The 57,671-nt window shown below is 44.6% G+C and carries 51 protein-coding genes and 1 pseudogene (1 of these 52 running past the window's edge); 36 read left to right on the forward strand and 16 right to left on the reverse strand.

All coding sequences use genetic code 11. The features are described from left to right. Positions 1-492 precede the first annotated feature (492 nt). The 8 genes from Q0218_RS01245 (at position 493) to Q0218_RS01280 (ending at position 11,135) form a co-directional block, all read left to right on the forward strand. Entirely contained in the window at positions 493-1,455 is a 963-nt protein-coding gene (locus Q0218_RS01245) for an ABC transporter substrate-binding protein (protein ID WP_295143826.1), read from the forward strand. Then, positions 1,452-2,249, forward strand: a complete 798-nt coding sequence (locus Q0218_RS01250) for an ABC transporter permease subunit (RefSeq protein WP_297965526.1) — start codon at positions 1,452-1,454, stop codon at positions 2,247-2,249. Before Q0218_RS01245 ends, Q0218_RS01250 begins: the two co-directional genes overlap by 4 nt. 6 nt (positions 2,250-2,255) lie before the next feature. Continuing rightward, positions 2,256-2,945 carry an ATP-binding cassette domain-containing protein gene (locus Q0218_RS01255; protein WP_297965527.1) on the forward strand — a complete coding sequence of 230 codons (690 nt, stop codon included), beginning with the start codon at positions 2,256-2,258 and terminating at the stop codon, positions 2,943-2,945. Next, complete coding sequence (locus Q0218_RS01260; protein WP_297965528.1) at positions 2,938-4,044, forward strand: NnrS family protein; 1,107 nt, start codon at positions 2,938-2,940, stop codon at positions 4,042-4,044. Before Q0218_RS01255 ends, Q0218_RS01260 begins: the two co-directional genes overlap by 8 nt. A 282-nt stretch (positions 4,045-4,326) precedes the next feature. Then, positions 4,327-7,107 (forward strand): AAA domain-containing protein, encoded by a 2,781-nt coding sequence (locus Q0218_RS01265; protein WP_297965529.1) that lies wholly within the window; start codon positions 4,327-4,329, stop codon positions 7,105-7,107. Positions 7,108-7,152: 45 nt separating this feature from the next. Further along, positions 7,153-8,364, forward strand: coding sequence for a saccharopine dehydrogenase family protein (locus tag Q0218_RS01270; protein ID WP_297965530.1), 1,212 nt, complete (start codon positions 7,153-7,155; stop codon positions 8,362-8,364). A 535-nt stretch (positions 8,365-8,899) separates the two neighbouring features. Next, a complete protein-coding gene (locus tag Q0218_RS01275; RefSeq protein WP_297965531.1) occupies positions 8,900-10,066 on the forward strand; it encodes a multidrug effflux MFS transporter in 1,167 nt (388 codons plus the stop codon). Between the two features lie 172 nt (positions 10,067-10,238). Further along, on the forward strand, positions 10,239-11,135 hold the full coding sequence (locus tag Q0218_RS01280) for an NTF2 fold immunity protein (RefSeq protein WP_297965532.1): 897 nt from the start codon (positions 10,239-10,241) through the stop codon (positions 11,133-11,135). 14 nt (positions 11,136-11,149) lie between these two features. Here Q0218_RS01280 and Q0218_RS01285 read toward each other — a convergent pair whose 3' ends face one another. The 7 genes from Q0218_RS01285 to Q0218_RS01315 all read right to left on the reverse strand — a co-directional run bounded on the left by Q0218_RS01285 (position 11,150) and on the right by Q0218_RS01315 (position 17,163). Continuing rightward, a complete protein-coding gene (locus Q0218_RS01285) occupies positions 11,150-11,272 on the reverse strand; it encodes a hypothetical protein (RefSeq protein ID WP_297965533.1) in 123 nt (40 codons plus the stop codon). Positions 11,273-11,423: 151 nt separating this feature from the next. Next, on the reverse strand, positions 11,424-12,665 hold the full coding sequence (locus Q0218_RS01290) for a CsgG/HfaB family protein (protein ID WP_297965534.1): 1,242 nt from the start codon (positions 12,663-12,665) through the stop codon (positions 11,424-11,426). Between the two features lie 9 nt (positions 12,666-12,674). After that, entirely contained in the window at positions 12,675-14,060 is a 1,386-nt protein-coding gene (locus Q0218_RS01295; RefSeq protein ID WP_297965535.1) for a hypothetical protein, read from the reverse strand. A gap of 13 nt (positions 14,061-14,073) precedes the next feature. After that, positions 14,074-14,685 carry a penicillin-binding protein activator LpoB gene (lpoB, locus tag Q0218_RS01300; protein WP_297965536.1) on the reverse strand — a complete coding sequence of 204 codons (612 nt, stop codon included), beginning with the start codon at positions 14,683-14,685 and terminating at the stop codon, positions 14,074-14,076. 10 nt (positions 14,686-14,695) lie between these two features. Then, a complete protein-coding gene (locus Q0218_RS01305; protein ID WP_297965537.1) occupies positions 14,696-15,115 on the reverse strand; it encodes a YcfL family protein in 420 nt (139 codons plus the stop codon). Between the two features lies 1 nt (position 15,116). After that, positions 15,117-16,466: a hypothetical protein gene (locus tag Q0218_RS01310; RefSeq protein WP_297965538.1), complete on the reverse strand. Its 1,350-nt coding sequence runs from the start codon at positions 16,464-16,466 to the stop codon at positions 15,117-15,119. Positions 16,467-16,704: 238 nt separating this feature from the next. Continuing rightward, on the reverse strand, positions 16,705-17,163 hold the full coding sequence (locus Q0218_RS01315) for a molybdate transport repressor (RefSeq protein WP_297965539.1): 459 nt from the start codon (positions 17,161-17,163) through the stop codon (positions 16,705-16,707). Between the two features lie 222 nt (positions 17,164-17,385). Here Q0218_RS01315 and Q0218_RS01320 point away from each other — a divergent pair, with 222 nt between their 5' ends. Next, on the forward strand, positions 17,386-19,542 hold the full coding sequence (locus Q0218_RS01320; RefSeq protein WP_297965540.1) for an STT3 domain-containing protein: 2,157 nt from the start codon (positions 17,386-17,388) through the stop codon (positions 19,540-19,542). A gap of 257 nt (positions 19,543-19,799) precedes the next feature. Here the strand turns inward: Q0218_RS01320 and Q0218_RS01325 are convergent, their stop codons facing one another. From Q0218_RS01325 to Q0218_RS01345, 5 genes are all read right to left on the reverse strand, one after another. Further along, positions 19,800-20,345 (reverse strand): YceI family protein, encoded by a 546-nt coding sequence (locus Q0218_RS01325; protein ID WP_295141034.1) that lies wholly within the window; start codon positions 20,343-20,345, stop codon positions 19,800-19,802. A gap of 575 nt (positions 20,346-20,920) precedes the next feature. Next, positions 20,921-21,244 carry a hypothetical protein gene (locus tag Q0218_RS01330; protein WP_297965541.1) on the reverse strand — a complete coding sequence of 108 codons (324 nt, stop codon included), beginning with the start codon at positions 21,242-21,244 and terminating at the stop codon, positions 20,921-20,923. 113 nt (positions 21,245-21,357) lie between these two features. Next, positions 21,358-21,936, reverse strand: coding sequence for an NAD(P)H-dependent oxidoreductase (locus Q0218_RS01335; protein ID WP_297965542.1), 579 nt, complete (start codon positions 21,934-21,936; stop codon positions 21,358-21,360). Between the two features lie 137 nt (positions 21,937-22,073). After that, positions 22,074-22,196 carry a hypothetical protein gene (locus Q0218_RS01340; protein WP_277418951.1) on the reverse strand — a complete coding sequence of 41 codons (123 nt, stop codon included), beginning with the start codon at positions 22,194-22,196 and terminating at the stop codon, positions 22,074-22,076. Positions 22,197-22,284: 88 nt separating this feature from the next. Further along, entirely contained in the window at positions 22,285-22,716 is a 432-nt protein-coding gene (locus tag Q0218_RS01345; RefSeq protein WP_122874257.1) for a cupin domain-containing protein, read from the reverse strand. Positions 22,717-22,824: 108 nt separating this feature from the next. Between Q0218_RS01345 and argH the strand changes: the two genes are divergently transcribed. Together argH and Q0218_RS01355 are read left to right on the forward strand one after the other, a co-directional pair. After that, positions 22,825-24,222, forward strand: coding sequence for an argininosuccinate lyase (argH, locus tag Q0218_RS01350; protein WP_297965543.1), 1,398 nt, complete (start codon positions 22,825-22,827; stop codon positions 24,220-24,222). Between the two features lie 67 nt (positions 24,223-24,289). Next, positions 24,290-25,375, forward strand: a complete 1,086-nt coding sequence (locus Q0218_RS01355) for a methyl-accepting chemotaxis protein (RefSeq protein WP_297965544.1) — start codon at positions 24,290-24,292, stop codon at positions 25,373-25,375. 326 nt (positions 25,376-25,701) lie between these two features. On the opposite strand, the gene Q0218_RS01360 is transcribed toward Q0218_RS01355, so the two are convergent. Further along, entirely contained in the window at positions 25,702-25,908 is a 207-nt protein-coding gene (locus Q0218_RS01360) for a transcriptional regulator (RefSeq protein WP_297965545.1), read from the reverse strand. 159 nt (positions 25,909-26,067) lie between these two features. On the opposite strand from Q0218_RS01360, the gene Q0218_RS01365 reads away from it, so the two are divergent. Then, complete coding sequence (locus tag Q0218_RS01365; RefSeq protein ID WP_297965546.1) at positions 26,068-26,799, forward strand: DUF3944 domain-containing protein; 732 nt, start codon at positions 26,068-26,070, stop codon at positions 26,797-26,799. Positions 26,800-27,067: 268 nt separating this feature from the next. Here the strand turns inward: Q0218_RS01365 and Q0218_RS01370 are convergent, their stop codons facing one another. Then, complete coding sequence (locus Q0218_RS01370) at positions 27,068-27,421, reverse strand: histidine triad nucleotide-binding protein (protein ID WP_009493554.1); 354 nt, start codon at positions 27,419-27,421, stop codon at positions 27,068-27,070. A 123-nt stretch (positions 27,422-27,544) separates the two neighbouring features. Here Q0218_RS01370 and pheS point away from each other — a divergent pair, with 123 nt between their 5' ends. The 11 genes and pseudogenes from pheS to efp all read left to right on the forward strand — a co-directional run bounded on the left by pheS (position 27,545) and on the right by efp (position 41,436). Continuing rightward, positions 27,545-28,537, forward strand: coding sequence for a phenylalanine--tRNA ligase subunit alpha (gene pheS / locus Q0218_RS01375; protein ID WP_297965548.1), 993 nt, complete (start codon positions 27,545-27,547; stop codon positions 28,535-28,537). After that, the gene (pheT, locus tag Q0218_RS01380; protein WP_297965549.1) at positions 28,534-30,867 is read left to right on the forward strand and encodes a phenylalanine--tRNA ligase subunit beta; all 2,334 of its coding nucleotides are present in this window, start codon (positions 28,534-28,536) and stop codon (positions 30,865-30,867) included. Before pheS ends, pheT begins: the two co-directional genes overlap by 4 nt. Then, on the forward strand, positions 30,864-32,138 hold the full coding sequence (gene aroA / locus Q0218_RS01385) for a 3-phosphoshikimate 1-carboxyvinyltransferase (RefSeq protein ID WP_297965550.1): 1,275 nt from the start codon (positions 30,864-30,866) through the stop codon (positions 32,136-32,138). Before pheT ends, aroA begins: the two co-directional genes overlap by 4 nt. Further along, entirely contained in the window at positions 32,128-32,958 is an 831-nt protein-coding gene (locus Q0218_RS01390; protein ID WP_297965552.1) for a 4-hydroxy-3-methylbut-2-enyl diphosphate reductase, read from the forward strand. The genes aroA and Q0218_RS01390 overlap by 11 nt, the downstream gene beginning before the upstream one ends. Positions 32,959-33,092: 134 nt before the next feature. Continuing rightward, positions 33,093-34,766, forward strand: a complete 1,674-nt coding sequence (locus Q0218_RS01395; RefSeq protein WP_297965554.1) for a 30S ribosomal protein S1 — start codon at positions 33,093-33,095, stop codon at positions 34,764-34,766. Between the two features lie 4 nt (positions 34,767-34,770). After that, entirely contained in the window at positions 34,771-35,256 is a 486-nt protein-coding gene (locus Q0218_RS01400) for a hypothetical protein (RefSeq protein WP_297965556.1), read from the forward strand. Continuing rightward, complete coding sequence (gene serA / locus Q0218_RS01405; RefSeq protein ID WP_297965558.1) at positions 35,253-36,830, forward strand: phosphoglycerate dehydrogenase; 1,578 nt, start codon at positions 35,253-35,255, stop codon at positions 36,828-36,830. Before Q0218_RS01400 ends, serA begins: the two co-directional genes overlap by 4 nt. A gap of 43 nt (positions 36,831-36,873) precedes the next feature. Next, on the forward strand, positions 36,874-37,095 hold the full coding sequence (locus Q0218_RS01410) for a hypothetical protein (protein WP_295141080.1): 222 nt from the start codon (positions 36,874-36,876) through the stop codon (positions 37,093-37,095). A 1,724-nt stretch (positions 37,096-38,819) separates the two neighbouring features. Further along, positions 38,820-40,466: a lactate permease LctP family transporter gene (locus tag Q0218_RS01415; protein ID WP_297965560.1), complete on the forward strand. Its 1,647-nt coding sequence runs from the start codon at positions 38,820-38,822 to the stop codon at positions 40,464-40,466. A gap of 64 nt (positions 40,467-40,530) precedes the next feature. Next, positions 40,531-40,764 (forward strand): annotated as a pseudogene (locus Q0218_RS01420) (LUD domain-containing protein); the annotation flags it as partial. A gap of 105 nt (positions 40,765-40,869) precedes the next feature. Beyond that, entirely contained in the window at positions 40,870-41,436 is a 567-nt protein-coding gene (gene efp / locus Q0218_RS01425) for an elongation factor P (protein ID WP_297965562.1), read from the forward strand. Between the two features lie 650 nt (positions 41,437-42,086). On the opposite strand, the gene Q0218_RS01430 is transcribed toward efp, so the two are convergent. After that, the gene (locus Q0218_RS01430; RefSeq protein WP_295141097.1) at positions 42,087-42,338 is read right to left on the reverse strand and encodes a SelT/SelW/SelH family (seleno)protein; all 252 of its coding nucleotides are present in this window, start codon (positions 42,336-42,338) and stop codon (positions 42,087-42,089) included. Between the two features lie 88 nt (positions 42,339-42,426). Between Q0218_RS01430 and Q0218_RS01435 the strand changes: the two genes are divergently transcribed. From Q0218_RS01435 to Q0218_RS01490, 12 genes are all read left to right on the forward strand, one after another. Then, positions 42,427-42,975: a DJ-1 family glyoxalase III gene (locus Q0218_RS01435; protein ID WP_297965564.1), complete on the forward strand. Its 549-nt coding sequence runs from the start codon at positions 42,427-42,429 to the stop codon at positions 42,973-42,975. 307 nt (positions 42,976-43,282) lie between these two features. Further along, positions 43,283-43,528, forward strand: coding sequence for an RNA-binding protein (locus Q0218_RS01440; RefSeq protein WP_002948394.1), 246 nt, complete (start codon positions 43,283-43,285; stop codon positions 43,526-43,528). A 70-nt stretch (positions 43,529-43,598) separates the two neighbouring features. Continuing rightward, the gene (locus Q0218_RS01445) at positions 43,599-44,738 is read left to right on the forward strand and encodes a glutamate--tRNA ligase family protein (protein WP_297965566.1); all 1,140 of its coding nucleotides are present in this window, start codon (positions 43,599-43,601) and stop codon (positions 44,736-44,738) included. 158 nt (positions 44,739-44,896) lie between these two features. Next, complete coding sequence (locus Q0218_RS01450) at positions 44,897-45,133, forward strand: hypothetical protein (RefSeq protein ID WP_297965568.1); 237 nt, start codon at positions 44,897-44,899, stop codon at positions 45,131-45,133. A 27-nt stretch (positions 45,134-45,160) separates the two neighbouring features. Continuing rightward, entirely contained in the window at positions 45,161-49,141 is a 3,981-nt protein-coding gene (dnaE, locus tag Q0218_RS01455) for a DNA polymerase III subunit alpha (protein WP_297965570.1), read from the forward strand. Positions 49,142-49,552: 411 nt separating this feature from the next. Next, positions 49,553-50,164: a hypothetical protein gene (locus Q0218_RS01460; protein WP_297965572.1), complete on the forward strand. Its 612-nt coding sequence runs from the start codon at positions 49,553-49,555 to the stop codon at positions 50,162-50,164. After that, positions 50,161-50,910 (forward strand): ABC transporter permease, encoded by a 750-nt coding sequence (locus Q0218_RS01465; protein WP_297965574.1) that lies wholly within the window; start codon positions 50,161-50,163, stop codon positions 50,908-50,910. The genes Q0218_RS01460 and Q0218_RS01465 overlap by 4 nt, the downstream gene beginning before the upstream one ends. Beyond that, positions 50,907-51,599, forward strand: a complete 693-nt coding sequence (locus Q0218_RS01470; protein WP_297965576.1) for an ATP-binding cassette domain-containing protein — start codon at positions 50,907-50,909, stop codon at positions 51,597-51,599. The genes Q0218_RS01465 and Q0218_RS01470 overlap by 4 nt, the downstream gene beginning before the upstream one ends. A gap of 73 nt (positions 51,600-51,672) precedes the next feature. Further along, positions 51,673-52,593, forward strand: a complete 921-nt coding sequence (locus Q0218_RS01475; protein WP_297965578.1) for an NrtA/SsuA/CpmA family ABC transporter substrate-binding protein — start codon at positions 51,673-51,675, stop codon at positions 52,591-52,593. A 273-nt stretch (positions 52,594-52,866) separates the two neighbouring features. Further along, the gene (locus Q0218_RS01480; RefSeq protein WP_297965580.1) at positions 52,867-53,670 is read left to right on the forward strand and encodes a hypothetical protein; all 804 of its coding nucleotides are present in this window, start codon (positions 52,867-52,869) and stop codon (positions 53,668-53,670) included. A 118-nt stretch (positions 53,671-53,788) separates the two neighbouring features. Continuing rightward, positions 53,789-54,430, forward strand: coding sequence for an NAD-dependent epimerase/dehydratase family protein (locus Q0218_RS01485; protein WP_297965581.1), 642 nt, complete (start codon positions 53,789-53,791; stop codon positions 54,428-54,430). A 472-nt stretch (positions 54,431-54,902) separates the two neighbouring features. After that, positions 54,903-55,778: a hypothetical protein gene (locus tag Q0218_RS01490; RefSeq protein WP_297965583.1), complete on the forward strand. Its 876-nt coding sequence runs from the start codon at positions 54,903-54,905 to the stop codon at positions 55,776-55,778. 72 nt (positions 55,779-55,850) lie between these two features. Here the strand turns inward: Q0218_RS01490 and Q0218_RS01495 are convergent, their stop codons facing one another. Next, positions 55,851-56,603, reverse strand: a complete 753-nt coding sequence (locus tag Q0218_RS01495; RefSeq protein ID WP_297965585.1) for an AraC family transcriptional regulator — start codon at positions 56,601-56,603, stop codon at positions 55,851-55,853. 406 nt (positions 56,604-57,009) lie between these two features. Between Q0218_RS01495 and Q0218_RS01500 the strand changes: the two genes are divergently transcribed. Beyond that, positions 57,010-57,671 carry the 5' portion of an alpha/beta hydrolase gene (locus Q0218_RS01500; protein WP_297965587.1) on the forward strand. Its footprint extends 358 nt past the window's final position, so only the first 662 of its 1,020 coding nucleotides appear in the window; it begins with the start codon at positions 57,010-57,012; its stop codon lies off the right edge, out of view.

Below are 57,671 nucleotides of genomic sequence, written 5' to 3' on the forward strand. Positions count from 1 at the left end.
GGGTTTGGGGGCGGAAGGGGCGACGCTTCGTAAGTAGAAACCCCTTCCGCCACCCAAGAAAAAAATAAATTTGAGAGCTTAAATTTAATGAACCAAGTCAATAAAAAACCAAGATTTAAATCAAGGTTTTATATTTAAATCTTGGATATAATTATCAAAAATAAGTTGAGGTAAGCTCAAATTTGCCTCGAGTAAATTTAGTATTTTTGCGGTGCGGGTCTGGGTGGGTCAAATTTAACGCAAAGCTAAATTTAAGCGCTCGGCGGCGCGTAAAAGTCAAATTTAACGCGACGTAATCTTGCTGGCGTTTAAATTTACAAAGTCGCGCGACGAACTCGGCTATGCGGCAAGTTCAAATTTGAGCAAAGCCGAATTTATAAAGGGTGCGGTGCGTAAAAATTGGCGGACAGCGCGGCAAATTTGAGCTCAAATTTAACCGTGAACAAAAGCGAAACGAAATAAAATTTAAAATCTTAATACAAGGAGAAAGTTATGAATAGACGAGGATTTTTAGGACTCGGCGCGGCGCTGGGCGCGACTACGATGGCTCCTAGCCTTTTTGCGAAGGAAAACTTTACGATGTGGGGCGCGCCTGCGATCCCTAGCGTAATAATGGCCGTAGCAAGCATGCAAGGCGAGCTAGCTAAAACGCACGACGTGAAACTGCGCATCTGGAACACTCCGGACGTCCTGCGCGCGGGCGTGGCTAGCGGCGATATCAAGGTCACTATGTCGCCCTCAAACGTCGCTGCGAACCTGCGAAATCAGGGCTTAAATTTTGCGATGTTAAATTTGCTCACGCTTGGCGTCATGAACGCGATGATAAAGGACGAAAACATTAAGACGCTAGAGGACTTCGTCGGCAAAAAAATCATAATGCCGTTTAAAAACGATATGCCCGATCTCGTGCTACGCGCGCTTTGCAAGAAACGCGGTATAGACGCGAGCAAGCTTGATATCACGTATACCCAGACGCCGCCTGAAGCGGTGGGGCTGTTTATCCAAAAGGACTACGACGTGCTTATCGTGCCGCAGCCTCTTAGCGAAGCGACGATTTTGCGCGGTAAAAAAGCGGGCGTAGCTGTGCATTACGGGCTTGATTTTCCTAAAACTTGGGGCGAGAGCTTTGGAGCTAAACCGTACATCCCGATGGCGGGCATCATCGTAAACGTGGACTACTACGAAGCAAATCGCGCGCTTTTTGAAACTCTGCACGCCGATCTAACAAGTGCGCTAAAATGGATCCTAGAAAACAAACAAAGCGCGGCTAAAATCGGTGCCGAGTATCTGCCTGCGCCCGAGCCTGCGCTAGCCGGGGCTTTCGATAAGGCAAATTTGACCGTAACAAAAGCGCATGAGCTACAAGACGACGTAATGGCGTTTTTTGAGCAAATTTTCGAGTTTAATCCAAAGCTGCTCGGCGGCAAAATGCCTGATAAGAGCCTATTTTTATGATACTTATAGATAACGTCAAAAAAGACCGCGGCGCGTTTTTAAAGGTCGCGGACTACCTTTGGGGCGGCTTTAGCGGACTTGCGACGATAGCGCTTATTATCGCGCTTTGGCAGATCGGCAGCGAGCTGGGAGGGGAGTTTTTACTCCCCGCGCCCGAGGCGGTTTTCGTGCGGGCTTACGAGCTTTTGGCGGATTATAAAAACAGCGAGATAAACATCACTCTCGTGCGCTCGCTAGTGGGAGTCGGTACGGCCTGTGCCATCGGTATCACGCTAGGTCTGGTTGCCGGAGCGTACAGAAGCTTTGCCGCGTTTTTAAAGCCCGTGATCACGACGCTGCTTTCTATGCCGCCTATTATTTGGATCGTTCTAGCTATATTTTGGTTCGGATTTGGAAACGCGAGCACTATCTTTACGATCATTATCACGGTTTTGCCGCTAACCTTTGCTAGCTCGATGGTCGGCATGATGAGCGTTAGCGAGGAGCTAAAGGAGATGTTTGACGCCTATAAACTAGGCGTTTGCAAAAAGATTCGCCACCTATACGTTCCGCACCTAACCAGCCATATCATCAGTTCTCTAAGCGTCGCCGTGGGCATGGGCGTAAAGATCGTCATAATGGGCGAGCTACTGGGCGCAAACGACGGTATGGGCGCTAAGATCGCAAGCGCTAGAGTGATGCTAGATACCACCGAAGTGATGGCCTACGTCGTGCTTACTATCGCTATCATTATGCTTTTTGAGTATCTGGTTATCGAGCCGCTAAAGATCACGCTAATGCCGTGGAAAAGGTAGTTTGTTATGCTGGAACTTCAAAATTTAGAATACGAAATTTTACGCGACAAGGTCGTGCGTGATTTTAGTTTAAAGGTCGGTGCGGGCGAAGTAGTGACGCTATTTGGCGCGAGCGGCTGCGGTAAAACCACGATCCTACGCCTTATCTCCGGTCTCATCGACCCGCGCAAAGGTAAAATAATCAATAAATTTAACAAAACGACCTATCTCTTTCAGGAAAATCGCCTGCTCGAGTGGAAAAATGCGCTCGATAACGTGCTACTCGTGATGGATGAGCCTGACGAAAAGGCCGTGCTAGAGCTCTTTGCTAGACTAGGACTAACGGAAAAAGACGCGCTAAAGTACCCAGATGAGCTAAGCGGCGGTATGCGCCAAAGGGTTGCTTTCGTGCGGGCGATCGTGACAAAGCCTGATTTACTGCTGATGGACGAGCCGTTTTCGGGTCTTGATTATGATATGAAAGAAATCCTGATAGGTATCGTCACGCGCCGCGTGGAGGAGGGTATGAGCGTAGTGCTGGTAACTCACGATAGGATGGAGGCGGCTAGGATGTCTAGTAAAATTTGCTTTTTAGCGAGCAAGGGCGCGGTGATCGAGCGCGAACTAGAGCTTGACCGCGCCTTTTCGCAGCGAGATTTTGCCTACGCTAGCGGCGTGATAGACGAAAATTTTAAAGGAAAAATTTATTATGATTAACGACTTTTTTACCCATCCGATGAGAATTTTTTTCCTTACGAGCGCGGTTTGCGCAGTGCTAGGCGGGGCGATATTTTTTACGCCCGTAGATTTCGTTAGCTGGCATAAATTTATCTTTTTGCACCTTGTTGCAGCGCTTGCGTACGCGGGATTTTTGCTAACGGGGCTAACTGATTGGACGAATTTTGGCGGAGGGCTAAAAAAGCATGCCTACTTTATGTTTTCGTTTTTTGCGGCGAGTTTTGTTAGCGCGTTTTTTAGCCTGTTTGCGGCTCATTTTTTTATGGCGCTTTTTTGGGCGTATCTGGCCGGGCTTTGCGTTTATATGATCTGGCTTGATAGAAACGACGATCAGCTGGGCGTTTTGGCATTTTTACTCGGCATTTTGGGATTTGAGATTTACTATCTGCTTAGCGGCGAGGAGAGATTTTTAAATTTACAAATCCACCTGCACGTGATTGCGATTTTGCTTATATCTTTTCGCGTTAGCGTCGTGCTCGGTAAAGAGGCGCTAAACCGCGAGCCCGGTATGCAAGACGCGGCCTTTGTGCCAAATTTCGTTTATAAAAACATCGCGATCGTTAGCGTTTGCGCGTTTTTGTTAGTTAGCTTGTTTTTTGAGGACAGCAAGGCGGTAAATTTCGCCGCGATAGCCTGCGGTAGCGCGATTTTAGCCAAGCTAAAAGAGTGGCACTACAAAGAGCTTTTGCGCCATAGCTTCGTGGTTTACTACTACCTGATGCAGCTTTTGCTGGCCGTGGGTTATATCCTTTACGGCGCGAGCGGGATTTTAGGGCTGGGGCTAGAGACAAACATGCTGCACGTCATCGCGCTAAACGGTATTATTTTTAGCATTATGCTTATCTTTAACATCGCGGGTCTGCGCCACAGCGGGCAGGAGCTTGAGTTTTTGCGCCTTAGCAAGATTGCCTTTGCGCTTGTCATTGCCGCAGGCGTTTGCAGGGGCTTTTTGGCTTACGTTTGGAGCGGGTTTTACATCCATCTGCCGGCGACCTTTATCGCCGTAGCCTTCGCGCTTTGGTTTACCGATTTTTATAAAATATTTAGAGATAACGAGTTTAGCGACGATCCGGAATAGATTTATTTTACGGATTAAATTCGGCTTATTTTAGCGCCGTAGAATTTTGCCTAAATAATGCCGAATTTAACCATCCGAATAAAAATAAATCGCCGTATTTACTTTGCAAAGCCGTATTGTATTTTGCGGCTTTTTCGAGCAATTAAATCGACAAACGAAAAAGTAAAATTTTACGCACAGAATTCCTCTAAATTTTCGCGTTATCATAGCCGTTAAAACCGAAAATTTATATTAACTTCGCTAAAATCGTTTTTTAGCGACAAAAATACGAAAGGAACGGCCGTGGCGCTACGAAACACTCTGCACTATCTGCTTTTAAGCGAATATCTAAATCCGCAAACGCTACAAAAACTAAACAAAGAACAAAGTAAATATAAAAACGCCTACGAAACGACGCCGGATAAATTTACCGATGATTTTTGGCATTATTTAAAGCAAATGAAAAGCGCCTCGGAGCTTGCAAAAAGCGGAAACAAAAGGAAATTAAGCATCGAAATTTACGGCGGGATTTTCGAGCTGGACGAGATAACAAACGAGATAATAAAACAAAATCCGAATTTACAAACTAGCGATTTTCGTCAAAGTCAAAATCAAAAAGCCACGACTTATTTTATAAAATTTACGGGCGATTTGTCAGTTAAAAACAAAGAAGAAAAAGTTAAATTAAGCACGCTCGTTAGCGAACCCGATTTTAGCGAGCAAGATACTAAAAAATTAGAACCCGTATGCGGCGAAAATAGCGGATTTAACGTTGATTTAAATAGCGTATTTTTATCCACCGCGCCTTGGGCGACGGCAAATTTTAGCAAACCGCAAAATTTAGATTATAAAAATTTCGAAGCTCTAAAAGATAGCATAAAAGCCCGGATAGAAGCGCTAGGCAAAAACGAACGAAGTCTGAGCGAAATGGTAAAATTTATCCACGGCGAGTTTAAAAAGCAGTTAAATTCGCCGTTAATAAGCGACGATCTTCGCGTAAATATCTGCCTAGAAAGCGGCGTAAAAAACAGCAGCGACTTGCTTAATAGCTTTTATTTGGGCGAGATTAGTCTGGCTCTAAAAGAGGGCTTAAGTAACAAAAATTTGCAAACGATTTTTGACGAAACGGGCGAAAACGATATAAAAATAGGGCGCGTAGATATGAGAGATAGCGCGAATTTTGATACCGTTTTTTCGATGCTAGAACCCAAAAACTATTCGCTAGGCGCGTTTGCTAGCGAATATATGCTAATTTACTCGCAACAAATCGCCGTAAATAATATAATGAAGCTTTTTAACGAGAAAAAAGGCGGCATTTATAGCGTAAACGGGCCTCCGGGCACGGGCAAAACGACGCTCTTAAAAGACGTGGTCGCAGGCGTGATCGTGGAGCGAGCAAAGGTTTTATCTACGCTAAAAGAAGACGAAATTTTCGAGCGCGGCGTTAAGCTAGACGGTAGCCAGTATCCCGACTTTTATCCGCTAAATCCCAAGCTAAAAGGCTTTGAGATCGTCGTGGCTTCGTGCAATAATAAAGCCGTAGAAAACATAAGCGCGGAGTTGCCTAAGCTTGATAGCGTAGATAAGGCGTATCTGGGCGAGCTTGATTATTTTAGGATGCAGGCTACGAGGCTGCTATCGGCGGGCGCCTGGGTAGAGTGCCAAAAAAGCCAAATTTCGCAGCCTGCCTGGGGGCTAATCTGCGCCACGCTAGGCAATAGCGGCAACGTAAGCGATTTTAAAGAAAACTGCCTAAACGACTTTTTTATCAATCAAAACCATCCGGAATTTGACATCTTAAAAACGCAAGGCGCGATAACGAGCTTTAACGATAAATTTAAGGTCGACGGGCTCGTAAATTTACTCAAATTCGGCAAACAAAGCTATGATTTTAAACTAGCGCAAAAAGAATTTAACGAAGCGCTAAATACCGTAAATACGCTACTAGCGCTACTAAATTTCTCTACTCAAAAGTCGCTAAGCGCGCAGCAGAGTAAAGAAGAGCGCGAAAATAGCTCGCCTTTTATGGCGGAAAACGGTATAAAAACCGCCGTCGCGCAGGCTAGGATAAACGTCTTTATAAAAGCGTTAAATTTACATAAAGCCGCTATCTGGTCGCAAAAGACGAAATCGGGCGCAAATTTGGCGGCGTTTTGCGATCTGGGTAAATTTAAAAAGAAAGAGCAGGCAAGGGAAATTTTAAAATCGCTATTTTTCGTCGTTCCCGTCATTAGCTCGACGTTTGCCTCTTTTGGGCGGTTTTTTAGCGATTTTGGCGAAAACGATATCGGGCTTTTACTAGTAGACGAGTCGGGTCAGGCAAATATCTCAAACGCCGTAGGCGCGCTATATTGCTCCAAAACGGCGGTAATAGTAGGCGACCCGTTGCAACTAGAACCGGTAGTAACTCTTCCCGAAAATTTAAACGACGTGCTGCTTGGCTATACCGGGGCGTCTAGGGAGTTTAACGTAGCGACAACTTCGCTGCAAGCATGCGCGGATAAAACTCAAAAAATAGGCGCTTATATCGGTCAAACCTGGGTCGGCTCGCCGCTCATCGTGCATAGACGCTGCGATAATCCTATGTTTAACGTCGCAAACGAGACGACGTACGACGGCGCTATGGTCTGGGGTAAAGGCAAAAATAAAAACTCGCTCGCCAAAGCGGCAAGCTGCTGGATAGATATAAAAACGAGCGTTTGGAGCGGCAACGGCAGCGAGGCTGAGCTGGCGGCAGCGGATCAAATTTACGAATCGCTAAAAACGCTAATCGGCGCAAACGCGAGCGAACATATAAAAATCATAACGCCGTTTACCGACGTCGTAAAGCAAAGCGCGGCCTTGCAAAAACAAGGCAAGATACGAATCAGGGCAAACACCATCCACACCATGCAAGGTCAAGAAGCCAAAGTCGTTATCTTTATCCTAGGCGGAGCTAGCGCGGGCGCAAGGGCATGGGCGTCGGCAAAGCCGAATTTACTAAACGTAGCTCTAACGCGCGCCAAAGAGTATATCTATATCGTCGGCGACAAGGACGCATGGGGCGGATTAAACTATTTTAGCGTTGCGGCTAGAGAAATTTAAACGAAATAGCGATAAAATCATAATTTAAAATTTAAAGGAGCTTAAATGTCAAATATCTTAATCATAGGCGCGGGCGGCGTGAGCCAAGTCGCGACCGTAAAATGCGCGATGAACGCGGACGTTTTTAGCAAGATCACCCTTGCTAGCCGCACCAAAAGCAAGTGCGACGCGATCGCTAAATTTATCAAAGACCGCCTAGGCGTCGTTATCGACACTGCCCAGATCGACGCGGACGATACGGACGCCGTGGTCGCGCTCATCAAAAAAATGGGCGCTGATTTGCTTTTAAACGTCGCGCTGCCGTATCAAGACCTAACCCTTATGGACGCGTGCTCTCGCGCCGGCATCCCCTACATCGACACCGCAAACTACGAGCACCCCGATACCGCGAAATTTGAGTATAAGCTGCAATGGGCGAAGGACGGCGAGTTTAAAGCCGCAAACACGATGGCGCTGCTGGGAAGCGGCTTTGATCCGGGAGTGACCAATGTATTTTGCGCTTATGCACAGCAAAATCTCTTTGACGAGATTCACGAGATCGACATCCTAGACTGCAACGCAGGCGATCACGGCTACCCGTTCGCGACGAATTTCAACCCTGAAATCAACCTGCGCGAAGTAAGCGCAAAGGGCCGCTACTGGGAGAGCGGCGAGTGGAAAGAGACCGAGCCGATGGAAATAATGTTTAAATGGGACTATCCGAAAGTGGGCGTCAAAGATAGCTACCTGCTCTATCACGAGGAGCTTGAAAGCTTAGTAAAAAACATCAAAGGGCTAAAGCGAATCCGCTTTTTCATGACCTTTGGACAAAGCTACCTAACTCACATGAAATGCCTAGAAAACGTCGGCATGCTACGTATCGACGAGGTCGGGCATAACGGCGTAAAAATCGTGCCGATACAGTTTCTAAAAACTCTACTACCTGATCCAGCGAGCCTCGGCCCTCGCACGAAGGGCAAAACCAACATCGGCTGCGTGATACGCGGGCTCAAGGACGGCAAAGAGCGCCAAGTCTACATCTACAACGTCTGCGACCACGAGGCTTGCTACGCCGAGACGGGCGCGCAGGCCGTTAGCTACACGACGGGCGTACCTGCGATGATCGGCTCGATGATGGTGGCAAAGGGCATCTGGAGCGGCAAAGGCGTCTTTAACATGGAAAATTTCGACGCTAAGCCTTTCATGGATGAGCTAAATAAGCAGGGCTTGCCGTGGGAGATCATCGAAATGAAGCCAGGGGAAAGATACGAAGTCTAAATTTAGGCTCGTCTTTTTCTACTTATACTTCGTTGGTTTTAAATTTTGCTCGGTCATTACCCACTCGGTAATTCCCGTCACAAAATTTAAAACCGCCTCGTCTAAGCGAAAAATACTTCACCTGATTTTTATTAAATTTAATCTTGGGACGAAATTCACTTCTTCTATTTAGCTACGAGCATAGCGACGTAGAAAACATTTAAAATCATCTCACGATACTTCGCCTTATAATCTTGCATTTAAATTTTACTCGGTCACGTATTTCATATACGCTTCCGTCATAAAATTTAAATCCGTCTTGATTAAGGCAAAAATACCGCGCCTTGCTCTACCGTATTTAAATTTCTAGTTTAAATTTTGCACCGCTTACATTCAAATTTTACATCAAATTTAATTTAAACTTCCACACCGAAAAGCGTTTAAATTTAGCTATAATCGCGCAGATTTTATCAATGCAAATTTGAGTAAAATTAAAACTCTCAATCTCCAGTCGCGCAAACTCTGCGCCCACCCAAATAACAACAAAAGGAAAAATTTGAACTCTTCAAAAACTTCACTATCCTTTTTAGTCGTGCTAAGCGCGCTTATGGCGTGCACATCGCTATCTACGGACGTATATCTGCCTGCTATGCCTACGATGGAGCGGCAGCTGCACGGAGACTCGGAGCTCACGATAACGGGCTTTTTGATCGGCTTTGCTATCGCGCAGCTCATCTGGGGGCCTATCAGCGATAGGATTGGGCGTAAAATCCCGCTTTTCATCGGTATGGCGCTCTTTGCGATCGGATCAGTAGGATGTGCGATGTCGGACACTATGGCCAGCGTCGTGTTCTGGCGCGTGTTTCAGGCTTTGGGCGCATGCGTAGGACCGATGCTAAGCAGGGCGATGATTAGCGATCCTTTCGGTAGCTCGCAGGCCGCGCAGATGCTCTCTACGCTAGTTATCATCATGGCGATAGCGCCGATAGCGGGTCCGTTATTGGGCGGCGCGATATTGGAGTTTGGCTCTTGGCATGGGATATTTTGGCTGATGGCGCTAGCTAGCGCGGTTATGTTTGCGATGATTTTTTCTCTGCCAGAGACCTTGCCGCCGCAAAAGCGCTCCACAAAGCCCATCGTATCGTCTTTTAGAAACTATCTAAGATTATTACAAGACGCCAAATTTATGCGCTACACTCTTAGCGTGACGTTTTTCTACGTAGCCGCCTATGCCTTTATCACTGGCTCGTCGTTTGTATATATCGATTATTTCGGCATTCCTAGCAAATACTACGGATTTTTATTCGGCATAAACATCGTGGGCGTCATGGCGCTAAGTTTCGTAAACAAAAAGCTGATAAAGCGCTATGCGCTAAACCGCCTGCTCATAGTCTCCACGCTCGTTGCCGCGCTTGCTGCCAGCGTGTTGTTTGCGTTTGCGTTTTTCAAAACGGGCGGAGTTCTTGGCGTGATAATCCCGATGTTTTTCGTTTTTAGCATGAACGGCATTATAGCTTCTTGTTCCAATGCCGCCGCTCTTGATAGCGTGCCGCAGGAGATGAAAGGCTCGGCCGCTGCGCTCATCGGCTCGCTGCAATACGGTAGCGGCATCCTCTCCTCGGCGATGCTTGCGGCGTTTTCTGCGGGTACGCCGTGGACGATGTCTTGGATAATAGCTCTGTTTGTTTGGCTAAGCGCGCTCGCGGCGTATTTTAATAAATAAATTTAGCCTTGCGGGTTTGACTCAAATTTCGGTCAAATTCGCAAATTTGGGTCGCAAAAGCCAAAATCAAATTTTACGGCGGCTAGGTCAAATTTCGCTTTTTATCTGCCGTAAAATTTATCCTCAAATTTAAGCCCGTATGTTAAAATCCAAGCTAAATTTAGGAGAAAATATGAAGCAAATCACGATGCAAGAAGCCCTAGATGCGGTAAGCTCGCGATACTGCAAGGGTTATCGCTACGAAAACGTCGCGCTAAACGATGAGATGGTGCGCCGTATCTGCGAGGTAAAAGACCTTGTAAATATGGGCTTTGCGGCTACGGCTATCACGGATGCGTCGCTTGAGTATTTAGCCCGGTTGCCTAAGCTTTCGTATCTATCTTTAGAAAATAGCGAAAAAATAAGCGGCGAAGGCTTTAGATACTTTGCGCGGCACGCCAAGCTAAAGCACATCGACATCCAAAACGTCGGCATCACCGACGAAGGATTAAAGGCGATCGCGCAAATCCCTAGCCTAAAATCTTTACGCATCGTAGATACGCGCGTGAGTTTTGCTGGGCTACTAGCCGTAGCGGACGCAAAAATTCTATTTCATATCGGCGGCGAACGCTTTAGCAAGGATCAGATCGCTAAATTTGAGCAAGCGCAAAGAGATTTCCAAAGTAGCAAAAACAGGCCGGATCCGCAGGATGCCGCTGCGGCGCAAAGCGCGCTTTTGGAGTTTTTCGCGGCTATGAGCGAGTGGGAAAAATTTGCCGCCTGCAAGGCTTATGGCGAAAATAAAGACGAGGCGAGGCGCAGGCTTGATGAGCTCTTTGCTCGGTACTGCACGCCTGCTAAGCGTAGCGGTTATCGCCGCGAGTTCGTCTGGTTTTCGCAAGCAGACGGCGGCACCTACGGTGGATACGAGCTAACGGACGTTGAGAGCGAAACGAAAAATAAATTTTACGTCTATGCCAAAGACGGTTACGGTTTTGCGCGGCGTTTTTTGCTCATACGCAAGGACGGACGCTGGCTCGTAGATAAGCAGCAAGACATGGACGGCGGCTGGAAAAACTGCGGGTTATAAATACGCTAGGCGGTTTAACTCGGGCGCTTTTTGGCGTCTGGCGTCTCAAATTTCTGCTTTAAAATTTTAAAAACCTCGTGCTTTGAGAGCTTGTATTTGTCGTATATTACGGCGTCGTCATCGCCGGTAGGCTGCATGAGGCCGTATGCTAGCTCGCGGTCTAGCCCGCCTTTTTAAATTTTACGTTTAAAACGTCGAGTTTACGGACTGCACAAACGCCCGTTTGTTTTATAAATTTGCCTCCTTGCAAAATAGGCCGGTTAATAAGCAAAACCGGCCGAATTTGACCTAAAAAGGTAAAACTACTCCGCCGCCTGCGGTTTGTTTAACTACGTTATCTTCGCGTCCGCCGGCATCGGTACCGACCTTTGGCGAGCCGATATTAGAGCCTTGGACTAGGCGGCAGATATCGCCGGCCTTAGCGCTGCCTGAGACTAGCTTTAGATAGCTCATCTTGGACGTCACGCGCGTAACCTCGGCCTTAGCGGTCATGGTCTCTTCTTTTCCGACGACTTCTTTGGTGTACGGGTCGATTACCGTTTGACCTAGAGAATACACCTCATAAACGTCTCCTTGCCTTAAATTTTGCGCGATAAGTATCTCATCGCCGGAGACGCTAGAGATTTTTAGCGGATAGATGCTAGCTATGATTTCATCGGTTACGGCTTTTGCTATGTCTTGGACGGCTAGGGCGTAGGCATGGTCGCCTTTGACGCTAAAACTAGCGGCTAAATCGTTTGAAAATTTAACCTGCCTAGTCGCCATAGCTAGCACTCTGTAGTGGATACGCGCGCTAGCCTTTTTGCCGCTTGCCTTGCCCGTAGTTATGGTGCTTGCCTTGCCTTCGCTAAGGCTAAATTCCTCCAAATCAAAAACCAAGAGATAATCCGCGCCCAGCACGTTTCCTAGTTTCAAAAGCTCCTCTTTTGCGGCATTACCGCTGCTAAGTACGGCTTTTTCTCGGTAATACGCATCGCCGTTTTCCCTGTCTAAAACCGTAAATTTACGCGTCTTGGTTATCGCCGTTACCAAAGAGCGAGTTATGTCGTCCGCGACTCGGATACTGCTTTTGTATTCCCCGTTTACATCAAACGAAAAATCCGATACGTATCCCGGCATAACCGCTAGCCTGCGGCGATTATTCGGATCAAGGCCGGGAGTTTTATATTTTTTTGAGACGCTGGTTTTTTTGATCTCTACGGCAACGTTATAGCCGTCCGGAGTTCTTACGTTTTTTAAAACCTCATACGAGTCGAATCTCCCGCCGGTTTGCTTTGAAATTTGATCGCTATAAATTTTTTCAAAATCCCTATCTTTACCGTCTTGGATCGAACTTGTCAGCATAAAAGTACTAGCGCTTAGCTTTACGCCGTTCATCCTACCGACGGCATCGGCTAGAGCTTTACTTAAAGCCTCGTCGTAGCTGGCCCCGTAACCTTCGCCGTTAGCGGTGCTTACATTGGTTTTCGTTATAACTTCGGCATTTAGCAAAGATACGAAAAGAGTAAAAGCAAAAATTATCTTTTTCATGACCGCCGCCTAAAAATCGTCTACGCTTAGATTATTGCTTTTCTTGACTCCGGGAGTCGCTTTTTTATTACTTTTTTTCTCGTTAGTTTGAGTTTTTGGGTTAAATTTTTCATTCGCCGCCTCAATACTATCTCTTGAGTAATATCTAATTACGCCCACGACCTCGTAGTCGTCTTTATCCACGCTCCAACTTCTTACGTCTTCGATGCCGCGTAAATTCATAGACGATGAACTACTAAATTCCTGCGACATCTCTTTTATGATGGCATTTGTTTTTTTCTTTTCCGGCGCATTATAGTTCGTAACGTCGTTTTCTCTCGCAGCCTTTATCATGGCCTGTACGGTTTTTTGCTGCACCTTAGTGTCCTTGATAAAGGCATTGACGTTAGAATTTAAAAAATTAGACATAAATTTATCCGCCATACCGCGAGCTCTTTCGCTGCTTTCCTTTCGGTAGTCTGCGTTCATTCCTTCTTCTTTAATAAAAGAATCCATACCGTAAGCTAGTAAACTAGGGCGGCAGTTTTCGTTGTAGAAATATTTCAATCCAAAGGTGCTTAAAAGCTCTTCGTCGCTAAGCGCATTGGCTACTTCCGTAGGATCTTTACATTGCTCTTTATTTTCCGTCTTTTTGGATTGTCTGCCTTGTTTTAAATCCCTTGCTAATTGGATGGATTTTTCCGTAGTGTAAGCTAATACGCCTATCTCGATTTCACCGTTATCTTTAGTAACGATAAAATTTGCATACGGCACAAGACCTTCTATGCTATCAAAGCCGCTTTTAACAAAGCCGTCTGAATAAGCTTTGTTAAATATATCTTTAGTTACCTCGACCTCTAGCCTTTTTTTCTCCGCCTCCGGCTTATCTTGTACGGCTTTAGAGATTATACCAAATACCATGCCAAACACTCCGTCCATATCTTGTTCGGCTTGCATTTGGGTTAATCTTTCGTCCGATTCCTTTTTTAACTCATCTTGCAAAATCGTATCCGGTACGGTTTTATTATAGTAGCTATAAGCTTCTTTAACGGCGACACTACCGGCCTTTGACAACGCGACCTGAGCTTTTAGCTCTAAAATAGCTTGATTATAAGCGCTAGTTAGATAATCATAATACTGCGGATCGTCGGTTCCTACATCTATAGACGCCGTTTGTTTGTAGACGGTTGCTTTTATGCCGTTTTTCTTAGCTTTTTGCTTTAGTTCTTTTTCGGCATCGCTTAGTAGCTTTTGCATATTTTCTTTTTTAGGTTTTTGTGCGTCGTTTACCGTTTGGGATATCTTTTGATCGTCTATGCTCTCTAGTTGCTCGCTTTGTTCATTTGCTTCTTGCGCATAACTTAAATTTAACGTCAAAGCCGCAGCTACCGCCAAACTTAAAAATTTGATATTCATATTTTTCCTTTAGTTACCAGCTTACGCTTTTGTTTGAACCGATTTTATTTATATTTATCTCGTCTTCCCAGAATGCTAGACCGGTTTGCAACTGAGTCAAAGTAAGCTGAAAATAATACTCCACTAGCTGTTTATTGTCCGTAGTTTTTATATTTCGCTGTATTATCTTGCCTGATAAGCTCATATCAGGAGCTAGTAGTGTGCCTTTTTTAGCGATCGTATTTTGGGCGAATTCGTCGTTTTCCCTAAGCTCTCTTACGTCGTGAGACATCGTATCCTCTGCTCCTCCAGCGGCGACTGCGGTAGTTATTACTGCTTTACCACTTTTTAGCATAGCGATGCGGATTTTTTTGGTTAGTAAAGCCGTATCGATGCGCTGGGTCGTGTCGTTTATAACCTTGCCCATAGCTACAACGTAACGTCCGCCACCTGGTCTTTCTAGAGATCCGCTAGATAGCAGGCTTTCTACGGCGTCGCTTGCAGCCTTTTCAAAGTCGGTATGATCTATACCCATCGTTATAGGCTCTGCGTCTTTTACTTTAGAGCCGTTTTGCATATAGCCGCTCGTAGCGCATCCGCTAAATATCGCAGCTATGATGGCTACGGAAAATAAAGTCTTTTTCATTATTTACTCCTTAGTTTTTAAATTCGTATCTATTTATGGTCTTGATATCTTTATCGTCGCTATCCGGGGTCGTTATGCGTAGCTTGTAGTTAACCGCTTTATCGCTAGGCGAAACGGCTCTAACGTTAAAATCCCTTTTGCTCTGCACGACTACTCTTTTCCATTTCGTAGTTATGTTTGTGATTAAAAAGCCGTCTTTATCAAACCAATCTACCTTATAAAGCAGGTCTTTATTAAAAGACGATTCGTTTTTAAACCTAGCCTCGACCTCCATCATGCCGCCGTTAGTGAAGCGGTCGTTTAGGCTTTGTAGCAATAAAAAGCTATTTACCGAGTTATCCTCGATATCTAGGTGCGGGCTTGCTTTAGGCTCTTTTGACGAGCAACCTATAAGCAATAAGCTAAGCGCAAAAAGCGCAAATTTTTTCATTTTATTTCCTTTCATAGTAAATTTCGTTTAGGCTAATATTACCAGGCGTTAGAGATTTTATATAGATGATAGCATTTAGTCCCTCTTTTAGGGTTATATTTTTAACAGGCTTTGCGTCGTTTGTTACGATTTGTAAAATTTGCCCTTTATTCTCGACTCTTAGGCTTTGAAAGTCGCGCGGCAGAGTACTCCAGTATCTGACGTCCGATTTATTGGTAATCGCCGAATATAAACCGGCCGCTATCGTTCCTATATCTCCGGCTGCTTCTCTAGCTCCGTAGCTAAGCGCCGCTTTGGTTATCGCCCTTGCTACGGTTCTGGTTACGCGAACGGGCATTTGGTCTTTAAATTCGGTTCTTACCACAGCGTCCATATCGGCTATCCGGGTCGTAGGCTCGCCGTTTACTTTTATAAATTCATACGAACTGGCGCTTTGATCCAGCGTCGGCAAGGCTATGCCTACGTGAGGCACGTGCATGGTGGCGATAAAAAGCGGTATATCGTATCTGAGCTCTTTTCTAGCGATGGTTTGGCCGTTTTCGTATATGACCCAAACGTATTTAGAGAGATTTTTATGTCCGTTTTTAGAAAAGTAGCTATCTATCAGTGCCATATCTTTTCTAACTTGCGGATTTTTACTATCCATCAGCAGGGTTTCTTTTAGTAAATCTCGAGATTTTTCGTAGTTGCCGTCCATAAAGAAAAATATACCGGCTAAATACGAAGTAAACGGATTTATAAAATTAGGCAAGGCTCTAAAATCGCCTATCGAACTCTCGTATGAGGATAGTATCGCCGAAATTTGCGAGTCGTTTTGAGATTTTTGATCGTTTTGCTCTACCTTGGCGTCTTTTTCCAGCTCGTCTTTAGCCTTTTGCAGTTGCTGGGCATACATATCTTTAGCTCGCCTTTGCCTATCTATGGCCCTGTTTAGCTCCACTCTGGCGCTATCGTAATCTTTCATAGACATAAAGTCTAACGATTTATAAATATTGGTCATAACACGCTCATAATAATACCCCTCGTAATCAAGCGTATTTTCATTTACCAAAGCCGAACCTATCTCTGCTCCTACCGCAGATAGCGCGCCTTTTTCGTCTATATCTTCTTTATATTTTGACTCGGCTACGTCAAAATAATAAACGCTAGCGTTAAAGTCCCCGCATTGTCTAAGCAACGCACCTGCTTGATTTGCCGAAAGTACGGCATCGTCGCTTTTTGCGATCTTATTTTTTTGTTCCGTTACGTCGCAAACTCCGTCGGCAAATTTTTTAGAATAAGCCGCGATACCGTCTTGATGACCGGTTACCGCCGCACAGCCTACAAACGATACGAAAATAATACAGCCCATAACGCATCTTTTGATAAATAGACGTTTAAAACTCCTCATCTTGCCCCCTGGATTTAGATTTCAGTAATACTTGCGTAATATTACATCAAGTGATATTAAATGAATATTAAGCAAAATCGCAAAATCTTTAAAACATTATCTTGCGTAGAAATTAAAATAAAGATTTAATATAATAAAAGCAAATCCCCTCGCCCGTCAAGAAAAATTTTTGCCGATTTTAGAGGCATAAATTTGCGTCCTAGTTTTGCTTTTCAAATTTCTGCTTTAAAATTTTAAAAATCTCGTGCTTTGAGAGCTCGTATTTGTCGTATATCACGGCGTCATCATCGCCGGTAGGCTGCATGAGACCGTATGCTAGCTCGCGGTCTAGCCCGCCTTTTTTAAATTTTACGTTTAAAACGTCTATTTTGCGCTTGGCGTCTATCTCGCGGATGCTGATTTGCTTGATATCTTTAAAGTAAAATTTGGCGTTTTTACCGCCTTTTTGCACTAAAAATCCGTCGCTATCGATACGCAAAAAACTAACTTGAAATATCTTTTTTACGCAAAAAACCGCGCAGATCACGGCAACGGCCATCGTAAAAATGCCGGTCCCGCCTATCCCGTAGTAAAAATATCCCGCAAAACCAGCGCAAAATAGCGCAACCGCCAAAAATAGCGCGCTTACCGCGCCTTTTTTATTTTCTTTTATCGTCATCTTTGCTCCTTTTTTGCAAATTATACCAAACGGTGGCGTAAATACGGATATTAAAGCGCTAAACGCAAGCGTAAATTTAGCGCTTAAAAAGCGGTATCCGCGGCTAAATTTTATGTCGGCGTTAAAATCGGCGTAATTTTTGCTATAATAAACGTGAATTAAATAAAAAATGATCTGGCAATGCGGCTAGTTTGCTTTGCGCGGGTAAATTTAAGGACGTAAATGCAACAAAACACGGTTTTTAGCGGCGAGTATTCTCGCAGAGATATTTTTTTAGTTATGACGCTGGTTTATATATTCGGCGTGATATGTAGGCTTTATTGGGTCGTTTGGGCGTCTGGTATGGACGAGTTTTGGCTTAACGGCGTGCCGCTGCTAACTACTAACGACGCGTTTGCCAACGCAGAGGGCGCGCGCGATATGTTAGCGGGTTTTCATCAAAAAGGCGACCTTAGTCCATACGGCGCATCCATCCCGACGCTAACGTTTTTAATAAGCAATATTTTATCATCTAACGTAGATACTATTGCATTTTATTTGAGTATATTTTTAGCTCCTTTGCTAGCGGTGCCCGTCATCTTAATATCAAGAGAATACAAAATGCTAAGCGTTGGCGTCGTAGCGTCTTTGCTAGCCGTTTCGGCGCCCGGGTACTATATAAGGACCATGGGCGGATATTTTGATAGCGATATGCTAAACATAACCCTGCCCGTGCTAACGGTTTGGTCTTTAATCAAACTCGTAAAAAGCCGCTCTAATAAAGATATATTTTTGCCGGCCGTTTTTACTGCGCTTTATTCTTGGTGGTACGTTAGCTCGTATTCGTTAAATTTAAGCCTTTTGGTTACGTTTTTACTATATACGCTAGTAGCAGATAGGCGAAACGACGTAAACTATAAAGCGGCGATACTGATGGCGGTCGCTCTTATTAGATTTGATTATCGCAGCGAAGGCGAAATGATCGTTAATTACGTTTTGGCCCTAAAAGTCGTTCTTGTAGCGGCGTTATATTTTTTTATGGCGAAAGCTTCCGCTTCTTTAGGCAAAAAGGCCGTTATCGGCGCGGGCTTATTCGTAGCGATTTTATTTGTGAGCTTTGGCGGATTTGAGCCGGTTTTATATGTGCTTGACGTTTATATCAATAAAAACGTAGGAGGAAATTTAGAGACGCTTTATTTTTATAGCACCAGAAAGACCGTCATCGAGGCGGCTAACATATCTTTTAACACCTTTGCTATATATGCGGCCGGAAACGTTATTACCTTTATAGTTTCTATGGCGGGTCTTGTTTTGCTGGTTATTAAATTTCGCTCCTTTATCCTAGCTCTTCCTATGGCGGCGCTCGGGTTTTTATCGTTTGTCGCAGGGGTTAGGTTTGCTATGTATATTACGCCCGTTGCCGCACTGGGGTTTGCTTATTTCATATATTTTACATTTGAGTATTTCGGTATCAGAAGATGGCTTAAAAACGCCATGACCGTTTTGCTAGCATGCCTAGCCTTAACGCCTAATGTCGATTATATATATAGATTTCTCGTTCCGCCTACGCTTTTTAAGAGTTCTATCGCACCTTTAGTGCAGTTAAAAGATAAGGTTAGTAGAGAGGATTATGCCGTATCTTGGTGGGATTTTGGATATTTGATTAGATATTATGCCGACGTCAAAGTGGTCTCAGATCCCGGTAGCAGACAGATAGGCGAATACGCTTTTTTATCGGCCTTTATGCTAAATGAAAATCAAACCGCTTCGGCTAACATGGCAAGACTAAGCGTAGAATACATCGAAAAAAGTCTAGATGAAAAGCCCGGTTCATTATTATTAAGAGCGGAAAAAGACTACGGCGAAAAAGATATAAATAAATTTTTAAAATCTCTAAATGACGCAAATTTTAAGCTTCCTAAAAAAACGAGAGACGTTTATTATTACTTCGTGCCGGAGATAATAGACATGCTACCCGCTATCTTAAAATTTACCTCCATAAATATCGCTACGGGCGAGGAGCGGCTGGATAGAACGGTACACGTCGGCTATCAGTTTACTATAGAAACTGACGGCAAGCTAGACCTAGGCGGCGGCTGGACGTCACCTAGTATCGATAGTCCGTATCTGCTACATAACGGCAAAGAGGTAAAAATAAATTCCCATCATCATATAGCCAGAGGCGTGGACGGCAACCTCGTAAAAAACGACAAAAAGCTGGACGAAAGCGCGGATATCCACGTCTTATTTTTGGCCGATTACGAGAGGATTTTGATTTTAGATCAAAAGGCTTACGATTCAGCCTTCGTGCAGATGTTTTTGCTGGATAATCACGATAAAAATCTATTTGAGCAGGTTTATCTGGGCAATAAAGCAAAAATTTACAAACTACTAAAATAAACAAAGCCTGGTTTAGCCTCGTAGTTCCGGCGGCTAGCGAGGCTAAATTTATCTCTTACTAAGAATTCGGTAGCGATTATTTAAGCGGCCCTGTTTTATTGCTTGGCGTAAATTAATATAGCCGGCTTTTGTGCCGCAGTATCACAACATCAGAATTTGCCTTAAACTCTGGCGCGCTTTTAAGATATTTGCGTTTTAGAGATAAATTCGGCGCAAATGGGCTTAGCCCCGCCTCTATGCTGCGCCGAATTTGAGGATTATTTTATTTTAGCTTCCAGCGAGATTTCTACGTCCGGATAGCTTTTGCCGCCGTGAAACGCTTTGGCTGCGGTTGCAAATTTAGCAAAAGTCTCGTCTAGTTTTAGATCGGCTAAAAGATCGACGCCGATTTTAGCTTTTAGCGTGCCGCCTTCGACCGTATACTGCGTTTTGTAGGTTTTACTATTTCCTTTTACGCTTACTTCGACTTCTATTTCGCCGGCCTTATCGTCGCCGCTAGCCGATACGATTTTAGCCGCGATTGCGTTGCCGTCGAAGATTATGCCGATACGTTTATCTCGGTCGGGAAGCTTTGTATTTATGTTTTTTGGATCGATGTTAAATTCAAAGCTCTTTAAAAAATCCGCGAAATTAGCATTTTCCGCGCTTTTAAAGCCTAGTTCTTTAAACGTACCTTCAACGCCTGTTTTATTTGCCAGTTTGTAGCCGACGAATTTTACGTTAGGCTCGCCCTCTACGCTAAAAGCAAATGCCGAAGCCGCAAATAAAGAGGCGATTAACGCGCCAGAAACGATTTTTCTCATCCGTTCTCCTTAAGATTAAGATTAATAACTGCTATCATTAAGCCAGCAATTATATAATCTAAAACTTCAAACGAAGCTTAAAGTTGCCATTTTTACCCGCTTTCGTTTCGGCACGCCTAGGAGATGCAAAATTTACCTCGGCTAGGCGCCTGGAACGAGCGATTTATCAGAGCCGTTTTTTGAAAGGTACGGCAAAAACGGCGAATTTTATGCTTTATAGCAAGCTTGAAGAGCGGCTTAGGGCACGCGGCGCGAAATTTAGCAAGAAAATTTAGCAAACCAGAGCCGTTAAGCAAGACGCGGTCTAGACGCTGGAAAACGTCTGTCGGCACCTTGATATAAACGCGCTAAAATACGGCGTCAAAGACGTAGAGGCGATGCTCGCGCATTTTTGTAAAGAGGGCTTCGTAAACGAGACGATAAACTCGCAAATGACGTTATTTGCGTTTTAAATTTTTAAAATTTAAGGGCGAATTTAAGCTTCGCGTAAGCGGCGCAAATAGCCTACAAAGCGCAAGCTAAAAGGCGCGTAAATACTAACATACGGGCGTTTTTGCGAATACGTCGTTTGCCGTTTACTCCCAAACTCCTATTTTTTCCTTCTTAAATTTTGCCACCATATCTTCGTTGCCCTCAACCTCGTCTATCCAAATCCATTCTTTTATATTTTTAGTTAGCCATTCATTTTCTACTGCATATATACACATAAATATTCCTAGACTCTCCAAATCTTTTTCATTGCCTTTCGCGTGGAATGTGTTTTTATCAATCCTAATCAAATCGCACTGCTGGGCAAGCTTGTCTAAATATTCGTATATTACGTCTAGCTTATACTTTTTCTCTCGTAAAACCTTATCTTCGTCTATCACTATTTTCGTGCCTAGTAACGGGTAAGCCATATTTTTCCTTTTTATTGCGATTAAATTTGCCGTTTGTCCCAAGCCGAATTTAAAAGCAAAGGCGGTTAAATTTAGCTTCGCAAACGAGCGAACTATGCGCTAGCCTGCCGCAATCAGCCAAAAACCTTTTTTAAATGCGCTTCGTAATCCCTCGTAAAACGCTTGATGTCGGGATTTTTAATGACGTCGTTGCACATAAAAGTAGGCAGCCTTTTCGTGCCTAAAAACTCGTTGGCTTTATGGAAATGCAAATAAACGCCGTCCACGCCTACGCCCTCGAAAAAATCACCTGGCTTGTTAAACGCCTGAAGCGGCGCATTCCACGTGACGCTTAGCATATGTGATTTGCCCTTTATCAGGCCGCCGGTGCCGTATCCGTCGTTTGGACTCGCGCTGTGCCGTCCGTCGTTTGCCACTATCTTGCCCATGCCGCTCATAAACACCTCGTCGATATATTTTTTAACGACCCAAGGCTCGCCCATCCACCACGCGGGCATCTGCCAGATCACGGCATCCATCCATAGAAATTTCTCTACCTCGCCCTCTAGGTCGTAGCCCTCATGTATCGTAGTTTCGCGCGTTTCGTGCCCTAGGGCTTCCAGCGTATTTTTGGCTAGCTCGTGCAAGGTTTTGCTTAGCTTGCCGCCATTGCCGTTAAACGGCGCTCCGCCGTTGATAAGTAGTATTTTCATCTTTTATCCTTTTGATTAAATTTATTCGTTAGCGGCTTACCGCATCTAAATTTAAATTCTGCCTTGCGCCTTATATGCGAACGCAAGCGTAAATTTTACAAAGCGCTTATTGCTAAATTTTACTTTCGCGCCGCAGTTTAGCGTCCTAAAATTTCAAATTTATCGCCGTGCACCGCGATCGCTTCAGCGTTATTTATCGGCGTCAAATTTAGCTTGCTGCCGTAAATTTTTAAAATTTCGCCGCTATGTGCTTTTGTCAAATTTACACGCAGCAAAAATCAACAAATACCTAAAATGCTACAAATTTTCATTTCCCACGCGATAAGCCCCACTCTTGCTAGCTTAAATTTACCCCAGCGCCACGTAATCAGCGGGCAACGGCGTGATAACGCTGATAAAGATAAAATCCTCCTTGCCGGTGTTTTTCATGCCGTGGCACTCGCCCTTAGCCGAGATCACCACATCGCCCTTTTTGACCGAGACTTGCCTGTATTTAGCGGGTCGCTCACTCTTAAAATTTACCTGCTCGCCGTTATCCAAAAGTCCGCCCGCCGTCTTTTCGGCCTCGCTCGTACCCTCTTTGCTAAGATAAAACACGCCCTCGCCTTGCAAGCACACCCACACGTCGTCGCTTTTAGTGTGTGCGTGCACCGCGACTTCTTGGCCGGCTCGCACGACCCAGACCGCGCAGCTAGTGGCGTCCGTCTCGCAAAATATCGTTTTTCTCGCCTTTTCTCCGCTCTTTGCGACCTCGCTTACGTGATAAATTCGCTTTTTCATTTTTGCTCCTTTTTCGTTCATTTTAGCCGTGCAGAGTGAATACGGCGTGAAATTTAAGTGGATTTGAGCTAAAATCAAAGCCAAAATTTAGCGCAAAAAGGAAAAACGATGCAAGAAAATCCAAAAAAAATGTGGTCGGGTAGGTTTAGCGGTGAGAGTAGCGAGCTTTTGGAGGAGTTTAACGCCTCGATCGGCTTTGATAGGGCGCTTTGGCAGGAGGACATCGCGGGCAGCAAGGCGCACGCTCGGATGCTCGGCGCCTGCGGGATTTTAAAGCCTGAGGAGAGCGAAAAGATCGTCGCGGGGCTTGACGCCGTGTTTGAGGAGATAAAAAGCGGTAAATTTGAGTTTAAAACCGCCGACGAGGACATTCATATGGCGGTCGAAAAGCGCCTAAGCGAGCTCATCGGAAGCGATCTTGGCGGCAGGCTACACACCGCGCGCAGCAGAAACGATCAGGTCGCGCTTGATTTTCGCCTCTACGTGCTTAAAAGCGGTGTCGAGATCTCCGAAAAAATCCGCGAGCTAGTCGCTGCGCTACGAGATATCGCTAGCAAGCACGCGGACACGCTGATGCCAGGCTACACGCACCTTCAGCACGCCCAGCCCGTGAGCCTTGCCTATCATCTGCTAGCTTACGCGTTTATGTTTCGCCGCGACTACGAGCGCTTTACTAGCTCGCGCGAGCGAAACAACCTCTGTCCGCTGGGCTCCGCCGCGCTTGCCGGCACGCCGCATCCTATAAACCGCGAGCTCGTCGCGCGAGAGCTTGGGTTTGCGGGAGTAACGCCAAATGCGATGGATAGCGTCAGCGACCGCGATTTCGCGCTGGAGATTTTGTTTAACGTAAGCGTGCTGATGACGCATGCGTCACGCCTGTGCGAGGAGCTCATCTTGTGGAGCTCGCAGGAGTTTGGATTCATCACGATCAGCGACGCGTACAGCACGGGCAGCTCGATCATGCCGCAGAAGAAAAACCCCGACGTCGCCGAACTCATCCGCGGCAAAACGGGGCGCGTAAACGGCAATCTCGTCGCGCTGCTAACGGTAATGAAGGGCTTGCCGCTAGCATACAACAAGGACATGCAAGAGGACAAGGAGGGAGTTTTTGATAGCGTCGCCACCGCTCTTGCGAGCCTTGGAATTTTAAAACAGATGCTAAAAACGGCTAAATTTAACGAGCAAAATATGCTAGCGATGACGCGCCGCGGGCACCTCACGGCGACCGATCTGGCTGATTATCTCGTGCGGGAGAAAAACGTGCCGTTTCGCCAGGCGCACTTCATCACGGGCAAGGCTGTGGCGTATGCGGAAAATTTAGGTTTAGATTTGAGCGAGCTAAACGCGCAGCAGCTTGCAAGCGTGGATGAAAGCCTGGACGCGGGTGCGGTTAAATTTCTTGATCTAAACGCTTCCAAAGAGGCGCGCAAGTCGCAGGGCGGAACTGCAAACGAGAGCGTGGCGGCACAGATTGAAATTTTAAACGAGTGGCTGAAAGATAAATAAATTTTAAAATTTGCCGTCAAAAGGCAAAAATTTAATTATAATTATAGAAAAATTTAAGGAGGAAAGGATGTTTGGAAACGGCTATAAAAAAGAGCTAGAGAGCAAAAATGCGGCTCTATCGCAGGAAAACGAAAGTCTAAAAGCGCAGATAAAGCAACTGCAAAGCGAGCTGGAAGCGGCAAAATCAAGTGCGACGAGCGAGCATAACGAGCCAAAAACCAACGAAAATGCTACGAAACTTCTGCTGGCTAGCTACGCTGACGGTATAAATTTCTTGCAAGGTACGATGGAAGAAAACCTAAAAATGCTCGAAAATATAAACGAGCTAAATAATCTAACGTTTACTAAGACGGGCGAGTTGCGCGAACAGACGAGCTTTATCGTTAGTTCGATGGAAAACGTCCAACAAATGAGCGGCGACCTGCAAAACGATGCCTCGTCGCTAAATAACAGCGTGATGTCGATCGTGGAGATTATAAATTTGATCAAGGATATCTCCGATCAGACGAATTTACTAGCCCTAAACGCAGCTATCGAAGCCGCGCGCGCGGGCGAACACGGACGCGGATTTGCCGTGGTGGCCGATGAGGTGCGAAAGCTCGCCGAACGCACGCAAAAAGCCACTCTCGAAGTCGAGGTGAATATAAACGGACTAAAACAAAGCTCAAATACGATGATAGGAATGAGCGAAAATTTCTCTAAAATTTCGGGCGACGTGATGCGCGTTTTGAGCGATTTTCAAGGCACTATCGCAAGCGTGAACGAAAATACGCAAAATATCTTAAATCAAACATTAAATTTAACTAACGAAGTCAACGTTAGCAACGGCAAAATCGACCATATAAATATGAAACTAAACGGTTATAGAGCCGTTTTAAACGGCGAATTTGACGGCATTCCTAGCGTTGGTAGCTGCCGTTTCGGTAGGTGGTTTAACGAAAAGGTCAAAAATATCGTAAAAGACGCAAAAACGGTGCAAGATATCTCACGTGATCACGAAAACGTCCATAGCGGACTCGATAAGGCGATCAAAATTTTCGCAGACAGCAGCAAGGATAACGCCGCCGGAGTGGAAATCCTAAAAGACGTGGAAAATTCGAGCAAAGTAGGCTTTGAAACGCTTTTAGACGCGGTTAGAGCGGCTAGGAAATGATAAAATTTGACCGCCTCGGCAAAAGGTCGGCAGCGGTTAAATTTTAAAAAGATAAAATTTGCGCGTTTGCTGGTGGCTTTTGGTCCTCTGCGCGCTTAGTATAAAAACTCGTCGAGCCGCTGCTATCGCTATTTGTGCGGCTTGCCGAGAGAATTTGAAATTTCCGTTTAAATTATAAATGCAAATTTAATGTATGTTTCGCGGTACGATTAAATTTGGCAAAATTGATTTGGCTCTAAAATTTAGCGTTAATTTTGTAGTTTATCCTGCTTTTTATCGGCGCCGGATTCTTGGCGAATTTATCGCGCCAAATACGGCTCCAATCCTCACTTCAATCTAAAATTTTGATTTTCTTTCGCGATTTGCTGAAGCTCGTCTAGGTTGTTTTGGGCTTGCTTTAAGAGCTCGTCGAATTTAAACCCTAGCATAACGATGCGGTAGAGCTCCGGTTTGTTTTTCTTCCAGTTATAAAGCGTTTTCGTGTCGATATTTAAAATCCCCGCTATATCTCTTTTTGATAGATTATTTCCCATTTTTAGCCTTTTTATCGGGAATTTTTGAGAAAATTTAATATCTATTCAACAAAGGAATAATTACTATTTTATTGACTTTACAAAGGAATTATTCCTTTGTTTGAAGTTAAGTTGTGCGTGATTAATATTTTGTAAATTTTTAAAATTTAAGGAGTAAAAATGGCGTACAAATTTGATGAGGATTTGGAGTTCTTGCGTGAGCTAAAAAGTAGCGATTTAAATGAGCTTGTTGATATTCTTAAGGGCAAAGAGGGCGATGAGCGCGCGACGGAGTCACTAAGTAGTAATGATTTGTTTAAGAGATTTTACCCCGATCATCAGGAGTATATTGAACTTATTTTAGGAGAGCTTCAGCTTTTTGGAGGCAACTCTTTTGTTAATATGTTTAGAGGCGGCGGAGTTTTGTATAAAGAAATTTTATGTGACGTTTGCGATAAGTTAAAGGTTAATTATAATAAATCCCAAAATACTCAGACTATAGAGCAGGGGCTTTTTATGAAAATTTTATCGGATAGTCTAGATAAAATGAGCGAGGAGGATTTGAGAAACATCTCGAGTGAACTCGGGTTAAAAACTACAAGTTTTACATCTCAAGCTGTTATGGGTGCGCTACAAATAGCTATCAAGCAAAGCGGATTTATGGCGTATAAAATAGCTCTCATCGTGGCAAACGCTATCGCAAAAGCGATTTTAGGCAGGGGGTTAGTCCTGGCTACAAATGTGGGAATAGTTAGAACCGTGAGTATATTTGCCGGGCCTATAGGCTGGCTTATTACGGGTGTTTGGACTGCGGCAGATATAGCCGGACCGGCTTATAGAGTAACGATACCTGCGGTTATTCAAGTGGCTTTTTTGAGGCAGGTTTATTTGAATAGAGGTAAAGAATGTTAATAGAAATCCTTTCGACGATTGGGATTGGATTGAAGAGCAAGAAAGACTTGAAAGACGCAGAAAACGCAACAACGCAATAATCAGATGCCTAATATACTCCGCTATTATCGGCGTTTTGTATTATTACGGCTTTACAGATAGCTTTTTCGAATGGATTTATAATTGGTGGAATGATTAAAATTAAACTAAAAACAGACGAGTCGACCTAAATTAAAGGTCGGCTCGCTAAGTCAAATTTACGCTCAAATTTCGAGCGTAAATTTAAAATTTAAAACGTACTTTGCGGATCAGTTGCGGTATCAACCCAGCCCAGCTTTGCTCCCGCTAGCAGATGAAAGTGCAGATGCATGACCTCTTGGCCGCCGTTTTCACCGCAGTTTGTAACTAGGCGGTATCCGCTCTTATCCACGCCCATCAGCACCGCGACCTCTTGGATAAATTTCGTCATCTCGCCCATCAGCGCCCCGTCCATCTCCTGGAAATTTTCAAAGTGTTTTTTCGGGATGATCAAAATATGAATCGGAGCCTTTGGATTTATGTCGTTAAAGGCTAGGAATTTGTCGTTTTCTAGTACTTTGTTGCAAGGTATTTCGCCCGCTACGATTTTTTCAAATATCGTCATGATTTTCTCCTGGTTAAAATTTGGCTTAATTATAACAAGTAAAAGTTAAAATTTCCCGCCTTTTAGGCAGATTTTATTAAATTTTGACTACAATCTATCATAAAATTCAGTAAAGGTAAAAACTTGCAAGAGTATAGAGAAAGTATCGCAAAATGCGGGAATTTGGCGGATTTAGACAAGATTCGCGTCGCGCTACTGGGCAAAAAGGGCGCGATCACGTCGGAGTTTGCTAAGCTTAAGGATATGGACGAAGCGGCCAAGAAGGAATTTGCGGCAAATTTAAACAAGCTAAGAGACGAATTTGAATCACTTTTAGTTGCTAAAAAAACCGAGCTTGAAAGCGGCGAGATAAAAGCCAAGATGAAGGCTGAGGCTATCGACATCACGCTATTTAACGAGCCTTCGGGTGCCGGCGCTTTGCACCCAGTAATGGCTACGATGGATAAGATCATTGAATACTTTATGATGCAAAATTTCTCGCTCGAGACAGGACCGCTGATAGAGGATGATTTTCATAACTTCGAGGCGCTAAATTTGCCTAAATATCACCCCGCGCGCGACATGCAAGATACGTTTTATTTTACCGACGGCAGGCTGCTTCGCACGCATACTAGCCCCGTGCAGGTGCGCACGATGATGAGCAAAAAGCCCCCGATTCGCATGATAGCGCCCGGAACAGTGTTTCGCCGCGATATGGATCTGACGCACACGCCGATGTTTCATCAGGTAGAAGGCCTCGTGGTCGAAGAGGGCGGCGCGGTGAGCTTTGCGAATTTAAAATCAATGCTTGAAAATTTCTTAAAATACATGTTCGGCGACGTTAAAGTACGCTTTCGCCCTAGCTTTTTTCCGTTTACGGAGCCTAGCGCGGAGGTCGATATTAGCTGTATCTTTTGTCACGGCGAGGGATGTCGCGTATGCAAGCAAACGACCTGGCTGGAAGTGCTAGGCTGCGGCGTGGTCGATCCAAACGTCTTTAAGGCCGTCGGCTACAAAAACGTGAGCGGATACGCATTTGGACTGGGGGTCGAGAGATTTGCGATGCTGCTTCATCAAATTCCTGATTTGCGCTCGCTTTTCGAGGGGGATTTAAGATTATTGGAGCAGTTTAAATGATAATTTCAAGAAATTGGCTAAGCGAATGGCTGGATATCTCGAGCGTAACGAGTGAAACATTGCTAAAGACGCTAAATTCGATCGGGCTTGAGGTCGATAGCTTTAAAGAGATCAGGGTACCTAAAAATATCGTCGTAGGCTACATAAAAAGCAAGATAAAACACGAAAACGCCGAGAAATTAAGCGTTTGTCAAGTGGACGTAGGCGGTGAGACGCTACAAATCGTCTGCGGCGCGAAAAACGTCGAGGCTGGGCAGTTTGTGCCGGTGGCGCTATCTGGCGCCGTTATGCCAAGCGGCCTAGAGATAAAAAGGGCAAAATTGCGCGGCGTCGAGTCAAACGGTATGATCTGCTCGTCCGTGGAGCTAGGCCTCGTAAAAACAAACGACGGCATAATGTCGCTAGATGAAAGTATCGGCGAGCTAAAACTGGGTAAGGAAATTTGCGAATATCCGCTACTAAACGACGACATCATCGAGATCGAGCTAACGCCAAACCGCGGCGACTGCCTGAGCGTTTACGGCGTAGCGAGGGATCTGTCGGCTGCGCTTGATCTGCCGCTAAAAGATGCCGCCAGATACGAAGAGGGCGAAAATTTACTCGGTATCGGGCGCATTTTGGCTATCCACGCCGAGGAAAATTTACAAAGTAGCTTTCAATACCGAGCCTTTGAGATAAAAGAGTATTTCGACGAAAATTTATTGATGAAGATCCGTTTGGCGCTGATTGAGTGCGATAAGCAAAACCGCATCGAGCGCCTGCTAGACTACGCTACGCATTCAACAGGCGTGCTTTTTAGCGCGTATGACTACGCCAAGCTCAAAAAGGACGACGAGCGTGCGGTTTTTGATCTGCAAAAGGGCGCAAATTTAGCGACTGAAATTTTAGCCGGCGGCGAGCTTTTGGGCGTCGGCGGCGTGTATCAGACGGATGCGGCCAGACTTGACGAAAACAGCAAACTAATCATAGTTGAGGCTAGCTACACCGATCCTCAAGTTATCGCGACTACGGTTTACGAAGACAAGCAAATGCCGCGCCAATCGCAGGCCTATCGCTCATTAAGAGGCAGCGAGCCAAGCGTCGGTTTTGGTGCCGATTTTTTATTTAAACAGCTAGCTGCACTAAAATCGGTCGCGCTTTATGCGGGCTCTCAGCAAAGCGTAATGACGCGTGAACCGAAGGTCGTGAGCTTCACGATGAGCGAAATGCAAAAAATGATCGGTCAAGAAGTCGCGCAAAACGATGTCGTGAGGATACTTAAAAAGCTTGGATTTGGCGTAACCTTTAACGCCGAAAAAGAGGGTGCGAACGCTAAAATTCCGTTATTTCGCCACGACATCGTAAATGCGCAGGACGTCTGCGAGGAGATCGTGCGAATGGTCGGTATCGACAATATCGTCTCAAAACCGCTAAATTTCAGCGAGTCAAACCGCATAAACGATACTTTTACCGACTATAAAAACGCGCTAAATTTGCGTAAAAAAGCGGCCGCGGCCGGATTTTTCGAGAGCGTGCATTATGTATTTGACGACGCGAGCGAGCTAGCGGCGCTAGGTTTTGCGCCTTGTAAGGCCGAGATAGCCAACCCGATAAATAGCGAGCTAAACACACTAAGGCCGACGCTGGCAAATCACTTGTTAAAATCGGCCGAGCGAAACGTAAAAAATCAGCGAAAATCGGTCAAAATTTTTGAATTCGGTAGCGTATTTAGCGAGGAAGGTGAGCAAAGCGAGAGATTTGGCTTTGTAGCTAGCGGACTTACAAAAGAGCCTAGCCTACTAAACGGCGCAAAACCTGCCGATATCGACTTTTTAGGCTTTGCAACGGCCGTTAGAAACGCGGTCGGCGAATTTGAGCTAAAAGCGTGCGGCGATGTAAAATATCTAAGCGAATTTGAACAAGCTAAAATCTATCAAAACGGCGTTTGCGTGGGTTATATCGGTCGCGTGGACGTGCGAGTCGAAGCCGCGCGCGACCTGCCGCGAACCTATCTTTGCGAGATAGAGTTTGAAAAGCTTAAATTTGAAGGCGCAGTCGTCAAAGCCTACTCAAAATTCCCTGCTATCAGCAGAGACCTAAGTTTAATTGTGCCTAAAACCATGAAATTTGAAGCGATAAAAGAGTGTATAAATGCGCTAAAAATCGAATGCCTAAAAGAATTTGCGCCGGTTGATATATATTCAGACGATAAGCTCGGAGACGACGTGAGCCTCAGCGTCAAATTTAACTTCCAAGACATACAAAAAACGCTTGAAGACGAGGAAGTAGCGGCGATAATGGATAAAATTTTGGACGCTTTAAAGCAAAATTTAAATATCGGACTAAGATGAAAGTTTACGCATTAAGAACGTCGATAAGTGCGAGCCTGGAAAACATCGCTGCCGATAAATCTATCTCGCATAGATGCGCGATATTTTCGCTTTTAAGCGATAAGCCAAGCCGCGTGAAAAACTATCTAAAGGCTGAAGATACGCTAAATACGCTAGAGATCGTAAAAAATTTGGGCGCGCATATCGAGGAAAAAGAGGGCGAGCTAATCATAACTCCGAGCGCAAATTTAAAAGAGCCTAGCGTTGTTTTAGAGTGCGGAAACTCGGGCACGGCTATGAGGCTTTTTATGGGCTTTTTGGCTGCTAGCGAGGGTTTTTTCGTGCTAAGCGGGGACGAGTTTTTAAATCGTCGTCCGATGGCGCGCGTGGCTAAACCGCTGATCAGCGTCGGCGCTAAGATAGACGGTGCAAACGGCGGAGATCACGCGCCTTTGGCGATCCGCGGCAAGAAGCTGGAGTATTTTAAATTTGATAGCAAAATCGCCTCCGCGCAGGTAAAATCGGCTCTGATTTTGGCGGGACTAAAGTCAAACGGCTGCGAGCTTAGCGAACCCGAGCTTAGTCGCGATCACACCGAGCGCATGCTAACAGGTATGGGCGCGAGCCTGCAAATTTTACCGCACGGTGTCAAAGTGGAGCCGATGAGTGCGGCGCTAAAACCGCTTGAAATTTGCGTTCCTAACGACCCTAGCTCGGCGTTTTTCTTTGCTGTAGCCGCAGCGATAATCCCAAATTCCCACATCGTGCTAAAAAATATGCTGCTAAATAAAACGCGCGTGGAGGCCTTTAAAATTTTAGCCAAAATGGGCGCGCAAGTAACGCTTAAAGAGACTTCCGGCACATACGAAAGTATTGGCGAGATCGAGATAAAGCACGCGCCGCTAAAGGCTGTGGACGTGAGCGAAAATATCTCGTGGCTAATCGACGAGGTGCCTGCACTTGCCATTGCATTTGCAAACGCGCAGGGCACGAGTAGTGTGAGAAACGCAAAAGAGCTTCGCGTAAAGGAGAGCGACCGCATCGCGATCATGGTGCAAGGTCTGCGAAAATGCGGGCTTGAAGTCGAAGAATTTGAGGACGGTTTTAGCGTAAAAGGCGGCGAGGCAAACTGCGCTATCATCGACAGTAACGGCGATCACCGTATCGCGATGAGCTTTGCGGTGCTTGGGCTAAAATGCGGAATGGTTATAGAAAAGAGTGAATTTATCGCGACCTCGTTTCCAAATTTTAGCGGGATTTTAAGGCAACTCGGAGCTAGCGTTGAAGATTGAGCTTGCTAGCAGTTACGGCTTTTGTTTTGGCGTCAAGCGCGCTATAAAAATCGCTGAAAACGCCAAGGATGCCGTAACTATCGGTCCTATCATACATAACAACGACGAGATAAATCGCCTAAATAAAAATTTTAATGTTAAAACGCTTGAAGGCATAAGTGAAATCGACGGCGAAAAAAAAGCGATCATCCGCACGCACGGTATTACAAAAGGCGACCTAGCCGAGCTAAAAAAAAGCGATATAAAGGTTATCGACGCGACGTGCCCGTTTGTCACTAAGCCTCAGCAAATTTGCGAAAAAATGAGCAAAGAGGGCTACGATATCGTGATATTCGGCGATGAAAATCATCCGGAGATAAAGGGGGTGAAATCCTATGCCGTCGGTAAGGTATTCGTCGTGCTTGAAGAAAGCGAGCTAGAGAGCGTAAAACTAGCGCAAAAAGTAGCCGTTATCAGCCAAACGACGCGCAAAGTAGAAAAATTTATGCAAATCGTAAATTATCTGATGCTACGCGTAAAAGAAGTCCGCGTTTTTAACACGATTTGCAACGCTACTTTTGAAAACCAAGAAGCGGTTAAAAATTTAGCCGCCAGAGCCGACGTGATGGTCGTAGTAGGCGGCAAAAACAGCTCAAATACGAAGCAACTTTATCTCATCTCAAAAAGCGCCTGCGAGGATAGCTATCTCGTAGAAAACGAATCCGAGCTTGAGCGCGCGTGGTTTGAGGGCAAGAATCTTTGCGGCATAAGCGCGGGAGCCTCTACGCCCGATTGGATCATACAAAAAGTAGTCGATAGGCTCGAAGGGTTTAAAATTTAGCAAATTCGTATCGTTTTTAAATAAAATTTCAAATTTGAGCCTGAAATTTAGTAAGTTAATCTACAAATAAGTTAATATTAAGTAAAATCAACTCTAATTGTGTTAAAAAGCAAAATATATCAAAAAGGAACAAGATGGCTGCGGTGAACAAAAAAGTTCAACTTAGTAAGGCAAACGACGATATCGAAAACGACGATTTCGCCGCGATGCTAGAGGAGTCTTTTAAAAAGACGGAAGAAGATAGCGACGGTATAATCGTCGATATTAAAGGCGAAGAGGTTTTTGTAAACGTCGGTAGAAAATCAGAGGGAATTTTAAACATTTCTGAAATACAGGATGACAACGGAGAGCTTAAATTTAAAGTAGGCGATACGATAAAAGTCGTAATTACCGGCTCGACAAGAAGTGGAAAACCTATCGTTTCTCACAAAAAAGCGCTTAGAAAAGAAAAAGTAAAAGCCTATATCGACTCGTATAACGAAGAAAATCAAGACGTATTCGACGTAAAAATCATAGGAAAAAATAAAGGCGGTTTTGTCGCGCAAAATAGCGACGGAATCGAGTTTTTCTTACCTCGCTCGCAAGGCGGTTTTAGAGATGCTAATGCTGTCGTAGGAAAGAGCTTTAAGGTAAAGGTTTTAAAGATAGATAAAGACGAGCAAAGCATCATCGTCTCAAGAAAAAAACTACTCGACGAAGATAGAAGAAAAAAAAGGGAAGCAATATCTGCGGTAGCCGAAAATACCGACGTCATCGAAGGCGTGGTTAAAAAAATCACTACTTATGGTATGTTTGTGGATATAGGCGGCGTGGACGGACTCGTGCATTATAGCGAGATAAGCTATAAAGGACCGGTAAATCCGGGTTCTATCTACAAAGAAGGCGACAAGGTTTTAGTAAAAGTCATAAAATACGATAACGAGAAAAAACATCTATCTCTATCTATCAAGGCTGCGATGCCTGATCCTTGGGATGAGATAAAAGACGGTTTAGAGGTTGGCGACACTATAAAAGTAACCGTCAGTAACATAGAGCCTTACGGCGCATTCGTCGATCTTGGCAACGATATAGAGGGCTTTTTGCATATCTCTGAAATTTCATGGGATAAAAATATCAAAAATCCAAAAGATCACATCAGCGAGGGCGAGGAGCTTGACGTCGAGGTTATCGAGATAGACGCGAAAGACCGCCGCTTAAGAGTAAGCCTTAAAAATTTACTCAAAAAGCCGTTTGACGAATTTAAGGCCAAATTTAAAGAAGGCGACGTTACTAAAGGCGTAGTTACTAGCGTAACGAATTTTGGCGCATTTGTTAAAATTGGTGCAGTCGAAGGCTTGCTTCACAACGAAGACGCTTCTTGGGATAGAAACGATAAGTGCAAAGATTTGTTTAAAGTAGGCGACGAGGTTGAGGTAAAAATCATCAAAATCGACTCTAACGATCAAAAAATTTCGCTTAGCCAAAAAGATTTAAAACAAAGCCCAGTACAAGCTTTTGCTAAGAAATTTAACGTAGGCGACATCGTGACTGGCAAAATTCGCGATATTAAAGATTTTGGCGTGTTTGTAGAGCTCGGCGATAACGTCGATGCGCTCATCCGCAAAGAAGACCTAGGTAACGTAAGCGCCGAAAGCCTAAATATAAACGACAATATCGAAGCCGCGATAGCCTTTATCGACGAGAAGAAAAATAGAATCCGCCTAAGCGTAAGACGCCTTGCAAGACAGAAAGAACGCGAGGTGTTAAACGAGATAAATAGCGACGATAAGGTTACTTTGGGCGACATTATCAAAGAACAGCTATCATAAGTAAATGAAGCGATATCTGCTCTGGGGCGCGATGGTTTTTTTGCTGATCTTCGTATGCGTATGCGGTGCTTTGCTGTATAGGTACGCGGAGGTAAATTTAAAAGAACCTGCGCCCGTGGAGCTAAAAATATCGCAAAGCGGCGAGGAGCGAAATTTGACCGCCAGGCAGACCTCTTGGGTCGGCGAAATGGCAAATTTGGCTCCGAAAAATTACGCTTTAGCAAGCAATGAGATATTTATAGAATTTAAAGACAAATCAAAAGCTGCCGCCAAGAGCGCATATCAGCTAATAATTGATAAAAACGACATATATTCCATGTTTTGCCTTACGCAAACCCTAAAAAACATACCTGTAGATTTTAGCGTGGTAAATGAAAAATCTCAAAATTTAATCTACATAAATACGCAAGATAGCGGTATTTTAAACCGCATTGTAAACGAACTTAAGGCGTATGATATACACTCAACTTTTAAGGAGATCAAGCTATGAAAACCATAATAGTGTGCGATGCTATACACAAAGTCGGCTTTGAAATTTTAAGTCGCGAAGAGGATATAAAAGTAATCGACGCGGTAAACGTGCCAAAGGACAAGCTTTTAGATATCTTAGGTGAGGCTGATGTGGCTATCACTCGAAGCTCGACCGAGGTTGGCGAGGCGTTTTTAAATGCCGCAAAAAATTTAAAAGCTCTCGTGCGCGCAGGCGTTGGCGTCGATAATGTGGATATCGACGGCTGTTCAAAGCGCGGCATCATCGCGATGAATGTCCCTACGGCAAACACGATCGCTGCGGTAGAGCTAACGATGGCTCATATGCTAGCGGCGGCTCGCTCTTTTCCTTATGCCCACAACGACCTAAAAATCGACCGCATTTGGAAACGCGAAAAATGGTACGGCGTCGAGCTTTTTAATAAAGCGTTAGGTATTATCGGCTTTGGCAACATCGGCTCGCGCGTGGCAGCCAGGGCTGCGGCTTTCGGTATGAAAATCGTCGCTTACGATCCGTATATAGATCCGTCGAAAGTAACCGATATGGGCGGCGTTTATACTAAAAATTTCGACGATATTCTAGCTTGCGATTTCATAACGATCCATACGCCTAAAAATAAAGAAACTACGGATATGATCGGCGAGGCCGAGATTGCTAAGATGAAAGACGGCGTACGTCTCATAAACTGTGCTCGCGGCGGTCTTTATAACGAAGAGGCGCTATATAACGGCTTAAAAAGCGGCAAGATCGCGTTTGCGGGTATCGACGTATTTGCAAAAGAGCCCGCGACTAATCACCCGCTACTTGAGCTAAACAACGTCAGCGTCACGCCGCATCTTGGCGCAAATACGCTAGAGTCTCAAGCAAACATCGCTATTGCCGCAGCCGAGCAGGCTATCTCGGCGGCTCGCGGTATCAGCTATCCTAGCGCGTTAAATTTGCCGATAAAAACGGAAGACTTGCCGCCTTTTGTGGAGCCTTATATCGAGCTTACGAGTAAGATGGCTTTCCTTGCCGCACAAATTAACAAAAACGCGATCAAAGCCGTCCGTATCGAAACTCACGGGCAGATTAGCGAATACGCGAATTCCTTACTAGCCTTTGCTATAGTGGGCGCGCTAAAAGAGAGTTTGGGCGACGGCATAAACTACGTAAACGCTAAATTTTTATGCGACGAGAAGGGCATAAAAACCGAAAGTATCGTCGGCGGCGATAGTATTTTTAAAAATAAGATCACCGTTCGTATCACGACGCAAAGCGATGTCGTAACGATCGGCGGAACGGTATTTGGTGAGAATCAGCAGCGTATCGTAACCATAAACGGCTTTAAAACAGACTTTAAACCTAAAGGCAAGATGATTATCTTTAAAAACAACGACGTTCCGGGCGTTATAGCTAAAATTTCGTCTATCCTTGCTAATGAGAAGATAAATATCGCCGACTTCCGCCTAGGGCGCGACGACCACGGTATGGCGCTTGCGGTCGTGCTGGTCGATGAAAAGATAACCAAAGAGACGCTGGCTAAACTAAACGAACTTGACGTTTGTGTGTGGGCAAAATACGCAGTTATCTAAATTTAAGCCCAAAATCGGGCTTAAATTTAAGAAAGGCTTGAATATGAAATTTTTACTTTTTATTCCGATTTTGTTTTTATTTGCCGGTTGCGAGAGCGAGGTGCAAAAGCAAACTACGAAAAATTTCGAAAAAATTCTGACCGAAAAAAAGAAATTTCAAAAGATACAAAAAGACGAACCAAGCGTAAGCGAGCAGATGAAAAGGGAAATCCACTCGCAGTCTGAAAAGAGCAAGGAAAAAGGCGAGTTTAAATTTAAAGAGTAATAAGCGTCGTCTAGAGTGCCAGTTTCGGCGCACGAGCAAATATCCTAGTCGGCGCAAATCTCGCCCGCTCGTGGTTAGTGCACAAGCTTCCGTCACGCAAAATCCGTCAAAAACGTATAGATTAGATTTTTAAGCTTGCCTTTTATATGGTTAGTTATTTTATGCTTTATCTGCCGGTATTGTTTCTGCCAGCCGGCATAAACGCGTACCGTAGCCGTAAATTTGCGGATTATCGCCTGGGCGCAATTTAACTTCGCTCAAATTCGGCTGTTTTGCTAAATTTACGAAAAACCAGCCGCTTCCTTTCTCTCGTAAATTTGAGCCGTCTTTATGTGCCTTAAGGTTGCCGGTTTTACAGGGCTTAAATTTAAAGACGGTATTTAAATGTTAAATACCTGACATACGAATTTTACGGCTCTTATATTCGGCAAATCAGCCGCGCATTAAGCCGTGAGATAAGCCTTATTTTACCGTCTTATTTAAGCCGTTTGCTACGCTATTTATTTGTCTAGCGCCGCAAGGACGCGGATCTTCCCGGCGCAAATTTAGCCTCAAGATACAGAGCAAATTTATAAATTTTCTAGCCTTTTGTTTCAAAACCTCAAAACCCGTGCCGGCCTTATCGGTGCGACGGTTGCGGCTTATGAGGCTCTTGCCTTATTTCGTGAAATGTTTTGCGTCGCCGTAAGCACCTCTTTTGCTAAGTGCAAACGGCCAAATTTGGAGTGCCGCAAAGATATGATTTTTTAAATTTGACGGTACGGCTTAAGCAAGGACAGATAAAAGCAAAGTCTGAAGCATAGACGCGCAGCGATTGCGCGAGCGCTTAAGGCGCCGATTTTTACCTACCGCGGCACGTTATTCTAGGCCTGCTCGGCAGAGATAAGCCTCGGTGTAAAGCAAGGCGAAATTTATTCGCACTATCGCCGCTGCCCTTGCTTTTTGGGATGCGCGCTTTTGTTTGCGAGATAGCAGGCTGCTGCAGTAAAGCTTGGCATCAAGATTATGCGGCCGCGCGGGCGCGATTTCTTACCGCTTTGGTTTCTAGCGCAAATTTCCACGCGCGAGCTTTTTAAAGTACGCAACGCATCTTTTGCGTAAAATTAATAAAGCGCGGTATCGGTGCTACCTTTAAATGAGTAAAAAACGAAAGCCGTTTTAGCGCGGGACGCTTGGCTGCAAGTAAAACGCGGGCAAATAGCGTAAAAGACTGGTTTTACCTTCTAAAATCTTTAAAACCGCCGTTTTCGTGAAATTTTATACGAGTTTTAGCCGTTTTTACTCTTCCAAATTTAGCTCTTACGCGTTAAACTTAAACGGCATATCGACTATTTTTCAGGGATTTTGCGCAGATTTTTTTATAAATTTAGCCGAATGCTTAAAAAAATAATTAAATTTAAATAGCCGACGCAAAAACATAAAATTTTATCTAGTCGGCGATGTTAAAACGATTTTTCTTTGAAAGCCGTATTTTTGTTTAATGGATGTTTGTATGTTACTTTTAGTAACATTTATGCTCCTAAAATGCCTAATATAGACGGCTCGTAAAATTTTATAACCAAATTAACCTCGGTTAAATTTGCCTTTTTTCGTATTACCGTTTTACGCAACTTTTGCGGCGCAAATCCCAAACCTTAAAGCGAAATATTAATGTGATTTTTATTTTGCATTAAGCTTGAAATCGCACTAAAATTTCGCCGAGATTTTAAATTTAGGAGGATTTGATGCAAGAGGTGTTTTTGCAAAATTACGATCCCGCGGGTAATATTTGGCTCAGCGCAGCTGCGGCAGCTTTGCCTATAGCCGTGTTTTTGCTATGCTTGACGGTTTTTAAGCTAAAAGGCTACGTCGCGGCGTTTCTAACCGTCGCAGCCAGCCTTGCCGTGGCGATTATATTTTATAAGATGCCTGCGGTTACGGCGTTTATGAGCTTTGCTTACGGTTTTTTCTACGGGCTTTGGCCGATAGCTTGGATTATTTTGTGCGCGATTTTTCTTTATAAACTTAGCGTAAAATCAGGCTACTTCGAGACGCTAAAGGCCTCTATTACGGCTATTAGCCCCGATTGCCGCATTCAGGTGATTTTAATAGCGTTTAGTTTCGGTTCGTTTTTAGAAGGAACTATCGGTTTTGGCGCGCCGGTTGCGATTTGCGCGGCTTTGCTTATGGGGCTTGGGCTAAAACCTTTAAGCGCGGCCGGACTTAGTATGATAGCAAACACGGCGGGCGCGGCGTTTGGAGCCGTGGGTATACCGGTTACGGCGCTTAGCGGTACCGTAAACGTCGATGCGCAGCTAATATCTACGATGACGGCTAGGATGCTACCGCCCATTACCTTTACGCTTCCTTTTTTGCTCGTTTTTTTAGTTAGCGGATTTAGAGGGGTTTTAGGCGTTTTGCCTCACGTTGTTACGGCGGCGGCTAGCTATACTATCGCGCAGTACGCTACGGCTAAATTTTTAGGCCCGGAGCTGGTAAATATAATCGCCGCTATCGTCTCCATCGTGATGCTTTGGGCGGCGCTTAGAATTTGGAAGATTAAAGACGTATTTAGAGTAACCGGGCAAAGCGAGGCAAAAGAGGGCGTAAGCCTAAGCGCTAAAGACGCGTTTAAAGCTTGGCTTCCTTTTATCCTCATTATCGCGGCTATAGTCGTTTGGAACAGCTCAGGTTTTAAATCTCTCATGGATTTTGCTACGTTTAAATTTGAAGTCGCGAACTTGCATAATCTAACTGCGTCAAATCCGCCTATCTCGCAGGGCGTGCAAGCTATTAGCGCCGTTTATACGTGGGACGCGCTAAGGGCTACGGGGACGGCGATACTGCTAGCTGCGATTCTTACGACGCTGATTTTAAAGATAAAACCCCAAATCGCAGTCGCTTCCGCAAAAGAGGCGGCAAAGGAGATGGCTTTTCCCATTGTTACGATAGGTTTTATCGTTGCTTACGCCTACGTGGCTAAATATAGCGGTCAGGCCGCGACTATGGGTCTAGCGCTATCAAGCACGGGCAACGCGTTTGGCTTTTTCTCGCCCGTCATCGGTTGGCTGGGCGTATTTTTAACGGGCTCGGTTACTAGCGCGAATTTGCTTTTCGGCACGCTTCAGCAAGTAACGGCAAATCAGCTAAGCGTACCAGACGTTATTTTTATGGCGGCAAACACCGTAGGCGGCGTCGTGGGTAAAATCATCAGTCCGCAAAGTATCGCCGTAGCGTGCGCGGCGGTGGGAATGGCCGGACGCGAGAGCGAAGTGCTTAAATTTACGCTTAAATACTCGCTTTTATTCATAATTTTAGCCAGTTTTATCACGTGGGCGGTTATACATCTGTTTCCGCAGCTCGTGCCGGTAGTTACGAATTTTAGACCTTAAAGGAGGAAAAATGAAAAGAGTTTATATGTTTTTCTCTGCTATGAATAGCAGAGAAAAATCCTAAAGCAAGAGCCAGCCAAGACTGCTAAGCCTAACGCCGAGACTTTGCATAGTGCTGTTAAAAAAGCAAGACGTGGTAAAAAGCCTATCTACGTGCCTAAACGAGATAAAAAAAGAAAACGAAAAGCTGCCGACTAATATCCTTTTTATCTGCGGCCCTTCAAGGACTTCCGATATCGAGCTCGTGCCGGTTTTGGGCGTACATGGCTTGCAGATAGTTTATGTTTTGGTTTATTAAATTTACTCGCTAAATTTAGGGCAATCGTTTGAAATTCGTTTGCCCCGCCTGCCAAATTTAAACTTTTTTGGATATAATCAACCATTTTTAAATCAAGGAGAAAAAATGGCAACCTATTCGATGGGCGACCTAAAAAAAGGACTAAAGATCGAGCTAGACGGCGTTCCGTATAAAGTCGTCGAGTATCAGCACGTAAAACCGGGCAAGGGCGCGGCTTTCGTTCGCGCGAAAATCAAATCTTTCATCGACGGCAAAGTGCTTGAAAAGACCTTTCACGCGGGCGACAAATGCGATCAGCCGAATTTGGAAGAAAAAGAGATGCAGTATCTTTACGACGACGGCGAGTTCTGTCAGTTTATGGATACCGCGACCTACGAGCAAGTGGCTATAAGCGACGAGGATGTGGGCGATGTGAAAAAATGGATGATAGACGGTATGATGGTCGAGATTTTGTTTCACAACGGCAAGGCTATCGGCGTAGAAGTACCGCAAGTAGTCGAGCTAAAGATCGTCGAGACTCCGCCTAATTTCAAAGGCGATACTCAGGGCGGCAAAAAGCCCGCTACGCTAGAAAGCGGTGCGGTCGTGCAGATACCTTTCCACGTGCTTGAGGGCGAGGTTATCCGCGTAGATACCGTCCGCGGCGAATACATCGAGCGCGTAAATAAATAACCGCAGTCGTCAAATTTGATAAAAGTAAAATTTGACTAGCTCATAGCCCGAGTAAAGCCGCTGTTTAAAGATAACGGCTTTACAAAAACGGGCTAAATTTCTACAAAAATACTCCCGAATTTATCCATGATCGTAAATTTTCAAAAAAATAGCGGCGATACCGCCTCTGAAACTGGATTTTACGTAAACTGCGGCATTTAGGACGCGTTTATAGACGGGCAAAGAAACGGTCTTAAAACCCAAAGAATACAAATGCTATTTTAGAGATAGAATTTCATCTATCGCGGGCTCCAAAACGCCTTACTATGAAACCAACGAAAATACCGATGCGGCAGCCGCTTTGCAAAAATTTAACGAGCGATTTAAGAGCAGCATTTAGATTTTTTGACGCGGTAAACCGAATGAAATTTGATTGATTTGATGCCGGAGCGAAACGGCCTAGCGGTCATTGACCGGCTTTTTGAATACTTGCTCACAAAGAATGAACAAGAAATTTTGACCCGCCAAGCGTTAAGTTTATTTGAAAAACATGGAAACAAAGCTAGATGGAAAATTTTTGAGAGGCATATAAACGATTTGCTGAAAAATATGAAAAAGACGAGATAAAATTTGAAAAAATAAAAGCCAAGGCCTAAGCCTTAGCTTAGACTTTAGGCTGATTTTTTAACGCTATCGACCAAAGCAACGATCTCTTCGTGATTTGGCAGGGCATTTACGTCCGTACCGATGAGATCTTTTTTAGAAAAGACTACTTTTCCGTCTACTTCAACTATGAAGTTTCCGCCGCTACCGACGGTTTTGCTAATTTTAGCACCTGGAATTTGACTTAAAAATTCTTCTTCTACACGAGAAGCTACCGGTCTATAGTTTCAAGAATTGCAATACGTAATCTTTACTTCCATTTTCCTTCCTTTCGAATTTAAAGTGGCGCGATTATAGCGCAAATTTAGCAAACGAGAGTATAATAATCCGAAAATTTAAGGAGAAATTATGAAAAAAGTTGCCGTGATTTTTGCCGACGGGTTTGAGGAGATAGAGGGCGTTAGTATCGTGGATGTGCTTAGACGAGGCGGCGTAGAAGTCGATATCGTCGGGCTTGATAAACTACCTATAGCGGGCGCTCACGGAGTGAAATTCGTCTGCGATATGACGCTTTACGATCTTGAGGAGGAGGACTACGATATGCTAGTTTTGCCGGGCGGCCAGCCGGGCGTCTCAAATATCGAAGGAAATCTAAAAATGAGAGAAATTATAAAGCGTTTCGATAAAAAAGGCAAATTTATAGCAGCCATCTGCGCCGCGCCGATCGCTCTTGACGCCGCAGAGATCGTTAGAGGCGAGTTTACCTGCTATCCTAGCTGCGAAAAAGCCGTACGCGGCGGAAGCTACGTAAGCGATAAAAACGTCGTGACAAACGGCCATATCATCACCTCAAGAGGTCCTGCCACGGCGATGGAGTTTGCCTTGGAGTTGCTTAAAATTTTAGGCGGCGAGCAAATTTACGCAGAAGTAAAAGATGGCTTGCTGTTCGTAAAATAAAGCCGCACAAAAGCCCAGGCGATAAATTTAAGGCAAAAATTAACGCAGCTTTGCCCGCTCTTTCTCGCCGAGTTTTTCTTTACGCGCGAGAAATAGGCTTTTGTATGAAGCCGTTTTCTAAGCCCTAAAAGCTTGCCGGTTTGAAAAATCGGCTAAATTTTGCCGCATTAAAGAGCTTGCGGATATGCTTACGGGTAAATTTAATACTAAATTATAAAAAGCGCGCTTTTTATCTAGCTTTTTTATTTAAATTCAGGTATTATCTCTTAACCGATTTATCGGGAATTTGATTTAAGGAAACGTTACTGTGAATATTTACGTCGGTAACTTGTCATATCGCATGACTGAGGCAGAGCTTAAGGATACATTTGCGCCGTTTGGCGAAGTAAAACGCGCGAAAATCGTCAAAGATCGCGACACGAATCGCTCAAAAGGATTCGGGTTCGTCGAGATAGAAAACGACGCAGATGCGCTAAAGGCGATCGAAGCGCTAAATAATAAGGAAGTAGGCGGCAGAGCTCTAAGAGTAAACGAATCTAAACCTAAAGAATAAACAGGCCGTCAAATCTGACGGCTTTTAGCTAATTTTTAAATTTAAGCTTTTTAGTTAAATTTCATTCCAAATGAACCAAAAAATCACATCTCGTGTCGCTCCGACGCCAAGCGGCTTTTTACACGCGGGCAACGTCTATAATTTCTTGCTAACCTATCTTTTTACTCGCGCTTTTGACGGGATTTTATATCTACGTATCGACGACTACGACTTGCCGCGCTACCGCAGGCAATACGTGGAAAATATCTTTCGCGTGCTTGATATGTTGGGCATTGATTTTGACGGCGGACCCGGCGGAGTGGGGGAATTTGAAGCCAAATTTAGCTCCAAATTTCGCCTCGGCGCCTACCAAAACGCTTTAAAAACGCTTGAGCAAAAAGGAGTTTGTTACGCTTGCGAGTGCTCGCACTCGATGAAAAGCTCGTTTGAAAACGGCATTTATACGCGGGTTTGTGCGGAGAAAAATCTTAAATTTAAAAAAGACGAAACGGCTATGCGACTACGCACTATCGACGGAGCGCAAATTAATGTCCGGCAAAATTTGATAAATTTTGACGCTTTGGGGCGCGGCTCCGGCGGGAAGGCAAGCCTGGCGGACGGGCTTTGGGGTAATGCGCAAAAAATACAAGACGGCACGGCAAACGGTTTAAAAAAATTGACAAACTTTCGCGGCTTTGGCGGAGACAAACCAGACGATAAGAAATTTAACCTAAATGCTATAGAAAATCCAGAAGAACGCATTTTAAATTCGGCAAATTCGGACGGTTTAAATTTGACTGACGAATCGGCGTTTGAGGCGGAAAAATTCGCCCAAGCCCAAAGCGTAAATTTGGCTCAAATTTTGGGCGATTTCGTCATTTGGAAAAAGGACGACACGCCTGCTTATAATCTCGCTAGCCTCGTGGATGACGAGATTTTGGGCGTAAATTTGCTCGTGCGAGGCGAGGATCTGCTCGCGTGTTCGGCGGCGCAAAAATACGAGGCGCAGATGTTAGGATACGGTTTTGAAAGTTCAAATTTCATCCATCACGGCCTGCTAGCGCATGGCGGCAAAAAGCTATCCAAAAGCTCGAGCGCACCGGCGGTGAGCATAGCGGACGGCGCCAAAATCCACTATAAATTCGCCGCTTTTAAACTCGGCCTTGACGCGTCAAAATGCGATACTTTGTCAAATTTGCTTGAGATGTTTAAAGAGAAATTGGGCCGATAAATTTAGGCGCTTTGCGTTCTTGTTCGGATTATTTTTAAAATTTAAAAAGCGCGGTAATTTTTATCGGTTTTGTACCAAATTTTGATTTACGGGCGATAGCGGAGTCGCTAAAATAAATTTTAGCGTTTCGGACGGGTCGTTTGCGGCAGAGTTAAAATTTGAGCACAAATTTACGTCCGCGAGGCTGCGTCAAATTTACCGCTCAAATTTGGGCTAAATTTAGAGCCGTAAATTTAAGCCGAGTCGTCCGAGCCGCAGGCATAAAATTTGCCTCTAAATCACGCGTTAAATTTGAGTTTAAATTTGACGAAAAGCCCACACCAGCAGCCTATTTACCGCGTTTAGCTAAATTTAAGCTAGACCGATTTATCCGCCTAAAAGCAAATTTTTTGTAAAATTAAAAGCATTAAAAAGGACGAAAAATGAGCGATTTTACAGATTTTACGCACCTGCACCTGCACACGGAGTATTCGCTGCTAGACGGCGCCAACCGTATCAAAGAGCTAGCTAAAACGCTAAAAAAACAAGGCGTCAAAGCCGCAGCCATCACCGACCACGGCAATATGTTCGGCGCTATAGACTTTTATAAAACGATGAAAAATGAAGGTATAAAGCCGCTAATCGGCATCGAAGCCTACATCCACAACGGCGAGGAGCTGGGAGATAAAAGCACCAAACAGCGCTTTCACCTTTGCCTCATCGCCAAAAACGAAATCGGCTACAAAAACCTGATGTATCTAAGCTCCATGAGCTATATCGAGGGGTTTTATTATTATCCGCGTATCAACAAAAAGATGCTAAAAGAGCACAGCGAGGGTATCATCTGCTCCTCAGCGTGCCTGCAAGGCGAGGTGAACTGGAACCTCAACCAAAGCGAGCGAAATTTGCGTTTCGGCGCGGGCGGATATGAGGCGGCCAGGGAAGCCGCGCTATGGTACAAAGAGGTCTTTGGCGATGATTTTTACCTCGAGATCATGCGCCACGGTATCGGCGATCAGCGTAGGATCGACGATGAGATCTTGCGCCTAGCAAAAGAGCTAAATATCAAGGTCATCGCAACTAACGACACGCACTATACGTTTAAGCAAAGAGCCGACGCGCACGAGGTTTTCATGTGTATCGCGATGAACAAACTGCTAGACGACCCAAACCGCCTACGCCACAGCGTGCATGAGTTTTACGTCAAGACGCCTGCGCAGATGAGCGAGCTTTTCGCCGATATCCCAGAAGCTATCGCAAATACGCAAGAAATCGTAGATAAATGCGACCTCACGATCAAACTAGGCGACGCGACGCCGCCGAATTTTAAATTTACGCTCGAATACGCCGCCGAGCGAAATTTGAGCCTGCCAGAGCCTGATAAACGCTACAGCATACCAAACGATAGCGTGCTGTTTGAGCACGAGTGCAGGCAGGGGCTAGAGGAGAGATTGAAATTTATCCCGACAGAGCGCCACGAGGAGTATAAAACCCGTTTGCAGCGCGAGATAGATATCATAAACAAGATGAACTTCCCGGGCTATATGATGATCGTTTGGGACTTTATCAACGAAGCCAAAAAGCGCGGCGTACCGGTAGGCCCGGGGCGCGGCTCGGCGGCTGGAAGCCTCGTGGCATATAGCCTAAAGATTACCGACCTTGATCCGCTGCCGTATAACCTGCTTTTCGAGCGTTTTTTGAACCCCGAGCGCGTGAGCATGCCCGATATCGACGTGGACTTTTGTCAAAACCGCCGAGGCGAGATCATCGACTACGTCATCGAAAAGTACGGTAAATTTAACGTCGCGCAAGTTATAACCTTCGGTAAGCTACTGGCAAAAGGCGTCATCCGAGACGTCGCGCGCGTATGCGATATGCCGTATGCCGAGGCCGACGCGATGGCTAAGCTCATCCCCGACGAGCTAGGCATCACGCTAGAACAAGCCTTTGCAAAAGAGCCAAAGATCGGCGAGCTGATAGCAAGTAACTCAAATGCAAATAGAATTTGGAAATTCGCCCTTGACCTGGAGGGTCTAAACCGAAACGCCGGCATGCACGCAGCAGGCGTGGTTATCTCAAACGAGGAGCTGTGGAACAAAACCCCGCTCTTTCGTCAGCCAAACGCCGAGGAGGATCACTTCGTCACGCAGTATAGCCTAAAGTACCTAGAGGACGTTGACCTCATCAAATTTGACTTCCTGGGGCTAAAGACGCTAACCGTGATAGATAACGCCGTCAAGCTCGTAAAAAAGAGATTCGGCAAAGAGATCATCTGGGAACAGGTCAATAAAAACGACCCTAAAACCTACGAGACGATCAGCAGCGGTCAGACGCTGGGACTGTTTCAGATAGAGAGTGAAGGTATGCAAAAAGTCGGAGCCGATATGCGCCCCGACTGCTTCGAGGATATCATCGCGATGATCTCGCTTTACCGACCGGGTCCGATGGATCTTATACCTGATTTCATCAAGCGCAAGCACGGGTTAGAGCCTATCACGTATATATTCCCCGAGCTTCAGCCGATCCTAGAGCCCACATACGGCGTTATCGTATATCAAGAGCAGGTTATGCAAATCGTGCAGACTATCGGCGGCTTTTCGTTAGGAGGCGCTGATCTCGTGCGCCGCGCGATGGGTAAAAAGATAAAAGAGGAGATGGATAGGCTAAAGGGTAAATTTATCGAGGGGGCTGAGGCTCAGGGGCTAGACGGCAAAAAGGCCGACGAGCTGTTTGAGCTTATTTTGCACTTTGCTTCGTACGGATTTAACAAATCCCACGCCGCGGCCTACACCTACGTGACCTTTCAAACGGCGTATCTAAAGACCTACTATCCGGCCGAATTTATGGCGGCTCTCATCACGAGCGAGGAGACCAACGCCGATAAGATTTCGCGCTACATCGACGAGTGTAAGCGCCTAGATATCGCTATCCTGCCGCCGTCGGTCAATAAATCTGCCAAAGAATTCTCAGTCGTTAGCGAAGGCGGCAAGGACGCCATCATCTACGGCCTAGGCGCGATAAAAGGCGTCGGAGGCGCGGCAATAGAAAATATCTTAGAGGAGCAGGCTAAGGGCGAGTTTAAGGACATCGACGACTTCGTCTCGCGCGTGGATAACTTTAAGGTAAATAAAAAAGTCTTTGAAAGCCTGATAAAATCGGGCTCGTTTGATAGCTTCGGCCTAACGCGCAAGATGATGCTAAACAACCTAGATAACATCATAGAGGCGTGCAAAAACGCCGCTACTATCAAGAAAAACGCGGCGGAGAGCCTCTTTGGCGACGACGAGAGTATGGCGACGGTTAAAACTAGTCTCGTGCGCGACGACTCCGAGCTAGAGCTAAAAACTAAGCTCAAATTTGAGCTAGAAAGCGTGGGTATCTATCTCTCCGGCCATCCGCTAGACGAGTACCGCGAGCAAATCTCAAAGATAAACTACACGCTAAGCGATAAATTTGACGAGCTACCCGAAAACGGCGAGATGCTGCTTGTGGGCAAGATCGAGGATCTCACGACTAGGATCAGCAAGAAAAACGGCAAAAAAATGGGCACGATCGAGATGCTGGATTTTCACGGTACGGTCGAGATCGCGGTCTTTGACAGAGGCCTTGGGGCGGTCGAGTCAATGAGTGCCGATGAGCGCGATCTGCCGCATGCGTTTAAGGTTCGCTACTCCAAAGACGGGCAGTTTATGCGCATAAATTTGGATAAAATTTTGACTCTTGACGAGGCTATGGGTATGGACTTTTCGCATCCGCTCGAAAAATACAAAGAGCAAATCGAGCAGATAAAACACACGCCTAGCAAGGACTTCGGCAAGATAGATAAAACGAGCGAAATCCTAGTCGTCGGCAAGATCGCCGAGATCGCTAAAATCCCCAGCAAAAAAACCGGCAAAGAGTTTATGATGCTAAGCATTATGGACCTTTTTAGCACGTTTAAGGTCGCGGCGTTTGACTCCGAAAAAGGGCTCATCGAGAGCCTAAGTGAGGAGCAAAAGGACGCTCCGTTAGCATTTAAGGTGCGTTACTCGCGCGACGATCAGGGCGCTCGCATAAATCTAATCGACGTCGTGAGCCTAGAGGACGCGCGCGATATGAATTTCCAAAGCAGAAGCTTTAAACAGCGCAAGGAAAGCAGCGGCGCTAGCTACCAAAACGGCTCGGTACCTAGCGAAAGCAGAGGCAAAAGAGAGCTTGAGGATCTGGTGTTGGAGCTAAATTTGGATGAAACGGGCAAGGACCTCATCACGCAAATTTACCGCGCCGCCATCGGCGAACACCGCGCCGCAGCCGATAAAAACAACAAACGCCTGATTATCCGTATCAAGGACGCGCAAGAAGGCCGCGCGCTGGTTTATACGACGGAGTTTATCGTGGGAGAGGGGTTTGAGGATAGGGCGCTAGGTTTAAGGCAAGCCGTTTAGATTTTTAAATTTGACGGCTTGTCTTTTTGGTTTATACTTCGCTGCTTTTAAATTTAGCTCGGTCATTACCCGCACGGTAGCTTCCGTCGTAAAATTTAAAAGCGGCTTGTCTCGCGAGTGCTTTGTGAATTCAAATTTAACGACGCAAGATTAGTCAAATTTGACTGATTTATCGGCAAGCTTTGGGATTAAATTTAAAGAAAACATACGAGAAAGCGTGCCAAAAGAGCTAACGAGGCTTGAAAAAGCATACTAAGACTCGTGGGTAAATTGCAGAAAAAGCAAAAGCCGGACGTAAGAATCTAGCCGTTTTCTTATAAATTTGGCTTCCAAAGCCGTCTTTTTGCTTTCAAATGATACAATTCTGATTTCAATTATTACATTTTGTCTTTAAATTTGACGGGAGCTCTTATGAAAAAACTGGTTTGGTTAAATCCTGTTGTAAAAAACATCTACGACTTTGCGGCGCTTAAAGAAATTTTGCAAGATAAAGGTTTTAGCGTAGTAGAGTGCGAAAAGGACCACACCCAAAGTGTAAAAAACGCATACAAAAACGCTCTTGCGCAAAGCAAGCTTATCTTTGATAGTCGCTGTCCGAGGGCTGTAAATTTCGTCAGGGCGAATTTCAAAGAACAGGCCGCTCTCATCTCAAATTTAAACCCCATTTTGATAGAGAGCGCCATTGAGCTTAGCTCAAAGCTAAAAGAGGACGAGTGGCTCTACGTGACGACACCCTGTGAGGACTTGGCCCAGCTTGGTAGGGGACTAAATTTGGAGCGAACCACATTTTTGACATGGAAGAGCTTTAGAGAGCAAAACGCTATAAATTTAAAGATGCGTAGTATCGAGCAAAGTCCGATACCGCCGGGTTTTTTCGCAAATTTGGGCGTAAAAACCTTAAGCCTTGATAGCAAAGAAAAGATAGAAAACGCCCTTTCATATAAATTTAGCGAGCTTAAAAACTACCGGATCATCGAGCTTTTGTACTGCGAAAACGGCTGTCACAACGGAGATGGGCTGTGAAGGAAATTTTCAAAAAGAGCATTTTGATCCTAGCGATCTTTGCCATCTGGCAGGTCGTTTGCGAGCTAGAAATTTTCACGCCGTATATCTTGCCAAGTCCGGCAGCGACGCTAAAGACGATGTATGGCATGAGCCTAAGCGGCGAGCTTGCTACGCATACGATCATCAGCTTTAAGCGTGTATTTGCAGGATATGCTCTTTCTTTTGCCCTAGCGCTCGTGCTTGGCGGTATAGCTGCGCTTTTGCCAAAGATCAGCGTTTATTACGAGTGGATACTAGAGTTTTTTAGAAACATCCCGCCGCTTAGTTTGATAGCCATTTTGGTGCTTTGGTTTGGTATAAACGAGATGCCAAAGATCATTATTATCATCCTGGCCTCGTTTTTCCCGATGTTTCTAAGCATCCAAAAGGGGCTAACGAGCTGTGATATAAAGCTTATCGAGGTTGGTAAAATTTTTGGCTTTAGTAAATTTGAGATTTTTTACAAGATCATCATAAAAAGTGCGCTAAAAGATATCTTCGTCGGCATGCGAATAGGCTTTGGCTACGCTATGCGCGCGATCATAGGAGCTGAAATGATAGCGGCTTCAAGCGGGCTGGGATATCTCATACTTGACGCAGAGGAGCTTTCGCGCGCGGATAGGATATTTGTAGGGATTTTTACTATCGGCATTTGCGGCGTGCTCATAGATAGGCTCTTTTTGCTTTTGATAGCGAAATTTAGCCTTTTGCGAGGCGATAAATGATAGAAATTTCAAATTTATCCAAGCATTTTTTTATAGGCGAAAAGCGTATCGACGTTTTGAGAGAACTAAGCTTAAGCATAAAAAAAGATAAGATCACCGTCATACTCGGCAGAAGCGGATGCGGCAAAACGACGCTTTTACGCCTCATCGCCGGTCTTGAGAGCGTAAGCCTAGGCGAGATAAAATTTAAAGAGCAAGCAAAGATCGGCTTCGTCTTTCAGGAAGCCCGCCTCATGCCGTTTCTAAACGTCTATGAAAACATCGTATTTGCGCTTAAAAAGCATGAGATAGAGGCTGCAAAGATCGATAGTTTGATATCTATGATAGGGCTTAGCGACTTTAAATTTGCCGCAGTTTCACAGCTATCCGGCGGTATGAGCTCGCGCGTTTCGCTTGCTAGAGTGCTTGCGTATGAGGCAAATTTGATCCTTATGGACGAGCCGTTTGCTGCGCTTGACGCATTTACTAGGGCTAGCATGCAGGCTGAAATTTTAAAAATACAAGCCGACAAAACCATCCTTTTCGTCACTCACAACATCGATGAGGCGCTATTTTTGGCTGATGAGATCATCTTGCTTGAAAAGGGCGGGATAAAATCAAACTACGACCTATCAAATTTAGCAAGGCCAAGAGATCTGCTAAGTGAGGAGCTAATAGCCGTAAAACGCAAAATTTTGAGTGAAATTTAGAATAAAAAATGATAACTAAAACTAAAATGAAGCAAAAAATTATATAATTTATAAAATTTTTAAAGGAGCAAATATGAGAAAGTTTTTCAAGGTTTTGTGTGCGGCCTCTTTGTTTTGTCTAGTCGCAAACGCAAGCGAAGGCTTAGATAAGATCGGCATGACCTACGTCAAATCGCCGCTAAACGTCCCATCGATCGTCGATAAATTTAAAGGCTTTTACGCGAAGTCTTTTGGCGTGCCGGTCGAGTACTCCGAGATCACCTCAGGTGCGAAACAAACGCAAGCGCTCGCTTCAAATTCACTCCAGTTTCTAAACTGCGTGGGCGGCACTTCGGTTATACTAGCGGCTGCAAATAAGGCTGATATAAAGATCATAAGCGCCTACTCAAGGGCGCCAGAGGCATTTGTGATATTTTCTAAGGACCAAAACATAAAGTCGCCAAAAGATCTAAAAGGTAAAAAAGTAGCAGGCCCAAAAGGCACGATCTTAAACGAGCTTTTGGTTAGATACCTAGCTCTTGGAGGGCTTAGCATAAATGACGTAGAGTTCATCTCTATGGGCATCCCGGCTGCGCAAGCCGCAGTTGAAAACGGCAGCGTCGATGCAGCGCTTCTTGCAGGACCAGCGGCCTACAACGCTCAAAAATCAGGCCTAAATATAGTGACAACCGGCAAAGGCGTCATCACTCCAGTCATCGTCACTGCCACAAGCGGGGAGTTTTATAAAAAGCATAAAGACGTAGTTGAGAAATTTAAAAAGGCTCAGGACGAAATTTTAGACTACATCAAGGCGAACGAGGACGAGGCGCTTAAATTTACGGCTGAAGAGACGGGGCTAAGCATAGAGGCGGTAAAGAGCATGTATCCTCAGTACGACTTTAGCTCAAAGATCACGGCTGATGATATAAAAGCCCTTGAAGCTACGCAAGAATTTATGCTTGAAAGCAAGATGATAGAGCATAAAATAGATATAAAATCGCTTCTACTAAACTAAATTTAAAGGGCAAATTGCCCTTTAATTATCCTCTGTGCCTTGCAAAAAGGTCCAAATTTGCATTATAATAGTAGCAAACTTTGCGAGTATAAAAGTAACCGTTTTAGCTTGGAAAGATAAGGAAATGAAGCTAAAACTAATAAAAAGATACGCTGCGGACGAGTTTAGCTACTAAATTTTGAAAAATAAATTTAAGATAAAAGTCCTGCGCGAACCGATCGGCGTAGGCATTAGCCTCGCAAGAGCGCTAGGAAAATAAATTTAAGGTAGAAAATGAAAAATTTGACTATGTTGATACTTTTTGCTATCGCGGCCATGGCGGGCGAGCCTAAAAAAGGCGAACTCAGCCCCGAAAAGGAGGCGTTTTTAAGTGCGCGCTACGAAACGCTTAAAAAATCGTGCGCCCAAAAGGACGCTAGAGCCTGCAAACGCGTGATCTTTTTTTATAAAAAAGACGAACTCAAATATAACGAGCATGAAGCTCAAACGGCGATGCAGACTTTGCTTGACGCGTGCAAAGAGGGTAAAATTGACGCATGCATGGAGGCAGGCAAAATACATATAGAAAATAAAAATTACGACGCGGCAAAAGAACTTTTGCTGCCTGCGTGCCTAAGCGGTCATTACGACTCCTGCGCCGTTTACGGTAGATATTTGGAAAAACACTCGCCCGCTAAAAGCAAAAAGCATGCACAAAAGATATATGAATTCGCCTGCGACAAAAACTCGGCGCTAGGGTGCGAAAATTTGGGGCTTTTGCTTCGAGCCGAACCTTACTTGCATGACGAACCGCAGGATTTGCCAGGATATTTTTATCTAAAAAAAGCCTGCGAAATAGATGCTAGAAGATGCCTTTCTCTGGGTATTTCGTCTTTGTCGTACGATCCTGAGGATGCCATAAAAGCACTCACTAGAAACTGCTTTGAGTCGGATATGTTAGCTGGTTGTATTATGCTTACGGAGCATCATAAACGAGGTGCTTTATACGCCTTGGACGACGCTGAGGCAAAGCGAGTATACGCGCGCCTTTGCGAGCGAGCGCCGTATAAGAAAGAATATTGCCAAGCGGCGCAGTAAATTTAATCTCGCTTGCGTTTTGATTTAGGGCAAATTTAAACGGGCGATTAAAATTTACCGCGCTAAATTTAGGCGAGGCTCTTAGCCTGGGATAAAATTTAAAGATTAAGGAATAAAAATGGGTAAAACGGCCTTGGTCGTAGGAGCTACGGGAGCGGTCGGACGAGAGATAGTGCGCGGGCTTTGCGAGGATGAAAACTACTACAAAATCATCGTTTGGGCGCGCAGGGAGCTAAATTTTAGCCACGAAAAGTTAGAGACTCAAATCATAAATTTCGACGAGATCAAAGATATACGGCCGCGCGAGATAGACGAGATATTTTGCGCGCTGGGCACGACGATGAAGCAAGCCGGTAGCCGCGGGCAGTTTTATAAAGTGGACGTGAGCTACCCCGTAAATATCGCAAAATGGGGCATCGCATCAGGTGCGCGCCGTTTCGCGCTCATCTCGTCGCAGGGCGCAAACGAGCGGTCGAGATTTTTTTATCTGCGCGCAAAGGGCAAGGCGGAGAAAAAGATCGCCGCTCTGGGTTTTAAAAGCTTGCAAATAGCGCGGCTGCCTGCGATAAAAAGCGAGCGCGAGCAGGTGCGTATGGGCGAGCTCTTTACGATTTGGCTGTTTGGGCTTTTGCCGAAGTTTATCTTAACGAACTACCGCCCGATGAGCGCAAAAGATATCGCGGCCGCCGTCATCGCCGCCGCGCAGACGGACGCTAATGGCGTGCAAATTTATCATCCAAGAGAGTTTATTTATAAGTAAAAGCGTAAAGGCGATTTTAGATTTAAGCTTTTAAAAACGCCGAAAATGCGCCTGCTATTTTAAAATAAAAAATCGGCCGGATTTTGCAAGGCGCGCGGGCTTATTTAAATTCGGCCCTTGAGCGCGGTTTAGCTATTTGCTCGGTAGCGGACAAAAGTCGGGTGCGTCAAAAAGAGGCTCGCGTTTATGTTTGGCTATTTGTTTGGTCGCGGCCAAAACGCTGCTAGGACGACTTTTGCGCCATAAGCCGCCTAGTAGGTAGCGCGAGCCTGCACGCAGTTTCCTTGCTCGCGCAAAAATCAAAACGCCTACTTAAAGACTATGCCGGATGCGGTAAAATCCATTTGCTCAGGTTCGACGTTTGGTAGCGATCTAAATACCGACCCACCGATCACCTCTTGCCAAATTCTAAATACATAAGATTTATTCTATTGTGATATAATTTAAATTAGAATGATTAAGGGGAAAATTAGTGGAAAATGAAAATGTACCGGCTTTATATAGCCAATGGTGTGAAATTCTAAAAGATATATTAAAAAATAATGGCATTAATAATTTAGACGACATAGCAATAGGTGAAATACCAATGTATTTCAAAGAATATATTTTTAGAACCTTGCAAGATGGCTTAAAGCATAAAGTATATTTTTCGAAACAATTGCAAAATAATCTAAAGTATAACAATTTCAAAACAGTCATAGAAGATATAAAAAATAAAGCGCAAGATGGACAAAGGCTAACTCAATATCTATCAAAAGGTATTGTAAAGAATTTAAAAGAACCAGACAAACTACTAAATGATTGGGGTATTGTTCATATGCATTTATCAAATGATATACAAGCTGATGGTTTTTGCAAGAGAACAAATGAATTATTATTTGTATATAGAAATTTTTTAAATTCGACCGACATGTATTTTTTAGACATCTTTGAGCACGGTAGATGGAACGAAAAAGAAATTGTTGAAATCATTCATAAAAATTGGCCAGAATCTATTAAACGCTTCAAAATTGATTGTCTAGAGATATGCCACAATCCAACAAACAACGAGATAAAAGACTTAAGAAAATCAAACATTAATTCAGCAATTGAACTTAGCGATGGAACTGCTTATATGGCGATTGGCGGTGGAATGACTATGACTGGTACAAATATGTGGTCTATGATGGATCAAATTAACAGCTTAAAATTTTTCAGAAAAATAGAAAAAGAAATAGCAGAAGAAAGTGGTATCTCTGCCGAGAACCTATCTCTCACTTTAGAAAATGGAAAATTAGTTATAAAATCAAATAATAGAAATATTTGCGATATTCAAAGTCCATATGATAGTATTTTAGAACAGTTTTGATATTATTTCACTAATTAGTACTTAAATAAGAGCAATATATTAATATTCTCACTTTAAAGCCATTAACATAAATTAAACCGCTTCCGCGCGTAAAATTTCGCTGTGAATTTTAGGCGGCATCCCAAACATCCTTGCGTATTCGCGGCTAAACTGCGATGCGCTCTCATATCCCACGTCAAATGCAGCCTGCGCAACGCCGATCTTTTTGGTCGCGAGCAGATTTTTTGCCTCTTCTAGGCGGATCTTTTTTTGAAAAGCTATGGGGCTTAGCGAGGTTACGATTTTGAAGTTATGATATAGCGAAGACTCGCTCATATCGCATTCGCGCGCAACATCTTTCATGTTTAGTTTTTGCGAAAACTCGTTTTTTATCTTTGCTACGGCTTTTGAAATTTTATTCGAGACGCTGCCTTGCATCGCAAATTTACTTAAAAAATAGCCGCTTTTATCGTTTGTTACGAGCGTGTAAAGTATCTCTTTTTTAGCAAGGTCTGAGAGAAATTTGACCTTCTCTTTCGGCTTTTCTAGTAGCCAGACAAACCTCAAAACAGGTTCTAAAATTTCATCCGTTATCTCGCCAAAGAATATGCCTTTTTCGCTTTTTTGCAGACTCTGCTCTTTTACGTCCACGCCTTTTAGCACTTCATAGACCTCATCAAGGCTAAATTTAATGCGAAGCGAGATGTATGGTTTCTCTTTTGAAGCGTCTGTTAGGCTTATATTTAACGGTACATGAGTAGAAGCTAGCGCATAAGTCTGCTCGTCGTATCCGTGCATATCATCGCCAAAGCCGATCGCCTTTGCTCCTTGCAGTATTATGCACAATGACGGCTCATAAACCGCGCTGATAAAATCATGCGTTTTGTCGCTGATTAAAAGTCAAGCGAGTCGATCTCGCTCTGCTCTAGGCAGTTTACGCCGCATCTATCTAATAAAAACTCTTTTGTCTGCTCTTTTAGTAAATTTACATCAGCCATTTTTACGCCTCCAAACTAAATTTTGCAAAATTATACAACTTTTTAGAAAATTTGCAGGATTAGGCATGAAATTTAGAGGATCGTTCTAACGTAAAATTTAAAATACAGATATAATACACCACAACAAAACGATATGCGAGACGCGAAAATCCAAAGCTCACCAAAATATCAAAAAATTTAAAGGAGAAGAGATGAATCTTAAGAAATTTGCGGCGACGCTTGTAGCGTCAAGTTTTATTTTAGGAGGTAATGCAATGGCTAACACAAACGTGGCAAAATCACCGCTAGAGGCGGTATCGATGGTAAGCGAGTGGGACAAAGTTTTCGCTAAAAGCGATAAGGTAGATCACAAGAAAGTTAAATTTAAAAATCGTTACGGCGTGGAGATCGTCGGCGATCTTTATACGCCTAAAAATTTGCATGGTAAAGCTGCCGCGATCGCAGTTAGCGGACCTTTTGGCGCAGTCAAAGAGCAATCAAGCGGCCTTTACGCCCAAACTTTGGCCGAGCGCGGCTTTATCACGCTTGCCTTTGATCCAAGCTACACCGGAGAGAGCGGCGGCGAGCCAAGAAATTTAGCAAGTCCGGAGATAAACACTGACGATTTTAGCGCTGCGGTGGATTTTCTAGGCACCCAGAGCAATATAGATCGAGGTAGAATCGGCATTTTAGGCGTATGCGGCTGGGGCGGCTTTGCTCTAAACGCAGCTCTTGCCGATCCTCGCATAAAGGCGGTTGCGACCAGCACGATGTATGATATGACGCGAGTGATGGCAAAAGGATACAACGATAGCATAGGCGCCGATGAGAGATATGAAACTAAAAATAAGCTAGCCGAGCAACGCTGGGTCGATGCTAAAAATGGCAAACCGGCATATACTGGTGCGATAAACGTTGATCCAAAAAAGGTAGACGC

This window comes from uncultured Campylobacter sp., from assembly GCF_938039245.1.
GTDB lineage: Bacteria > Campylobacterota > Campylobacteria > Campylobacterales > Campylobacteraceae > Campylobacter_A.

What these genes read in the sequence shown, in the direction of transcription:
- Q0218_RS01245 (WP_295143826.1), top strand. Translation starts at nt 493, where the DNA reads ATGAATAGACGAGGATTTTTAGGACTCGGCGCGGCGCTGGGCGCGACT.
- Q0218_RS01250 (WP_297965526.1), top strand. Translation starts at nt 1,452, where the DNA reads ATGATACTTATAGATAACGTCAAAAAAGACCGCGGCGCGTTTTTAAAG.
- Q0218_RS01255 (WP_297965527.1), top strand. Translation starts at nt 2,256, where the DNA reads ATGCTGGAACTTCAAAATTTAGAATACGAAATTTTACGCGACAAGGTC.
- Q0218_RS01260 (WP_297965528.1), top strand. Translation starts at nt 2,938, where the DNA reads ATGATTAACGACTTTTTTACCCATCCGATGAGAATTTTTTTCCTTACG.
- Q0218_RS01270 (WP_297965530.1), top strand. Translation starts at nt 7,153, where the DNA reads ATGTCAAATATCTTAATCATAGGCGCGGGCGGCGTGAGCCAAGTCGCG.
- Q0218_RS01280 (WP_297965532.1), top strand. Translation starts at nt 10,239, where the DNA reads ATGAAGCAAATCACGATGCAAGAAGCCCTAGATGCGGTAAGCTCGCGA.
- Q0218_RS01285 (WP_297965533.1), bottom strand. Translation starts at nt 11,272, where the DNA reads ATGCAGCCTACCGGCGATGACGACGCCGTAATATACGACAAATACAAG.
- Q0218_RS01290 (WP_297965534.1), bottom strand. Translation starts at nt 12,665, where the DNA reads ATGAAAAAGATAATTTTTGCTTTTACTCTTTTCGTATCTTTGCTAAAT.
- Q0218_RS01295 (WP_297965535.1), bottom strand. Translation starts at nt 14,060, where the DNA reads ATGAATATCAAATTTTTAAGTTTGGCGGTAGCTGCGGCTTTGACGTTA.
- lpoB (WP_297965536.1), bottom strand. Translation starts at nt 14,685, where the DNA reads ATGAAAAAGACTTTATTTTCCGTAGCCATCATAGCTGCGATATTTAGC.
- Q0218_RS01305 (WP_297965537.1), bottom strand. Translation starts at nt 15,115, where the DNA reads ATGAAAAAATTTGCGCTTTTTGCGCTTAGCTTATTGCTTATAGGTTGC.
- Q0218_RS01310 (WP_297965538.1), bottom strand. Translation starts at nt 16,466, where the DNA reads ATGGGCTGTATTATTTTCGTATCGTTTGTAGGCTGTGCGGCGGTAACC.
- Q0218_RS01315 (WP_297965539.1), bottom strand. Translation starts at nt 17,163, where the DNA reads ATGACGATAAAAGAAAATAAAAAAGGCGCGGTAAGCGCGCTATTTTTG.
- Q0218_RS01320 (WP_297965540.1), top strand. Translation starts at nt 17,386, where the DNA reads ATGCAACAAAACACGGTTTTTAGCGGCGAGTATTCTCGCAGAGATATT.
- Q0218_RS01325 (WP_295141034.1), bottom strand. Translation starts at nt 20,345, where the DNA reads ATGAGAAAAATCGTTTCTGGCGCGTTAATCGCCTCTTTATTTGCGGCT.
- Q0218_RS01330 (WP_297965541.1), bottom strand. Translation starts at nt 21,244, where the DNA reads ATGGCTTACCCGTTACTAGGCACGAAAATAGTGATAGACGAAGATAAG.
- Q0218_RS01335 (WP_297965542.1), bottom strand. Translation starts at nt 21,936, where the DNA reads ATGAAAATACTACTTATCAACGGCGGAGCGCCGTTTAACGGCAATGGC.
- Q0218_RS01345 (WP_122874257.1), bottom strand. Translation starts at nt 22,716, where the DNA reads ATGAAAAAGCGAATTTATCACGTAAGCGAGGTCGCAAAGAGCGGAGAA.
- argH (WP_297965543.1), top strand. Translation starts at nt 22,825, where the DNA reads ATGCAAGAAAATCCAAAAAAAATGTGGTCGGGTAGGTTTAGCGGTGAG.
- Q0218_RS01355 (WP_297965544.1), top strand. Translation starts at nt 24,290, where the DNA reads ATGTTTGGAAACGGCTATAAAAAAGAGCTAGAGAGCAAAAATGCGGCT.
- Q0218_RS01360 (WP_297965545.1), bottom strand. Translation starts at nt 25,908, where the DNA reads ATGGGAAATAATCTATCAAAAAGAGATATAGCGGGGATTTTAAATATC.
- Q0218_RS01365 (WP_297965546.1), top strand. Translation starts at nt 26,068, where the DNA reads ATGGCGTACAAATTTGATGAGGATTTGGAGTTCTTGCGTGAGCTAAAA.
- Q0218_RS01370 (WP_009493554.1), bottom strand. Translation starts at nt 27,421, where the DNA reads ATGACGATATTTGAAAAAATCGTAGCGGGCGAAATACCTTGCAACAAA.
- pheT (WP_297965549.1), top strand. Translation starts at nt 28,534, where the DNA reads ATGATAATTTCAAGAAATTGGCTAAGCGAATGGCTGGATATCTCGAGC.
- aroA (WP_297965550.1), top strand. Translation starts at nt 30,864, where the DNA reads ATGAAAGTTTACGCATTAAGAACGTCGATAAGTGCGAGCCTGGAAAAC.
- Q0218_RS01395 (WP_297965554.1), top strand. Translation starts at nt 33,093, where the DNA reads ATGGCTGCGGTGAACAAAAAAGTTCAACTTAGTAAGGCAAACGACGAT.
- Q0218_RS01400 (WP_297965556.1), top strand. Translation starts at nt 34,771, where the DNA reads ATGAAGCGATATCTGCTCTGGGGCGCGATGGTTTTTTTGCTGATCTTC.
- serA (WP_297965558.1), top strand. Translation starts at nt 35,253, where the DNA reads ATGAAAACCATAATAGTGTGCGATGCTATACACAAAGTCGGCTTTGAA.
- Q0218_RS01410 (WP_295141080.1), top strand. Translation starts at nt 36,874, where the DNA reads ATGAAATTTTTACTTTTTATTCCGATTTTGTTTTTATTTGCCGGTTGC.
- Q0218_RS01415 (WP_297965560.1), top strand. Translation starts at nt 38,820, where the DNA reads ATGCAAGAGGTGTTTTTGCAAAATTACGATCCCGCGGGTAATATTTGG.
- efp (WP_297965562.1), top strand. Translation starts at nt 40,870, where the DNA reads ATGGCAACCTATTCGATGGGCGACCTAAAAAAAGGACTAAAGATCGAG.
- Q0218_RS01435 (WP_297965564.1), top strand. Translation starts at nt 42,427, where the DNA reads ATGAAAAAAGTTGCCGTGATTTTTGCCGACGGGTTTGAGGAGATAGAG.
- Q0218_RS01445 (WP_297965566.1), top strand. Translation starts at nt 43,599, where the DNA reads ATGAACCAAAAAATCACATCTCGTGTCGCTCCGACGCCAAGCGGCTTT.
- dnaE (WP_297965570.1), top strand. Translation starts at nt 45,161, where the DNA reads ATGAGCGATTTTACAGATTTTACGCACCTGCACCTGCACACGGAGTAT.
- Q0218_RS01460 (WP_297965572.1), top strand. Translation starts at nt 49,553, where the DNA reads ATGAAAAAACTGGTTTGGTTAAATCCTGTTGTAAAAAACATCTACGAC.
- Q0218_RS01470 (WP_297965576.1), top strand. Translation starts at nt 50,907, where the DNA reads ATGATAGAAATTTCAAATTTATCCAAGCATTTTTTTATAGGCGAAAAG.
- Q0218_RS01475 (WP_297965578.1), top strand. Translation starts at nt 51,673, where the DNA reads ATGAGAAAGTTTTTCAAGGTTTTGTGTGCGGCCTCTTTGTTTTGTCTA.
- Q0218_RS01480 (WP_297965580.1), top strand. Translation starts at nt 52,867, where the DNA reads ATGAAAAATTTGACTATGTTGATACTTTTTGCTATCGCGGCCATGGCG.
- Q0218_RS01485 (WP_297965581.1), top strand. Translation starts at nt 53,789, where the DNA reads ATGGGTAAAACGGCCTTGGTCGTAGGAGCTACGGGAGCGGTCGGACGA.